This is a genomic window from Butyricimonas sp. BSD2780061689_150309_C8, from assembly GCF_015560935.1.
GTDB lineage: Bacteria > Bacteroidota > Bacteroidia > Bacteroidales > Marinifilaceae > Butyricimonas > Butyricimonas paravirosa.
In genome coordinates this window covers 57,672-115,342 of record NZ_JADMSV010000009.1, presented here as the reverse complement: position 1 = coordinate 115,342, position 57,671 = coordinate 57,672, and the positions used below count along the sequence as shown (strand labels likewise).

Sequence of the window (57,671 nt, the reverse complement as noted above, 5' to 3'; positions counted from 1 at the left end):
GTTTTATAAGTTTTATAATATGGAAAAGCGGGTTCATAATGGACTCGCTTTTTTGATGCCTCAAATATAGAATCATTTTAAGTACGTGCTTATATCGCAATGCTGTAGCGGGTTATGTGTGAATGAACGTTCATTTGGGGTGTATGAAATGTATGTTTTGCAACATGTAGATTACAAAACCATGCTTTTTTTATTACCTTTGCATTGCAAAGAATAAAAAATGGAGAGTTTACGTAACACGCATAAGATCCTGATGAAAGAAAGGACGTCGGCTATCCGTCGTGGTTTATTGGATACGATAGATTCTCGTGCCCGGTTGATTGCGATAAAGGGAAGTCGTGGTGTGGGGAAGACCAATTTCCTACTAGACTTTTGCAAGGATCATTACAAGGACGATCCTTCTTGTCTTTACGTGAACATCAATAACTTGTTCTTTGCGATGGAAGGATTGTTTAATTTCGTGGAACGTTTCTACAAGCTGGGAGGGAAAGTATTGTTATTGGATCAGATCCATAAGTATCCAAACTGGGACCGGGAATTGCGGGAGGCTTACGATCGTTTCCCTGATTTGCAGATCGTTTTCACCGCATCTTCTATTTTACGGGTCAAATCCAACAAATATTTGCATGGAATCGTGGAGATGTACAACCTGAGCGGTTTGTCGTTTCGGGAGTTTTTGGAGTTAGAAACGGGATATAAGTTTTCCGTTTATTCTTTTGAGGAAATCGTGGAACATCACGAGGAAATCGTGAACGATATTCTTGAAAAGGTGCGTCCGTTAGCTTTTTTTAATAACTATTTGAAATATGGTTATTATCCTATATATTTGGAGGAGAAATCACATATTGATTATTTACTGAAAAACATCAACTTAACATTGGAGTTTGATATTCCGTACAATAATCAGATCGAACTGAAGTACTTGACGAAACTGAAACAATTGCTTTTTATCGTGGCGAATGGTAATAGTAATATTAATATCAGTAAGCTGAGTGCGCAGATCGGTGTTTCTCGTGCAACGGTGTTAAATTACCTGCATTACATGAAGAATGCTCGGTTGTTGACTTTGTTGTTTGATCGGGAAAGTGATGATGAGAACGGGCTAAAACCGAATCAAGTATTTTTGCATAATCCCAATTTGCTGAATGCGGTTTGTCTGGATCAGACGGATTCATTGATGATTCGGAAAACATTTTTAATTAGTCAATTATGTGCCGTGGCAAGATTGAATTTTTCGGGAAATGAAGATTTATTCGTGAACCAGAAATACGAGATTTCTGTACGGCAACAAGGAGATAAAGGGCGAGTCCGGGATTCAGTAATTCTGATGACCGATATGATCGAACGAGGTAAAAAGAATGTTATACCCTTGTGGCTTGCCGGTTTTGTGTATTGAGAGAAGTAAAAATCTTAAATAGAGTGATCAACTATTGTTAGTTAATGTTTAAAAAAATGGCAAAAGAAAAGAAATTTATCACATGTGATGGTAACGCGGCCGCTGCTCATGTAGCTTATATGTTCAGCGAGGTATCGTGTATCTATCCTATTACTCCGTCGTCTCCGATGGCAGAGTATGTAGACGAATGGGCTGCTAAAGGTAGAAAGAACCTGTTCGGGGAGACTGTAAGAGTGATGGAAATGCAATCAGAGGCAGGTGCTGCCGGAGCTGTTCACGGTTCTTTGCAAGCTGGTGCGTTAACCACGACTTATACGGCCTCTCAGGGATTATTATTAATGATTCCTAATATGTACAAGATTGCAGGTGAGTTACTTCCTTGTGTTTTCCACGTGAGTGCCCGTGCTTTGGCTGCTCATGCACTTTCTATTTTCGGAGATCATGCAGACGTTTACGCTGCTCGCCAAACTGGGTTTGCTATGTTGGCTTCCGGTTCTGTGCAAGAAGTAATGGATCTTTCTGCTGTATCACACCTGACTGCAATCAAGTCAAGAGTTCCTTTCGTTAATTTCTTTGATGGTTTCCGTACTTCTCACGAGATCCAGAAGATCGAAGAGTTGGATATGGAAGATATTCGTGGCTTAGTTGACATGAAGGCTTTGCAGGAGTTCCGTGACCGGGCTCAGAATTCTGAGAACCCTGTAACAAAGGGAACCGCTCAAAATCCGGACGTATATTTCCAGGGTAGAGAGGCTGCTAACAAATTCTATGATGCAGTACCTGACATCGTGGCTAATTACATGGATGAAATGTCCAAGATAACCGGTCGTACTTATCGTCCGTTTGTTTATTACGGGGCTAAAGATGCCGAGAATATCATTATCGCCATGGGGTCTGTGACCGAGACTATCCGTGAGGTGATCGATTACAAGCTTGCTAATGGCGAGAAAGTGGGTATGATCGCTGTTCATTTGTATCGTCCGTTCTCTGCTAAATATTTCATGGAAGCTGTTCCTGCTACGGTAAAACGTATTGCAGTGCTTGACCGTACGAAAGAGCCGGGTGCAAACGGAGATCCGTTGTATCTTGACGTGAAAGACGTGTTCTATGGCCAGAAGAATGCCCCGATGATCGTTGGCGGACGTTATGGATTAGGTTCTAAGGATGTAACTCCGGGACAAATCATTGCTGTTTACAAGAACTTGGCTATGAACGAGCCGAAGAATCAATTCACTCTTGGTATTGTGGATGATGTAACCTTCCGTTCTCTTCCTATTGAACCGGAAGTAAAAGTGAACTCAGACCACATGTATGAGGCTAAATTCTATGGATTAGGTTCTGATGGTACTGTAGGTGCTAATAAAAACTCTATCAAAATTATCGGTGGAGCTACTAATAAATATTGTCAAGCTTACTTCGCTTATGACTCTAAGAAATCAGGAGGTTTTACGGCTTCTCACCTTCGTTTCGGGGATGATCCTATTCGTTCAACCTATTTGGTAACTACTCCTGACTTCGTGGCTTGTCACGTGCCTGCATACATTCATATGTATGATGTATTGAAAGGTTTGAAGAAAGGTGGTTCTTTCTTGTTAAACTCTCTTTGGGATGAAAAAGAGGTCGGCGAGCACCTTCCGAATGCGATGAAACGTTATTTGGCTGAAAATGAGATTAATTTCTATATTATCAACGGAACGAAAATCGGTCAGCAATTAGGTTTGGGTAACCGTACGAACACGATCATGCAGTCTGCATTCTTTAAAATCACGAACGTGATTCCTTACGATTTGGCTGTTAGCGAGATGAAGAAAGCTATCGACAAGTCATACGGAAAGAAAGGAGAGGCTATCGTGAAGATGAACTATGCTGCTGTTGATGCAGGTGGTTTAGCTGAAAACGTAGTGAAAGTTGCCGTTCCTGCTGAATGGAAAAATTTGAAAGATGAAGCCTGTGTTTGTGACGAAAACCGTCCGGAATTTATCCGTAACGTGGTTGACGTGATGAACGCACAAAAAGGGGATGATCTTCCTGTTAGTGCATTTGCTGGACGTGAAGACGGAACTTTCCCTGCCGGAACTTCCAAGTTCGAGAAACGTGGTATCGCTATTGACGTACCGGAATGGCAAGTGAATAATTGTATTCAATGTAATCAATGTGCTTACGTTTGTCCTCACGCTGCTATTCGTCCGTTCTTGATTTCTGACGCTGAATTGGCTGCTGCTCCTGCAGGAACAGAAACCAAACCGGCTATCGGTAAAGAACTTGCAGGATTGAAGTTTAAGATTCAAGTATCTCCGTTAGATTGTACGGGTTGTGGTAACTGTGCCGATGTTTGTCCGGCTAAGGAGAAAGCATTGATCATGAAGCCGCTTGAATCTCAAGAATCTGAAATCGCTCGTTTCGAATACATGGATAAGAAGGTTGGCTACAAGAAAGTAGTTGAGCCGAATAACGTGAAGAATTCTCAGTTCCAACAACCTTTGTTCGAGTTCTCCGGAGCTTGTGCCGGTTGTGGTGAGACTCCGTATATTAAGTTAATTACTCAATTGTTCGGAGAGAGAATGATGGTGGCTAATGCTACCGGATGTACCTCAATCTATGGTGGTTCTGCTCCTTCAACTCCGTATTGCAAGAATTATCAATCAGGACGTGGTGTAGCTTGGGCTAACTCATTGTTCGAGGATAATGCCGAGTATGGTCTTGGAATGGCAGAGGGTAATAACCGTTTGCGTGACCGTGCTAAGAGATTGTTGGAAGAGAACTTGTCAAGTTTCTCTGCCGAAACTCAGACTGCTGTTAACGAATGGCTTGCTGCTTTCGAGGATGGAGAGAAGACTTTAGCTGTCAGCGACAATATGTCTGCTGCTTTAGCTAAAGAAAATTCAGCTATCGCTAAAGAAATTTTGGAATTGAAGGCTTACTTCACGAAGAAATCTCAATGGATCTTCGGTGGTGACGGATGGGCTTATGACATCGGTTACGGTGGTTTGGATCACGTATTAGCAAGCGGTCACAACGTGAATGTATTAGTGGTTGATACCGAGGTGTATTCCAATACTGGAGGTCAATCTTCTAAATCAACCCCTGTTGGTGCCGTGGCTAAATTTGCTGCCAGCGGTAAACGTGTTCGCAAGAAGGATTTGGGTGCAATGGCAATGTCTTATGGTTATGTGTATGTTGCACAAGTTGCTATGGGATCTAACCAAGCTCAATACCTGAAAGCATTGAAAGAGGCAGAGGCTTATGATGGACCTTCATTGATCATCGCTTACGCTCCGTGTATTAACCACGGGTTGAAAGCAAGCATGGGTAAATCTCAGGCTGAAGAGAAGAAGGCTGTTGAATGTGGATACTGGCAATTGTACCGTTATAATCCTACTTTGGAGGAAGAGGGTAAGAATCCATTCCAGTTGGATTCTAAAGAACCGGATTATAGCAAATTCCGCGATTATCTGATGGGTGAGGTTCGTTTCAACTCCTTGTTGAAAGCAGCCCCGGAAGAAGCCGAGAAATTATTTGCTAAGACCCAGTCTGATGCTAAATGGCGTTATGAAGGTTACAAACGCCGTGCAGAAATGAAATATGGAGAGTAATGTCTCACGTTAATAATAGAAGAAGATCGCCCGGAATTATTTCCGGGCGATTTTTTTGTAGATTCCACTGGCAAGCCATAAACACGACTCTTTTGTATTATCCGTGTCTTCATTTTACTGTATTCTGAAAAACGAAACAAAACGCACCCGCATACGATGAAATTACCTAAATACGGTTCAGCTGTTAATTTTAATTACTTCATTAGAGGCACGATAGATTGTAAATACACTATAAATAGTACTAATTCTTGATTTACTGAAAGTATTTTTGTATTGTATAAAATGAGAAGGAATAATGGATAATAATTAGGTATTTTTTGGTAGATGATAATTACAGTTACTTATTTCAAGTAGAAATGATGATTGAGAGTATTTTGATCATGCTGGGGTTGTTAGAAGTAAAATAAAACCTTTTTGTTTATCTCAATTTGATGAGTGTATATTAGACTATTTGTAGTTGGAAGGAATGATTAAGAAAATACATATATTGGGGATAATTTTGGCATCTGTTCTACTGGTGTCTTGTATCGAAGAGCGTTTGAGCGCAGATGATACAGAGAATGCATCGGCCTATTTACAGGTGCGAGGGAACAGTTTGTTAAGTTCAACAGACCCGCTTGATAATGAGATTAAGAATCTTAGGATACTTGCGTTCAAGAAAAGCACGGGACAATGTGTAAGCAATAAATTGTATAGTGCAGAATTGAACGATGTGATCAATCATCCTATTGATGAGGGTGTATATGATTTCGTGTTTTTGGCAAATGAACCGAACTTAGTGAGTATTTTGGATGGTTTGAATGGGATTAATGACTACGCTGATCTTGGAAATATCACGTATCCCGAACAAGCTTTTAGATCTGATGTACCCGTTCCGATGTTTCAAGAATTAAAGAATGTAGAGGTTCTTCCTAACCGGGGTGGAGCGAGAGTTGATGGAGGGGAAATACAGAGTCTGATAGAATTGCAATTGGAACGGCTTGGTACTCGCGTAGATATTGTATTGGAAGGAGAAGAGGATTTAACGGATTATTTTAAAGGAATTACTTTTTATAATCTTCCGGAAGGGATCACGTTGATGTCAGCAAGTAATGCCTCGCTTGGTAGAAGTAAGAACCGGAACTTTACATTGACAGACGATGCCGGCTATTTCACGAGTGTTTCTCCCAGCTTGGAACAACAATCTCGTGGTATCGTGTGGGTAAAGAAAATCACTCGGTTCATATTACCGTTCAGTAATTTTTCTCCTGAAGATGACGACAGCAAGGCTATTACATTAAAAGTTGATATGGAGAATCGGTATAGCCCTTCTTGTCACTTGAAAATACAGACCAAGGGAGTGGCTGGAGCCTCGAAGGATAACTACACTTTACCTTATAATTCTGCACTTTTACTTACCGGTACGATTAAGGCTCCTTTGAATCTTAATATCCAGGTAACACCCTGGGGAGAAGAGCAACATGACTGGCAAGTTCAGAATCGGTATTTGAATGTTTCTGACATAAACGTGAATATTACTGATTATAATGGAGCCCGGATTACATTTTCATCCAATATGCCCGTGGTAAAAGTGTTACCCAACGTGATTGTCGGGAGTGGGTCGCAGACCATGGAAACGGGTAAAGTATTTAATGATCTTGTGCTTGGAACAGGAGAGGCTTCAACAAGTCGTTTCGCGTATACTTACGATGCGGTAAGTGGTAAAGGTTCCGGATACATGGATATTTTGTTAGACGAATATAACATGGATATGGCGACTTTTCAAACGAATCCTAATGGGCGTTCTACTGTATTCCGGCTTGTGTTGTCGGCGGAAGATGAGAATGGGGGAAATAGCCTGCAAAGAGAAATCACTGTAAATACAAGCCAGAATGGAATACATTTCGCAGCTAATCCGTGGGATGGGTATACATATATCGGTGCTTTCTTCCGAGAAAATGAAACAGGTGAACGAATTATTTCGATGCAGTTACCTAAACGAACGGACGGGGCTCTTGGATTCTGGAATGTGAAAGTTGATAATTCATATAAAGGTCAAGTTATCTTGAGTACGACACCGAGTTTTGATCCTTATGCCGGGACGGATAATCCGGGAAGGCCAGAGTTATACCCTGTGCGTCCGAATGAATATAAAACAGAAGAATTGGTTAGTGATGGAACCGAAATAAAAGGTAAAGGCCGAATTTATTTCCGTGTAGCTTGGCGGGAGGCGAATAATAATTCAGGAAATACAGGAGAGAAAACGCCTAAGTATGCCACGCTTACAGTAACTTATGCTACTGCCAATTGGGAGGTTTCGTATAAACTTTATTTACGACAAGGAGAGGCTGACGACTATATTATGAATAAAGGAACATCAATTGCCAGCGGACCTTTGAGTGGCGTGCAGCGGAGTTATGCCAGAAAAGTTTCTCCATTTAACTTGATAGATCCGAAAATGAAAAATAAGGATCAGAATTATGTCGAATTATATGAGCAAACGGATAAAAAAGGAGCGGAATTTGTTGATTATCCGACTCAGGCCGGAACTTTCTATCAATGGGGGGTAAACAAGGCAGATAATACTTTTCTTGCTTACTTTCGTCGGGCTTATCATCCGGCCCAGCCATTTAACGGGACTTCTCCCACGGGATACTGGGCGAGTGATCAAGCTATAAATAAAATTCCGATATGGGCATCTTCGGGAGCGGGAGCGACGACAGACTACGAGTATGGGTATGGAAATGAGTTTGAGATCTGTCCTCCGGGGTATCATAGACCAACGGACGGGTACACGAATCAAATTTCGTACAACGGGCCTTATCCGAATTATAAATGGAATGGTGTTTATGTTGATATTGATGGTAAGACAGTGAGTCAGACAAATAGTTCTGGTAATATCGCTTTTTCTGAATGGAGGCAATCTCTATGGAAGAATCCTTGGAAGGGGGAAACTGTTCCGGGAAACGAGCAAGTTAAAGTTGGGGCCGGAACTTCTCAAGAGAGAACAGCTGTTAGAGAAAGAACCTCGCCTGCTTACCAGGCAAATACAGATATTTTCTTGTTGTTCGGGTTATATGCCGACGGTTACTTTGACCGGCGACCGAAAAAGATTCAGTCATCAACGACGAGTTCTGTTCAGGTTGGAGTTGCCGTAAATAGTCCTAGCGTGGCTTATCGAGGAACAATAGTTTATAATCCGGAGACGAATGCCTCCGTCTTTTTCCCGGCTTCCGGGCGGAGAAAGAATACGGCAGGGCAATTGGAGTATGCAGGAGAAGCTGCGTATTATTGGAGTTCTTCGACGGCACCTAAAACTCCAACTTGGGATGGAATCATTGTCCGGTCTGTTTGGGCAGTTGAAATTGGCAGTTGGAATCCTGGCCATTTACATACGCTACCGGAATTTGGTCATTCTATCCGTTGTGTAAAAGATGAAATAAGCTCAAATTAATAAGAGATGTATAAGTATAGATATATATTAGTTTTATTCACGCTGCTGTTATCCTTCTCGACTTGTTCAATACGGGAAGAGGAGAGAGGTGGGCCTGTGGTCACGGAAGAAAAGATCAGGTTTGAGCTTTTCACCCGGATTGGGGCCTACGGGCTGCCTGTTTCCCGGGCCGGGGCGGATGAAACTAATGTAGACCAACGACCTTGGGTACTTGTTTTTCGAGGAACCAATGGGGATGCTGAATTTGTGGAGGCAGTTCAGGCTGATGAGCTTAACGGTAAAACTTACGTTTACCTGACGGAACAAACCGTGGCTTGTCGGTTATTGATACTGGCGAATCAGTCAAGTGGTTTCTATGTGGGAAACACGTTATATGCATTTACCGCAGAGAATTTTAATACTTGTCTGGAAAATAAGACATTTACTTATGCAAGTGAGAACTTGCTTACGGCAGCATTGACCGATCCGCAAATGACGGTGCCTTATGTCGGACAAAAATTGCCTATGAGCGATTTGGTTGATGTGACTAAGATCGATGCCAGCGTGACAATACCCCAAGTACAATTGAAACGTGTTGTCGGGAAAATCATTGTACGGAACACAGACCCGGATTTTGTATTGGAGGGAATTACAACGGTGACAAATGTTGCTAAAGAGTCAAGATTATATAATTTAAATGGAACCTTGAAACAAAGTATTGGAGCTGGAAATTTAGTGGAATATAGAGTAGATAATCTGTATAGTTCAAATATTGCGAATGCAGAAACGATCGTTGTGGGTGAGCAAACGACAGGGAATAATCCCCTTTATGTTTACGAGACACATACATTGTCAAATAATACCTATCTTATTATTCGGGGACGTTATATGAACGATCCGTTCTTTTACAAAATGGCTCTTGTGGATGATCACCTGGATATGTTGAATCTTCAGCGTAACACGGAATACATTTTCACGATTACTTCTGTTAAAGGGATGGGATACGGTACAATTGCAGATGTAAAAGCTTCGTTGGCATCTAATACCAATCTGAATTATACTATTTTGGTACAGGATCAAGCGGGTTACGAGATCATGAGTAATAACGAGTATTATCTAGGGGTGACCAATTCTCATTTCGAGATTTACGCCTCTGCGGGTACAAGTGACACCTATACCGCTTTTACCATGATAACGGATTGTAAGACAACATTTCCGGATAAAAGAACGATAACTTCGCTTACGAGTGGGCTGGAGATTGTTGCTCCTGCTAATGGTAAGATCCCGGTTTCAACAGATTCTCCTTACGAGGTGAAAATAAAGATGCTGGCCGGTTTTACCTCGGGAGAGATCGAACTATATCTTGGTAATCTAAGAAAAGTGATAACGGTCAGAAGGAACGATATGCTATCCGGTGTGGCGAGAGTAATTAACCAGTTTATTGATAACGGGTATTATGTTTCCGCCCACGTGGAAGATTACGCGAGTCATACTTGGCTGAAATTATCTCCCGGGGAAGGAGGGGTACGTAATGATCCGGATTACATATACGTGGATGATGGAAAGATCAACTTGAATGTAGAGAGGAATGGATCTGGCAAGAGGGTTGGAGTTGTATATGTTGCGGTAGGTAAAGGTTCAACTCAAAGAATAAAAGTTTATATAACTCAAGCGGTAATAGCCTCTTGATGTGAATCAACTATAAAATGAAACTATGAAGAAACTACGATTGATATTTATTTTTTTACTTGCTTGTTGTGCCATTTCCGAAATGCAGGCACAGAAAGTTGCGGTAAAAAGTAACCTGCTATATGATGCAACAGCTACTTTTAATCTTGGGGTGGAACTCGGCTTGGCTCGGAAGTGGACGCTTGATGTTCCCGTGAACGTGAATCCTTGGAAATTTAGCGATGGTATGCGGTTACGGCACTGGGGAATACAGCCCGAAGTTCGTTACTGGTTTTGTGAACGTTTCCGACGTACTTTTATCGGGTTACATGCCCATTATGCTGATTTTAATGTCGGTAGTTTACCCAATTGGTCTTTCATAAGCAAGAATATGCAACAGAACCGTTACGAGGGACATCTTTATGGTGCCGGGATTTCTATCGGTCATGCTTGGATATTAAAAAGACGTTGGGGTATAGAGGCTACTCTCGGGCTAGGATATGCCCGGATCGTTTATGACAAGTATCCTTGTGCGGTATGTGGTACCCGGCTAAAATCCGGTAATCGTGATTATTTCGGCCCTACAAAAGTTGGTATATCATTAATCTATTTAATCAAGTAAAGAATGAGAATCATGTTACGATATATGGCTTGCGTGTTGATGGTCCTTTTATTGGGAACATTAACTTCGATGGCCCAGTCAAGACCCTCTTATGTGGGAACAATAAGTGTAAAACCGGTGCGGGTGTTACAAGCGGGTGAAATGCTTTACGTGGAGATGGATATTATCTTGGATCAGGTTAAAGTGAAGTCTGCCGGAGCCGTTGATATTATTCCCCGGTTAGTGGCGTCTTCCGACACGCTGGAACTCCCGAAAGTTTCGCTTAAAGGACGTAACGAGTATGCAACTTACGAGCGAATACTTGCTTTGATGAGTAACTCGGAACGTTCGGATCGTGCAATACCTTATCTGGTTGAGAGAAACGTGAAACCTGAAAGCCGGACGATTCAGTATAGACATACCGTGCCTTACGAGCCTTGGATGGCCAAAGCGTACTTGGATGTCCAAAAGGATGAGTGCGGTTGCGGGGAAATTGCTTGGATGGAAGTGGAAACTGTCGATTCCGTGAGATTGGATTTCATTCCGGAACCTTATCGGGTGATCCCCCACATGGCTTACGTGCAACCCGTGCCTGAACCCGTTAAGAACCGGGAGAAACAGGTGGAGGCTTTTCTGGATTTCGAGGTGAATCAGACTTATATTCAACCGGAATACATGAATAATCCCGTGGAATTAGCGAAGATTCGGGCAATGATTGATGAATTACGTGTCGATCAAGATATAACGATTAATCGCTTGGATCTTATTGGTTATGCCTCTCCCGAGGGTTCTCTGGCTGGTAATAAACGGTTGTCAGAAGGAAGGGCTTTGGCATTGAAGAACTATTTGTCAAGACGCTACACTTTTGCACCTTCCCTTTATCATGTCGTTTTCGGGGGTGAAAACTGGGAAGGATTGCGTAAGGCGTTGACGAATCTTGACGTGCCTTATAAAGTAGCGGTAGAATCGATTATTGATGATTACGATGGGCAGGAACGGAAAGAACGTTTGATGAGATTGCAGGGAGGTGCGCCTTATCGTTATTTGCTTAGAAACGTTTATCCCAAATTGCGTGTCGCTATTTGTAAGGTGGAGTATCACGTTAAGAATTTCAACGTGGAGGAGGCCAAAGAGATTATGAAAGTGCGGCCGCAAAATTTGAGTCTTAACGAGATGTACTTGGTGGCAAATACTTATCCGAATGGTTCGAAAGAGTTTATCAACGTATTCGAGACAGCCGTGAGATTATTCCCTGAGGATGACATTGCCAAGCTTAATGCGGCGGTGGCAGCTCTTTCGCGCCGGGATATTGAAACTGCAGAACGATATTTGGATCAAGTAAATCACCGGGAGTTACCGGAATATGCCAATGCGGCGGGAGTGTTAGCTTTGCTTAAGGACGATTACGAGTCTGCCCGGAAGTATCTGCAGGTAGCGGTGGATGCAGGACTGGAGGTTGCCGGGAAGAATCTGGAAGAACTTGAAAAAAGAGAACAAACCGATCTTGAAATAAAGTCAAGAAAAAAATAATGAATAACGAAATTATCAATCATTGAATTGAGAAAACAACCAATATTAATAATATAAAAACAAACGAACCGATTTTTAATAAGTAAACCAATTTTCAATTAAACTTTGTAACTATGAAGAAGATGTATTTTTTAGTCGCGGCACTTTTAGTGTTGTTGTCCGCGGCATGTACCAATGATCATATTGATCAAGATGATGATGGGATCGTAACTGATCCTACTGGAGAGGCTTGGATTGCGTTAAACGTGGGCCCCCCGACGACCTCATTTTCTCGGGCTTTACACGATCCTGATAAAATAATAGGAACAACCAAAGAATCAAACGTGAAAAAAATCCGGGCTATATTCTTTGATGGAAGTGAAAAAGTAACAGCGGATAAAACATTTACAGTTGGAACAGATCAAGAAGCTGGTAATCCGAATCAACCGGAAGGTGATCAAGGAAAAGCTTTTAAAGTGCCTGCTTCATCCAAACGGATTTTGATTATCGCGAATCCGAGTCCGGACTTGCCCGTAACATCTGTGGGGACAACCACATATACCGTTTTCAATCAAGCTATTCTTGCTGTTGCCTCTCTTTCTGGTGATGAATATTTTATGATGAGCAATGCCAAAGGTGGTTTGGAACCGTCAGCATCGAATACGGATGGGACGGATGCGAATTTGGTCCTTTATAATTCAGCATCTAAAGCTGAAAGTCAGGCTCTTTCCATCAATGTTGATCGTGCTGTTGCAAAAGTAAGGGTATATACAGACAATACTGGTATTTCCTCTAATAACACGAAGGCTAATATTTCTGAACCTGGTTGGGTATTGAACGCAACGAACAAGAAGTATTTCCCTGTGTCGAAACGTGAAAAAACTTGGTATGAAACTCAACCGAGAGGGTGTATTACTCCTTTCGATCAGTATAAATTAGGTTCGTATAGAATAGATCCGAACTATGATAATCAGCCAACAGTTTTGCCTCCGGCTTTCACAGACTATTTGAAAGATTATAACTACTATCTGGATGCAACGGATGTTCCCGCAGGAGCGTGGCACCCGACAGATGCTTCTTCGGATAATGCAGAATATTGTCTAGAGAATACTCAAACTGAAGATCATAATGTATGGGCTTATACAACCCAAGTGTTATTCAAAGTTATTTTCTCTCCGAAAGGATTACAAACTCCTGATAAAAACGTTTATGATAATCCTGCAGATTTCGTGAATGCGGGTGCGTTGGATCCGGGAAAAGACTGGCTTATGGTGAATGGTGGCTATTACACGTGGAATTTGCTGATGGATTATATTAAAGCGGAATTGACGTTCAAATTTCAAAGTGAAGATAATGATCCCACGATCATTCACAATACGGCACTTACAAACGCTTTAAATAATTATTTGGAGGCAATTAATGAAGTGAAAGTTCCTATTGATAGAAATAATGCCAGAAGTCCGGAGGAACAAGCTGGGGATATTGTTGATGCTTTTAATGTAAAGAAAAATGCAGTAACAACTCATGGCGCCGATCGTCACGGTACTGTTTCATACTACGTGGGCGGAGTGAATTACTACCCGATCATGATCAAGCATGATGATTCCGGGGACGTGTATAACGAACTGGGAGAATTTGGAGTGGTTCGTAATTCTGTTTACGACGTGAATATTTCCAGGGTAAATAATCCCGGTTATCCGAATATTCCGGAACCAGATCCGGGTACCAAAGATGAAGATGAGGATAATTATTTGTCCATCAGAATCAATGTTAACCCGTGGACTTGGTATACTCAAACTGAAGAACTGTAATTTGTTCGATAATGCTACTAAATTGTGAGGGACAATTCTTGTCCCTCACAAACTTAATACCTCTTGAAATTGAGAGGATGTTGTTTGCCATTGGTAAAATGGAATGCCAAAAAAGAAAGAAATGAATTTCAAAAGTCATGTAAATTTACTGATCATTGGACTTCTGATGATTGGTACAGGGATTTTCATATCCTGTGATGCCTTTAATGAAAATTTGCCGGAGTGTCGTTTGTTTGTCAAGTTTAAATATGACTATAACATGCTATCCGTCTGCGCTTTTCATAAACAGGTGGATAAAGTGGAACTCTATGTTTTCGACAAGGATGGCAAATTCCTTTTCCAACAAACCGAAGAGGGGGATGCGTTAGCTACCGGTAATTACCAGATGTCCGTGGCGTTACCTTTGGGAGAGTACAAGCTTATGGCTTGGGCGGGGGTACATGATTCGTATGATGTCCCGCAATTAGCCTCGGGTGAGTCAATCACGGATTTGGAATTGAAATTGAAGAGAACTTCTTCGCTTATTATTGATAAAGCGTTGGAACCTCTCTGGTATGGTGAAATCAATGATATTCATTTTACCGGGAACGTGAATCTTGTCGAGACGATAAACTTGATTAAGAACACGAACACGGTGAGATTTATTTTTCAGCAACCGGAGAATAGTGGGGGTGGGTTTGCCGTGGATGATTATGATTACGAGATTCTCGAATCGAACGGGTATCTTGATCATCAGAATCAATTGAAAGATGATGATGAGTTGAGTTTTCGTCCCTATTATAGCAAACAGATCAGTCCTGCAGCCATCGGTGTGGAATTGAACACGATGCGTTTGATGGATGATCGGCCGACTCGTTTTGTCGTGACGGAAAAAGCCACGAATAAACCGGTGTTTAATATAAGTCTTACCGATTATTTTAGCAAGACCATGATGGCCGGGCGTAATTGGAGTACCCAAGAGTATTTTGATCGTCAGGATGAATGGGATGTTGTTTTCTATTTTGCCGGGGAGAACGGGGAAGGTCTATGGCATGCCGTGCAAGTGATCATTAATGATTGGACGTGGCACATTCAAGATGAGGGAGAGGTTTTGTAATTTCCAAAAATTGATTATTTTTGAGAAAATGGTAATCAATAATATTGCATGGAAAAAAGATTGGAAGAATTGTTTAATAATTCGTCACTTACAGTTGAAGAATTAAGAAATGTATTTATAAAAGACCTTGTTCCTCTCGTGCATGGAGAGAATTTGGTAGGTCTGGATCGAGGGGATGTGGAGCATCTTATGGATGGTAATAATAAGTTTCGGTTGAAGATCGGGACCGGAGTCGGTGAAAGTCGAGCCATAGATGCAATCGGAGCTGTGCTGACAAAATTGGGATCGGTTGTCGAAGAAGCGGATCATGCTAGGTATTTGATGTACATTGAATATGGTGCGGAGGATTTGATGATGGATGAATTGGTCCGGGTAATGAATTATTTTGAGGAAAAGGTAGGAAATGAAGTGGAAATGGTTTGGGGAGCCGGGCGTAATGATGAATTAGGGAATCAATTAGAAATATTATTGTTGGCCGGGTGGAAGTAATTACCAGAGAGATTCTGAACGGTCATATAAAATAGAGTATTCACGGAAATCTTTTTCAAGATTTCCGTGAATGGTTATTATTCGAAAGTTAGTTTGAAATACTGGTCATTTGGATAGGTATTCTTTTCTGGCAAAGAGAAAAATACATAGAAGTGTAACTTAAGGTACTTGTATACAATTTTGTAGTGAAATGTGAATTCCTAAATGCAAGAATGCGTATAGAACTACCCGTTATCAAGTGAAGAAAGAAAGAGTACTTAAGGTAATTGCCAGGTAATCATAGAGTAGAAGCCTATCAAGTTCGTATCAAAGACGTTCACGAACGTCTTTGATACGTCTTTGTAGCGAAGTTAATACGTCTTTAATCCCTAAGTACATCGAATATGCAACGGGTAAACACGGTTTATTACCCTGAAAAAGTTTATTGTAAACTAGAGTAAACCTATATCAGAAAGATTGAAAATACGTGAAATAGATAGCGTTTCCCGTCGCTTGTTTTTGGAATTTTCTCGTTTCGAAGTAACCTTGAAAGGGGGAAAAGCGTAATGTGTGAAAATTAAACAAGAAAGATGATGGATTTGAATAAAATGTTGAACTTGACGGGAATGGTAGCTCTCGTGACGGGAGGCGGTAATGGTATCGGTTGCGGGAGTGCCCGTATTTTGGCAGAGGCGGGAGCTGATGTGGTGATTGGTGACGTGAATCTGGCGGCAGCCGAAGAGGTGGCTGAAGATATACGTGGAATGGGGCGCCGGGCTCTGGCTCTGAAATGTGACGTGACGAAAGATGTGGATTTGATGAATCTCGTGGAACGGACCATCGTGGAGTTCGGTAAATTGAACATTTTGGTGAATAACGTGGGAGTTGGTGGGGGAGGACGTGAAAATCCTTTTCGGGTGACGGTGGAATATTTCGAACATATTTTTAAGGTAAATGTATTCAGTGCTTGGAGATTGTGCCAGTTGGCCGTACCTTATATGAAACAAGCTGGTTACGGTTCGATCGTGAACATTACTTCCATGGGAAGTATCAACCGGAGTCCGAACATGAGTGCCTATGCCTCGTCAAAAGCGGCTTTGAATCACATGACAGCCAACTTGGCAATGGATTTCGGACCCGATGTACGGATTAATGCCGTGGGGCCGGGAGCCGTGGAAACGCAAGCACTCGCATCCGTGCTGACTCCGGAGATCGAGAAAAAGATGTTGGAACACACGCCAATCAAGCGATTGGGTAAAATAGAAGATATTGCCGGGGCGGTCCTCTTTTTTGCAGCACCGATTTCCAGTTGGATCACGGGGCAGGTGTTATTCGTGAACGGGGGCGGTGTCCAAACGTTGGATTAATCCTTCTCGGGACCACCCGTTCCTTCTTTTTGTACTTGTAATTCTTTGATTTCTTTGTTGAGAAAAATGGACAGGATTGTCCGTAAAATTACAACTCCCCCAAGTATAGCCAATTCATTCAAGCTGGGTTCCAGAACTGTTTTTAGAATATCGGAGGCAATCAAAAACTCAAGGCCTAATAGTAAATAAGTTCCTAGATCGGCACGAAGTTCACGAGTTGCCGTGAACGAGTATTTCCCGGTAAAACGTCGGGATTCATTACGGATGAACGCGCAAAAAGCAATTATCGCCCCATAGATAACGATGATCAGGCTGATGACGCTGATTCCCGTGGATAATATTTCAAGATAGTGCATGATTTTCATAATATGGTATTTATAATGTCGTAATTACGGATTTTTTGTATAAAGGTTGTTACGATTCCCGTTTTTTCGCTAAAATCGTTATCTTTGAGGTGTTGTAAAAATAAATCACTTACTATAAAGAAACAATGGAGCAAGAGAACAAACAAATGAATTCACTCCCGGATAATGCGTACCGGGAACTCGCCCCGGGCGAGGAGTACAAGCCGATGATGCCGGCGAACACGAAACCCAAGGAGGTTACGCCTTATTCCGTGACATTCGGTATTATCATGGCGGTCATTTTTTCCGCGGCAGCAGCTTACCTTGGACTGAAAGTAGGACAGGTATTCGAGGCCGCGATTCCTATCGCTATTATTGCTGTTGGTGTGGGCAATATGTTGGGGAAGAAAAATATGTTGGGACAAAACGTGATTATCCAGTCTATCGGAGCTAGTTCCGGTGTGATCGTGGCCGGGGCAATCTTTACGCTACCGGCTCTTTACATTTTAGGACTGGAGGCTCAATTTTACCAGATATTCCTTTCTTCTCTGTTCGGGGGTTTTTTGGGTATCTTGTTATTGATTCCTTTCCGGAAATATTTCGTGAAAGATATGCACGGGAAATATCCTTTCCCGGAGGCAACAGCAACCACGGAAGTTCTGGTTTCCGGTGAAAAGAAAGGTAACCAGGCTAAATTATTGGCAGTGAGTGGTCTGATCGGAGGTCTTTATGATTTCTGCGTGAGCACCTTCGGTTGGTGGGCAGAAGGAATCTCTACCCGTATTATGGGATGGGGAGAAGTGCTTGCCGACAAGATGAAAGTGGTGTTTAAAGTGAACACGGGTGCGGCAGTACTCGGTTTAGGATATATTATCGGGTTGAAATACGCGGCGATTATTTGTGCCGGTTCTTTCACCGTGTGGTTCGTATTGATTCCTTTTATCAGCCATTTCGCTGATGGACAGACATTAGCTGTTGGGGAGGGAATTACAGTGTTGTTGCGGGATATGACCCCGGAGCAGATCTTCTCGAATTATGCCCGTCATATCGGTATCGGTGGTATCGCCATGGCCGGTGTTATCGGTATTATCCGTTCTTCCAGTATTATCAAGCAGGCTTTAGGCTTGGCCGTTAGTGAATTGGGTGGTAAGAAAAAAGGAGATGGTGTGGTGGAGCGTACACAGCGTGATATTTCCATGAAGTTCATCCTGTCCGGGATTATCTCCGTGCTGATCGCTACTTTCGTGTTTTTCCAATTTGGCGTGTTGGGTAATTTAACTCACACGATCATCGCTACCTTGATTGTATTCATTATCTCTTTCTTGTTCACGACGGTGGCAGCAAACGCTATCGCTATCGTGGGTTCGAATCCGGTATCCGGAATGACGTTGATGACGTTGATTTTGAGTTCGCTGGTATTGGTTAGTGCCGGGTTGAGCGGAACGAGCGGAATGATGGCTGCCATGATCATCGGTGGGGTGGTTTGTACCGCACTGTCTATGGCCGGAGGTTTCATTACCGACTTGAAGATCGGTTACTGGTTGGGGACAACTCCTGCCAGACAGGAAGGCTGGAAGTTCTTGGGTACGGCTGTTTCTGCCGCCACGATTGCCGGGGTAATGATGGTGTTGAACCAGACTTATGGTTTCGTGGGAGAGAATGCGTTGGTTGCCCCGCAGGCAAACGCGATGGCTGCCGTGATCAAGCCTTTAATGGAAGGTGGAGCAACTCCTTGGTTGCTGTACTTTGCCGGAGCGGCTTTGGCATTGATCTTGACGATGATCGGTGTTCCCGCATTGGCTTTTGCTCTAGGAATGTTTATCCCGTTGGATTTGAATACCCCGCTGTTGATTGGTGGTTTGGTTAGCTGGTACGTGGGTACTCGTAGTAAAGACGAGAATGTGAATAAAGCTCGCCGTGAACGCGGAACATTAATTGCTTCCGGATTTATTGCCGGTGGGGCTTTAATGGGTGTGATCAGTGCTATTCTGAAATATTGCGGTGCTGACTGGTTTATCACTTGGAGTGGTGCTGAAGTATTGGCTGTCGTGATGTATATTTTGATCATCCTTTACTTCATCTACGATTCTATGAAAGCTAAACTGACAGATTAATTTTAAATTTTAGATTGTAAATTTTAAATTGGACAATGCAATTGGAAATTTGCAATCTAAAATAATGATTAAGCCGTTTTAATCTAAAATTTAAAATCTAAAATAAAAATGGTGGATTTAAAAGATCGTTTTTTGAAATACGTGAGTTTCGACACGCAGAGTGACGAAATGAGCGAGACTTTCCCTTCTACCGAAAAGCAGAAAGTGTTGCTGAAATACTTGGTAGAGGAAATGAAATCTCTTGGGTTAACCGAGGTGGAGATGGACGAGCATAGTTATGCTATGGGGACAATTCCCGCTACTCCGGGTTATGAGGATCGTCCGGTGATTGGTTTTATCTCTCACGTGGATACGAGTCCGGATATGAGCGGGGCGAATATCAAACCGCAGATTATCGAGAATTATGATGGAAAGGATATTCGTTTGAACGAAAATCTGATGATGACGGTGAAGGATTTCCCGGAATTGTCCGCGTTTAAAGGACATACATTGATTACAACCGACGGGACAACTTTGTTGGGTGCTGACGATAAAGCAGGTGTTGCCGAGATCATGACGGCTGCCGAGTATCTAATGGCACATCCCGAAATCAAACATGGGAAGATCCGTATCGGTTTCACTCCGGATGAGGAAGTGGGCCGGGGAGTGGATTATTTCAACGTGGAGAAATTCGGTGCTAAATTCGCTTACACCATTGATGGTGGGTTCGAGGGCGAATTGGAATATGAAAACTTTAATGCCGCCAGTGCCAAAGTTGCTATTCAAGGACGTAACGTGCATCCGGGTTATGCTAAAGATAAGATGATTAATGCTTTGCAGGTAGCTGCCGAGGTGAATAGCCTGTTGCCTGCCTGGGAGCGTCCGGAGCATACTGATGGATACGAGGGTTTCTATCATTTGGTAGGATTGAGCGGTTCCGTGGAGAATGCGGAAATCAGCTATATCATTCGTGATCATATCCGGGAGAAGTTTGAGGCTAAAAAACAGTTCATGACGAAAGTGGTCGAATTGTTGACCCAGAAGTATGGCGAAGGCGTGTTGACGTTGACCTTGAAGGATCAATATTATAATATGCGTGAGATGGTTGAGCCACATCCGGAAGTGATCGATAAGGCGTTTAAGGCTATGGAACAAGCCGGGGTAACCCCGATTGTCCGTCCGATCCGCGGAGGTACTGATGGTGCCCGTCTTTCATACATGGGATTGCCTTGTCCGAATTTATTCACCGGGGGAATGAACTTCCACGGTAAGTTCGAGTACTGTTCTCTGGACACGATGAGACGTGCGCAGCAGACGATTTTGAACTTGATTCAACTTTGGGCAGAATAGAATTAACTCGATAAAAAATACAAACACTCCAATCTTGTTAAGTTTGGGGTGTTTTTTTTATGGGGAATAATAGATATTTTAGGATTTAAATGTATATATTTGTAGAAATACAAAAAGATATGCAGAAATTTATAACCTTATTCATCTTCGCATGTATAATTTGTTCATGCGAGAAAAGTGATAACAAGCCTTCTCAACCAAGGTTTTTAGTATTGACTAGGACTGTAAAAATGTTGCCAACTGAGTACCAAAAGGGTAAAGAGATGAAGGAGGTCTATACTTACAACGATTTCGGGTATGAAGATAGTTTTATCTTGTACGTTGATGGTGAAAACGTGGAGGAAAGGAAAAATTACAAGCATGATGAACAGGGACGAGTTTTGCATTGGGAAGCTTTTGCCCCGGATGGGAGGAAAGGGTTAACGATGGATTATACTTATTCCGCGTCAGGAAAGATATTGGTGGAGGACAAAGTTTTTCTTCCGACAGCAGAGAGCGGGTACGGGGCGGAGACAGATCATTACCTGACACAATACACGTATGATGAACAGGATCGTGAAATTCAGCAGCTTTCTTACCTCAATGACGAGGTGCTTGGGGTACACACGAATTACAAGTATGACAATTCCGGGAATTTGCTTTTGGTTCATGATGTTGATAAAGACGGGCAACTTAAAATGAAATATGAGGCTACTTATAATAGGGCTGGGAAAATAGAAAAAAGCACGGTGACATCGTATTTGAGTTTTGGAACGCTTACTACTACGTGGAAGTATTCTTATGATTCCGGGGGTTACTTGATATTGGAGGAGGGATATCAAGATGGAAAACCCGTGCACGTGCTTAAAGATCATAAATACGATGAGGCGGGGAATCTTTTGTCGTATAATTCGTATGGGGTTGATGGTGTTGTATATACTGAATATTACTACACTTATCAACGATTTGATTGAAAGTAAATATCGTTTGCTTGATTTTTATCAAGGTTTGACGTCAAGAAAATATTAATTTTACACCTTAATAAAGTAAGGTTTAAAACATGAAAAATAATATGTCCGTGGCCGAACAGGCAACTCTTTTCCCTTTTACCCCGCCGAAACATTCGGATAGTTTGTGTATTCCCGTTCAGACGTGGGAATTTTTATGTCACACGCTCTATTTAAAGCGGTATCCTTTTTTACTCGGTCCGAAAGGATGTGGGAAGTCTTCCATTGCCAAAGAATTGGCGGATGCCATGGGGATGGAGTATTTTGCTTTCGATATGGGGCAGGCTTTTAAGCCGAAAAAGATGTTCGTGGGAGGATTAATTATCGGGGATGACGGGAAAACGAAAGCGGTGCGTTCGGAATTTTTCAAGGCTTTTGTATCGACTAAACCAACGTTAATATTCTTAGATGAGTTGACACGTACCCCGATGGTGGCGGCAAATTTCCTGATGACTATTTTGGATCGTCAACAATCGTATATCTATGATGAGGATTCCGGGAAACGCTATAATAAAGGCGAAAATGTGCTTTTCGTGGCAGCAGGTAACGTGGGATTTGCCTATGTTTCCACGCAACGTTTGGATACAGCCTTTGAAGATCGGTTTATCAAAGTTCGGTTAAATTACTTGACCACGACAGAAGAGGCTGCATTGATTCAGGCTCGGTTCCCGAAGGTGTCTCGTGATGCGGCTACTCAATTGGCCAAGGTCGCCGAGGTGTTACGTTTGGCCGAACAGAAAGAAACGCTATCCGTTTCACTTTCGACTCGTCAGGTGCTGGATGCGGCGGCTTATATCCCGTTAGGGTACAGGCTGGATGAGGTGATCGAGCGGGTGATTCTCACAAACTACGTGATAACAGGGGAAGAGACGGTGGCTCGTTCCTTAATACAGACCCTTTGAACGTGCGGTCATGGATTATCGACGGATAGAAGAGATATATGACGAGCAGTTTATCGACCGGGATTGGTGGGGAAATTTTCCCACGGCTCGGAATTTACTGGATCGGGATTTGGGAACCACGGATTTATTGAAATTGGTTCCGGTATGTGCGAGGATCGCTTTTCATGTCACGGGGGAGATTCCAAAAATGGTACTTTCCAACCGGGTTCCTAGTTTGTCGATGAATCCCAAGCATATTGCCCTGAATTTAAAATTGTTGCGATTGGGCGTGTCGGACGAGACAAGAGTATTTGTCTTTTTCGGGTATTTTGTTCACGAGTTGGCACATCTGATTTACACGGGAAAAGATATTGCAGAGTTGAGTGACGATGAATTGCGCTACACACCAATGCATTATGATATGATTCATTTTATTGAGGATCGGCGAGTGGAGTCGAAACTCGTAAAGGATTTTCCCGGTTATCATTATTATTTGTATGCGGCTCGTAAGTTGGGGTTGGCGATGGGATTGAATGCCGTGGAACATTATATGGGATTTTATGGCGGACAGAGTGAAGATGGTGTACATCGGGGAATGGATGGTTCCGAGGCTTTGTATGATTATATCTGTTCTAAAATATTGTACCCGAATCTTCTGGACGAGAGCAATTATATGCGGGAAGTATTGTCTTTTCCCGGTAATGACGGGAAAGTACGGCAAGTGAATGCGATCTTGAAATCGATCAAAGATTACGGGGAATTGACTTACAAGGAGGTTGTTTGGTACGCGGGAATGTTGACCGAATTGTTTCAAGAAAAGGAGATATGTCCGGATCATTTCTTTTTGCAGGAGATGAAGAAGGCGATGAAGGGGATCGAGGATTTCAAGACGGATAAGCAGATTAAAATGGCTGAATCCGTTATTCGTGATTTGCGGAAAACGTTGAATCAAGAGCCTGTTTTTTCGACCCAGTTATACGTGAGCCCGGAACGGTCAAAGCTGGAATGGAAGGGAACATTGGGAATTTGTGACCGTATCGAGGAGTTCGAGGCTGATGTGGCCGAAATTTCGGATGATTTATTGAACCGGGCAAAGGAACTGGCGGCCAAAATACAGTTGAGTCTGGCCATGTTCTCCGGGAAAATGGATCGAGCCCGGGTGATCTACGAGCAGGATTCAGGGGAATTGGATGAGGATGAATTGTATCAATCCCGATATAACCGGAATATATTTTTTGAGGAAGTAATGGCTCCTTCGGCTATTTTGGAAGTGGTCATCCTTTTGGATTTGTCTGGTTCGATGTGTACGGGAGACAAGATTTCCACGCAAATTGTGATCTCTTCTGCGTTAGCCTTGGCTTTCAACAAGTATCCGAACGTGGTGTATTACTCGATATACGGGCATCGCTGTGGAGATGAGGGCATCGAGATTATTCGTTTCCACGATCGGGGCGAAAAACTGCAACTGGGAAAACTGTTTTCTCAACAAGCGTTAAATGCCAATGCTGACGGGTATGCCATGCTGTATTGTTTTGATAAGTTCAAGTCGGACGCTAAGAATAAATTGTTCTTCATGATTTCCGACGGGGCTCCCTCAGCCACGGGGTATGACGGGGAGGATGCCCGTGAACACGTATGGGAGGTTGTGCGGGAAGGAAAGAAGAGAGGAATCGAGGTTCTGTCCGTGGGGATTGATAATTTCGAACAGGCGGATATGTATGAAGAGTTTATTCCTTATTCCGGTCCGGAGATCACAACGAAGATTTCTCAATGGATTCGTAAGAAATTCATGTCGATAGCGGATGATAATTCATTTTAACGATAATAAAAAAACAGCATCAAAACCGATGCTGTTTTTTCATTTCTTATTATAATCCTAATTTCTTACGTATTGCTTTCGGAATAGCATCTTTGTGAACCATGATTGCCACGGTTTGCAAGCGACAGAATGGTTCGGACATATAAAGATAACCACCGAACGGGTTACGATCTTCTCCCCAAGAATTTTTGGTCTTATAGTAGATCGTTCCGTTCTGATCCTTTAGCATTCCGGTGATGTGCATCAAGTGATCATCTGTTGTCTGGCGGTTGTTAAAAGTGAATTGACGTTTGTTGTCATCTACTCTCATTTCCGGTACGGGAGATTCGAAAGACTGCATTTTACGTTCCCGATCTTTTGCACTAAGTGTGGTCCACTTGTCAATCTCGGCATTGATCATTTCCTCTGGGTTATTGGTCGGGAGAATGGCCAACCCGTTCGGGTGGCTGAAACCGTTGTGGCTTACGTCTCCATCCCAGCATACGGAGTAACCGTTTTTCAAGGCGTTGTTCATCACTTCCATTAACTCGTCAATCGGTAGATTGTAGTAACGGGCGTGCATCCAGTTATCGGGAATTGTGAGTTCCACCTCTTCGTAGAAAGGGTACATCTGGAAAGAAGTCAATTCCACGTAATCATTTAAGTTTAGATCTAGGGATGCCGCGAAACTTTGCGGGGTATACTCCTTGCCCTCGTAAGTGAATGTTTCCGGGGTGTCACCCAGGTAAGCCTCGATATATCTCATGAAACCTTTTGTCCACACGGGAGTAATCTGTCGGTTCGGATTTTTGTTCACGGCGTCAAGGATTCCTTGCAAAGCAGCCACCATTTCTGCATGAATGTGAAAGTCTCGTCCGTATTGCAATCCGGTATATACTTCTTCCGGAACAATTCCGTACTTTTTGATCATATCTATTACGTCATGAGCTTGTCCTCCCTCGCTGAAGTTTGTCTTCCCGTGGAATTGAACGTAACGTAATCCTTTCTCGAAGTAGGCGTTTTTAGCCACGTAAAGTTCTGCGAGATCATAGACAGGTTTGCCTTTGCGCAGTAATTCGGATTCTAAGAATGAGAGAGTTGCGTAGTCCCAGCATGTTCCCACGCTTTGTTGATTCTTTACCGGAGTCGTTTTCAAGTCAACGACGGTTGTAAAGTTGTAGCCGGAACGAGGTCCGCTTTTTTGTGCAAACACGGCCGTGCTGATAGAAACAAGCAGGATGACCATGCATAAGAACGAATGTTTTATCATATCTGATTAATTTTGGTATTTTTACTTTGGTGGCGAAGTTAATTAAAATTTTGCATACACTAAAAATAATCTTTTACCGGCAAAACGAATGCTTTGTAGCGGATAATCTATATCTTTACCTTGTTTTTGTGGGGAGAAATATACTTAAATATAAATTACTTTATTCATGAAAAAGAGCGTTATATTACTTTTGAGTGTTACCGCATTAGTAACGTCTTGTAAGGATGGAGCTAAGCAGGTAAACAACCCGTTAATGCAGAAGTTTGAAACCCCGTTTCAAGCTCCGCCTTTTGATAAGATAAAACCGGCGGATTACAAGCCGGCTTTCGAGGAAGGTATGAAACAACACAAGGCAGAAATTGAGGCTATCGTGAATAACCCGGAAGAACCGACTTTCGAGAACACGATCGTGGCTCTTGATAAAGCCGGGGAGTTGCTGAATCAGACCTCTGCGATATTCTTCAACTTGTACGAGGCGATGAAGAATGATGAAATGCAACAATTAGCCATGGAAATCAGTCCTGCCGTAACGGCTCACGGGGATGAGATTAACATGAATCCTAAATTGTTTGCCCGGATCAAGGCATTGTACGATAAACGGGAGACTTTGGGATTGGATGCTCTGGCTTTGCGTACGTTGGAACTGTATTACAATGATTTCGTGCGTGGTGGTGCGAATCTGAATGATGCCGATAAGGCTAAGATGATGCAGATTAATGGTGAATTGGCTAAATTGAGTTTACAATATGGTGATAACCTATTGAAAGAGACAAATGCTTTCACGTTGGTTGTTGATAACGAGAAAGACTTGGCCGGACTTCCGGAAACTTCTATTGCCGCCGCTGCCGCCGAGGCTAAAGACCGGGGCATGGAAGGTAAATGGGTTTTCACGGTTCAAAAACCAAGTATGATTCCTTTCCTGACGTATGCCCAAAATCGTGATTTACGGGAGAAGTTGTACAAAGGGTATTACATGCGCGGGAATAATGACAATGCTAATGATAACAAGGCCGTGTTAGCTAAAATGGTGAACTTGAGAACGGAAAAAGCTAAATTGTTGGGATTTGACACTTATGCCGCTTACGTGGTAGATGTGAACATGGCCAAAACCCCGAAGGCTATCTATGATTTCATGGGACGTGTGTGGGAACCGGCATTGAAAGTTGCCAAACAGGAATTGGCTGAAATGCAAGCTATTGCCACGAAAGAAGGAATGAAGTCTAAACTGGAAAGTTGGGATTGGTGGTATTACGCGGAGAAATTGCGGAAACAGAAATATGATCTGGACGAATCCGAGATGGCTCCTTATCTGAAATTGGAAAACGTGCGGGATGGAATGTTTGCGGTTGCCAATAAATTGTATGGAATCACCATGCATAAAAGAACGGATATTCCGTTATATCACCCGCAAGTGGAAACTTACGAGGTGAAAGATGTTGACGGAACTTCTCTCGGAATTTTGTATTTGGATTATTACACTCGTGCCAGCAAGGCAGCGGGAGCATGGATGACCGAATTCCGTCATTACACGAAAGTGAACGGACAGGAAGAAATGCCGTTAGTTTCCGTGGTTTATAATTTCTCTCCGGCCGTGGGGAATGCTCCCGTTTTGTTGAGTTGGGATGACACGGAAACGATGTTCCATGAATTCGGACACGCCTTGCACGGATTCTTTACTCGTGGCGATTACCAGCGGATTGCGGGTACTATTCCTCACGATATGGTAGAGTTACCTTCACAGGTGATGGAGAATTGGGCGAGCGAACCGGAAGTGTTGAAAATGTATGCAAAACATTACCAGACTGGCGAGACTATGCCGGATGCGTTAATCCAGAAGATTCAGGAGAGCGGACATTTTAATCAGGGATTTGCGACGGTAGAATACGTGGCTGCGGCTTTACTGGATATGGATTGGTACTCTAATACAGAAGTGAAAGATTTTGACGTGAACGCTTTCGAGAAAGCCTCTATGGATAAATACGGTTTGATCAAAGAGATATTACCTCGCTATCGTTCCACGTATTTCTCTCATATTTTTGATGGCGGTTACAGTGCCGGATATTACGTGTATCTCTGGGCCGAAGTGTTGGACGCTGACGCTTTCCAAGCTTTCAAATCTTCCGGGGATATTTATAACAAAGAACTGGCAGCTAAATTTAGAAAATATGTCCTGTCAGAAGGCGGATATGCTGACCCTATGCAGCAGTATATCAAATTCCGTGGTCAGGAACCATCGGAAGATCCTTTGTTGCATAAGAGAGGATTGAAATAACAGGAAAGTCCGTAAAGTTCGTAAGGTTTATAAAGTTTATAAGGTCTGTAAAGTTTGTGAATTCTTGTGGATGATTTGTTCATGATGGCATTGTTGCCAATAAATAGTCTGAAGGATACCAAAAACTTTTGACATTATGAACTTTACGGACTTTATAAACTTATTGCGATGTGTGTGCGTGTATTTGTTCTTTTGCTTTGTTTATTATCTGTACAGGGTGGAAGACTGTTTGCCGTGGTACGGGGAATTGATTCATTGACTCGGAATGAAAAATGTGTCGTTGTAACAGGAGTCGTGTATGATGTACAAGGCGAGACGATAGCCGGGGTCAATATTATTGAAAAAGGAACGATGAACGGGGTAACTACCGATCGGGAAGGGAAATTCTCGCTTGAGGTAGATTTGCATGGAACGTTGATCGTCTCTTTTGTTGGCTATCGAACCCAGATCATCCCGATTGACGGGAGAACCGATTTAGTGATCACGTTGGAGCATGATTATATTCTTTTGGATGACGTGATCGTGACGGCATTGGGATTGCAAAAGAAAGAATCGGCCTTGTCTTACGCCGCTGTTCAGGTGAACAAGAATGAGTTAGTCCGGGTGAAAGATCCGAACATGATCGTGGCGTTGATGGGAAAAGTGGCCGGAATGCAAGTGAACCGGAGTTCTTCGGGAATGGGTGGCTCCGTGAAAGTCGTGATGCGGGGAAGTCGATCCGTGGCCGGGAATAATCAACCGTTGTACGTGATTGACGGGGTACCGATGTTAAACGAAAGCAGTGAACAACCTTACACGGCTATCGGGGGAACGGCTGATGCGGGAAATCGGGATGCCGGAGATGGAATTTCTAATTTGAACCCGGAAGATATAGAGAGTATCAGTATCTTGAAAGGAGCCCCGGCCGCGGCCCTTTACGGGACACAGGCTGCCAACGGGGTTATTTTGATTACCACGAAGAAAGGATCGGCCGGGAAACAAGAGGTTTCTTTCACTTCCAGCGTGGCTTTTGATAAGGCGATGATGTTACCGAAGTTGCAGAATCATTACGGGATGAGCGATGAAATCGAGAGTTGGGGAGAGCGAGAGAATATAGCCACGGGTAACCCGATACCCTCTTTTTTTCGGACGGGAGTAACAGCGATTCACTCTTTGTCCTTCATGACAGGGAATGAGCGAGTGCAAACTTATTTCTCGTATGCTAATACCACGGGGAAAGGGATTCTGGAGAATCATAAGTTGTCAAAACACAATATTAACTTGCGGGAAACGGCGACATTTTACGAGGGACGTTTGAAAATAGACGGGAATGTGAATCTATTGAGCCAGCACGTGAAAAATCGTCCTGTTCCGGGTGGATTCTACATGAACCCGTTAGTGGGTCTGTATCGTTTTCCCCGGGGAATGGATATAACCGAATATAAAGAACATTTTGAAGTATGGAATGAAGAACGGCATTTGAACGTGCAGAATTGGCATGCCCCGACAGAGGATTTCGAGCAGAATCCATATTGGATACAGGAGCGAATCACGAGTCGGGATCAACGAATACGGGCTATTGTTTCCCTCGCATTGAACTTGAAAATTACAAATTGTTTTTCAGTTCAAGCCCGTGGAAACGTGGATTACGTGAACGATAAATTCCGTCAAAAATATTATGCCTCGACGGCTCCCGCGCTGGCAGGAGATAACGGGCGTTATATAGATTCCGGGAACGAGCAGGTGCAAACGTACGGGGATGTGATTGGAACTTATAAAGGAAAGTTTAATGACTTTTCGCTGGATGTATCTTTAGGGGCCAGTATTAACCGGAAAAAAGTCAATGAACTTCGATACGATTCGAAGACCGCCTCTTTGAAGTTCGCTAACGTGTTTAATATAGCGAATATAAACATGAATACATCCGCCTATATTTCAGAGCAGATTGATGCCGTCCGGGAGATGCAGTCATTGTTTGTCACGGCACAAGTAGGGTTTCGAGATTATCTATTTCTGGATGTTTCAGCCCGGAATGACTGGAGTTCTACTTTAGCGTACACGACCAGGGAATCGAGAGGCTTTTTCTATCCGTCCGTTGGTTTTTCTTGGTTGGTGAACCGGGTGCTGAAATTACCCGAACAGGTGACGAGTGGTAAGGTGCGGGCCACGTGGAGTAAGGTGGGAAATGACATTCCCTTGTATATCACGAATCCCGTGGCTCACGTTCTGGCCGGTGGGGGAATACAGGCATCGGATGCGGCTCCTTTTGAAGAGATGAAACCGGAGATGAGCTTGTCAATGGAGGTGGGAACGGAATGGAAATTCTTTGACTCTCGCCTGCACGTTGACTTTACCTATTATCAGACACATACCAAGAATCAGTTTTTCAAATTACCGGCAAAAGATGGTGACGAGTATGCCTATCGTTACGTGAATGCTGGAAATATTCAGAATACAGGTGTCGAGCTGATGATCGAGGGTACTCCGGTTGAGATTAAACATTTCAGTTGGAAGACAGGAATAAATTACGCTTTCAACAAGAATAAAGTGGTTCGTTTGCACGCCGAGTTACCCGTGTTTCAATACGGGCCTTATGGTTTTTCATCCAGTTACGCGATGAAATTGAAGAAAGGAGGGTCTTTCGGGGATATATACGGTAAGGCGTTCAAGCGGGATGCTGACGGGAAAATTCTTTACGAGACGGATGGGGAACATCAAGGATTGCCGATGATTGAAGGAGATGGGAACACTGTGAAAGTGGGAAATGCTAATCCGGATTTCACGTTGGGATGGACGAACACTTTCTCTTGGAAGGGATTGGTGTTGAGTTTGCTGGTAGATGGTCGGTACGGGGGTAAAGTGTTGTCGCAGACACAGGCCGACATGGATATGTACGGGGTGACAAAAGTTACCGGGGATGCACGGGACAGGGGGTACGTGATGCTGGAAGGAGAGAAGATTACTAACGTGAAAGGGTTCTACAAGTCTATCGTCGGGGGACGTGCCGGGGTGACGGAATATTATATGTATGATGCCACTAATTTCCGTTTGCGGGAGTTGGCTTTGGGCTATACCTTCCCCAAGCGCTGGATGGAGGCAACGAAGTTTTTCCGGGATATTCAGCTGGCTTTTACTGCCCGAAATTTATTTTTTATATACAAGAAAGCGCCTTTTGACCCGGATCTGATTCTTTCCACGGGGAATGATAACCAAGCGATAGAAGTGTACGGGATGCCCACCACGAGAAGTATGGGATTCAGTTTACGTGTCATGTTTTAATTGGAAGAAAGAATGAGAGGTTTAATCTACATGATAATGGGGTTGATGTTCGTCTCTTGCACGGGACGTTTCAGGGACTTGAACACGGATAATACGGGAATCACGGATGAGGATATGCAAGTCGATCTGAATCACCTGGGCATACCGTTAAACGTGATTCAGCAAGGGATTTATTTTAACTATGATTACGGGAAGGGGAAGAATTGGCCTTATCAGTTGATGCAGAATCTGAGTGCCGATATGTTTAGCGGGTACATGCACGATTACAAACCTCTAAACGGTGGAAGTCATAACTCCGATTATAATCTGCAAGACGGGTGGAACGGGACGTTGTGGGAGAATACCTACGCTTACATCATGCCCCAGATTAAACGACTGGAGGATTCTACCCGGTTAAAATACCCTGCCGTCTATGCTGTCACTGAAATATTGAAAGTGGAAGTGATGCATCGGGTCTCTGATTATTATGGTCCTGTCATTTACACGAGTTTCGGAAATAAAAAAATGATTTACCTGCCGGATTCGCAACAGGATGTTTATTATCGTTTTCTGGATGATTTGAAAACGGCGGTGGGGATATTGGAAAATTACGTGAATTTAGCTGGCTACACACCTGAATTTTCCCGTTTCGACTTGTTGTTGGATGGTAAGGTCGAATCGTGGATTCGGTTTGCCAACTCGTTGCGTTTGCGTCTGGCAATCCGGATGGCAATGGCCGATCCGGATAGAGCCCGGCAAGAGTTCGTGGACGCTTTCGTTGATCCCCACGTTTTTTTTGAAGAACCCACGCAACAGGTGGCCGTGACGACAGACAATGAATATACTAACCCGTTGGGCGAGATTAACCGGGTGTGGGGCGAGGTGTACATGAACGCATCCATGGAATCTATTCTGAATGGTTTTGATGATCCCCGGCGGGAGGCTTTTTTCGAGCCTTGTCCCGATGATGTTCTTTTGCAGGATCGGGAGGGACGGGATTCGGTTCGTATCCCCTTGAAAGGGCAGTACCGGGGAATCCGTCAAGGAACCATGTTTGCCCACACGCTTTATTCCGCTTTGTCGAAAATATACGTGAATGTCCGGACGAAACCAATTCTGATGACGGCTGCCGAGGTCTGGTTCCTGCGGGCGGAAGCCGCTTTGCGGGGATGGACGACGGAGGACCCCGGAATTTGTTACGAACAAGGCATCCGGTGTTCATTCTCCCAGTGGCAGGTACCCGGTGTGGAAACTTACTTGCAGAGTGATTGTCGGGCGGCTGATTTCGAGGATGCCTTTACCCCCGGGAATAATATCAAGGCTCGTTGTCTGGTTACTCCCCGTTGGGATGATGCCGCCTCTGACGAGATGAAACTGGAACGGATTATCACGCAAAAATGGCTGGCTATTTTCCCGGAAGGTTGCGAGGCATGGGCAGAACAACGAAGGACAGGTTATCCGAGATTATTCCCTGTACGGTATAATAATAGTCGTAACGGGTGCGTTGACGCGGAAAAGATGATTCGTCGTCTGAATTATCCCTCTTCTATCCTTGATAGCGATAAAGGACAATACGAAATGTTGGTCGATGCCTTGGGAGGCCCGGATCATGCCGGAACTCCTTTGTGGTGGGATGTTGGACGGAATTTTTAGCCACCTTGTTTTATTGCGGCAAGAGAAAAAGATATAAAATTTTAGGCCATAAAATCGAAACTTTATCGAGTTCCTTTCGTTTCTATAGGTGTTGAAAACGAAATAAAAACGAACTTTTAAATATTTATAGTTATGATGAAAGGAAATATCGGTTTAGATGCTGCAATGATTAAATCCAGCAAAACCATTTTGAATAACCTGTTGGCTGACCATTTTGTTTTACTCGCTAAAACTTGGAATTACCACTGGAATATGAAGGGCCCGAGCTTCAGGTCTTATCACACTTTTTTGGAAGATCTTTATAACGGCTTGATTGAAGATATAGATAGCATTGCCGAGCGTGTTCGTGATTTGGACGAACGTCCTATCGGTTCTTTGAAGGGATGTTTGGAACATAATCGTATCAAAGAACATGATGATGAAAAACCGCTTCCCGATGCAAAGGGTATGCTGGCAGTTTTGCTGGACGATAATGCCGAGGTGATTCGACAAATTCGTACCGATTTGGAAACCATGGAGAAAGAAGGATCAAAGGACTTCGGGACATCCAATTTCTTGGAAGATATGATTGAGAAGAAAGAAAAAGTAACTTGGATGATCCGGGCCCATTTGGAATAGGGATAGATTTTTTTGTTATTAGTGAATGGAAAGGGATTGCTGTGATGGTGATCCCTTTTGTTGTGTGTATAATAATATTCTAATCCGATGTTTTTGTATCTTCGTGGCGAATAATTACACGAGATGGAAGATAGAGAGATTAGCGACATATTGATTCGTTGGTACGAGGAGAATAAACGGGACTTACCGTGGCGAAGGACTTCCGATCCTTACCTGATCTGGATTTCGGAAATCATACTTCAACAAACCAGGGTGGTACAAGGGTTGGAGTACTTTAACCGATTCACGGAGCGATTTCCCGACGTGGCGGCTCTTGCCCGGGCGGATGAGGACGAGGTGATGAAGTACTGGCAAGGGTTGGGGTATTATAGCCGGGCTAGGAACCTGCATGCGGCAGCCCGGCAGATCATGAATGATTTCAGTGGTGTTTTTCCCCGTACACGTGAGGAAGTGCTTTCGTTGAAAGGAATTGGTGATTACACGGCGGCGGCTATTTGTTCTTTTGCCTACCGGTTACCCTATGCAACCGTGGATGGAAATGTATTCCGGGTATTGGCCCGGTTGTTTGATATAGATTTACCCATTGACGGGGGAGAGGGGAAGAAATATTTTACGGCATTGGCTCAATCTCTGTTGGATGAACGTCGTCCGGATTTGTTCAACCAGGCAATGATGGAGTTCGGGGCATTGCAATGTGTACCCAAATCACCAGATTGTGAGCATTGTCCTCTAAATGGGAAGTGCCTGGGATTAGCCGCCCGGCAAGTGGAGCGATTACCCGTGAAAAGTGGGAAGACCGTGGTGAAACCCCGTTATTTTAATTATTTGTATATACATGGGCAAGGTATGACCCTTTTATTTAAGCGAACGGGGAATGATATTTGGCGTAATCTCTACGAGTTCCCGTTAATCGAAACGGAACGTGCGGTTACGTGGGAGGAATTGTCCGGGATGGCTGTTTTTCAAGAGTTATTTGATGGTATCGAAAAGGTTGAAATTACCCGGGAGTACGTGGCAAAGAAACACGTTTTGTCTCATCGGGTGATATACCCTGTATTTTATGAAATCCGAGTCGATTCGTTTTCAGAGAGTATGGAAAAATATTTGAAAGTGCCTGATGATCGGGTGGGAGAATATGCCGTTTCCCGATTAATTCAGTCATATCTTGAAGTGCGGGATGGTTTGTTGTTTTAAGAAATAAAAGTTCATTGTTTGTCGATCGCTGTTGAAAAAAGTTTATTTTTGCACTAATGCGAAAAAGTGATCGAGATATATTGGATGTGTTCGTGAAGAACCGTAAGGAAGGAGTTCGGATGTTGTTTGATCGATATTATCGTCCTCTCGTGCTGTATGCGGGAAGTTTGATTGATGATGATACGATGGCAGAAGATCTCGTTCAGGAATTTTTCGTGCGTTTATGGGAAGATGATTATCTGAAGCATATTGAGGAAAAGGCTCTTAGTTCTTATCTTTTTTCTTCTGTTCGCAATAGTTGTTACACTTACACGCACAAGAAGGATGTGTTGCGTAGACGGGTGGATTACACGGCTATTGACGTGGCCGCAGACACGGCCACGGTGCTGAATCAGGAAATTGTGGATCGGGTGACGACTGTTATCGCTCGGATGCCGGAGCAAACGAGGAAAGTGGTGGATTGCGTTCTGATGCGGGATATGAAATATCAGGATGCGGCCAACGAGTTACAGGTGTCTCTAAACACGGTGAAAACGTTGTTACGTAATGGAATGCGTATATTGCGGGAAGAATTAAAGGGAGATGAAGAATTGATTCTGTTACTTATCCTATCCAAGAGCTTGGGAGATTAACCCCTTGCTATTCTCTGATGTATTATGTTTGGTTTATTGTTACGTGTTTATAGATCACTTAGGTGGTAATGTCAGATCTGTTTAATTTGTATTATGTCTGTTAAAATGGCGGCTATAAGTGGGCGATAAGGCGGCGACAAGGCGGCGATAGCGCCCAATAGTCAGGCAACGGTCAGGTAACAGTCACTCAAAATTAGAGAGAATGGTAGGAGTTACCGTTTTTTAAGTTTATTTTTTCGAAAAAAATGTGCCTCCATTCACCCGTTTTGATTTTTATTTAGTCCTACTTGTAAAAAATAAGAATAAGTATGGCTATTTCAGACTATATGGAAGACTTAATTTATCGAGTTCTAGCGGGAGAGGCGAGCGTGGAGGAACGGGAGGAGTTCGAGGCGTGGTTGCGGGAAAATGCTGAACACCGTGTCTTCTTTGAAAAAATAGAGCGGGCCTGGTACACGGGAAAGTATGTGGCCCGGTGGAAGAACGTGGAGATGAGTGCCGCATGGAAAGCAGTGGAACACAGGAAGGAACAGAGGCAAAGGCGTCATTTCAGACGAATCGGGTGGAGTGTGGCTGCAAGTGTGGCTGTGCTGATTGGGATTACATGGCTTGTGGGATCGTGGGAAGAAGAAATTCCCTCTTCGGTTGTGGCTCAGTCCCCGGTGGTAAAACCGGGTGAGGCGAAAGCTCGCTTGGTGTTGTCATCTGGATTTGAGGTTGAGTTGGGATGCACGAATGGAGATACGATCCGTGAAAAGGGTTTCCCAATTCTGAACGGGAAAGAGTATATTGATTATAGTAAACAGGAAAATTCCTTACAGGGAGATGTTGTGTATAATGAGTTGATCGTTCCGTCGGGGGGAGAGTATCGGCTAGTGCTGGCCGATCGCACGGTGGTTTATATGAATTCCGAATCCCGGTTAAAGTACCCGGTGATGTTTAGCGGGAAAGATCGCATGGTGGAGTTGGAAGGGGAGGCGTATTTTGACGTCTCCAAAGATGAGGTGCATCCTTTTATCGTGCGTACGGAACGATTGGACGTGATGGTGTTAGGCACAGGATTTAACGTGATGGCCTATAAACAAGATCCCCGAACGGAGGTCACCTTGGTGAAGGGGAAGGTGGATGTAAAAAGCGGGAAAATCAACGAAATATTGACTCCTAGCCGACAATTCGTGATGAATAACGAGAACCGTGAATACGAGGTAAAGACCGTAAACGTGGCTACTTACGTGGACTGGAAGGACGGGGTACTTAATTTTGACGGAATGCCGTTGGAAGAGTTGGGGGATAAACTGGGACGTTGGTATGAAGTGAAGTTTTTTTTCACGAAAGAGAGCTTGAAACGGTTAAAGTTTTCGGGGGCGTTTAAGAAATATAACGAGATTGGTTACATACTTTCTTTAATCGAGGCAACGACCGATGTTACCTTTAAAATCAATAAAGATGTGATTGTTGTTAATGAAAAATAGAGAATAGGATTACTTCTGAGGAATAAAAATACCGGAAAGTGTTAGGACCACGATCCGGTAATCACTCCCGAAGAAGTATTTAAGTATCACTTAATTTACAAATGTATGAAAAAAAGTAATGTCTTGTGGCTTGTTTTGTCAAAAAATAAGCAGCAACAATTGTCGAAAATTATGAAATTGACTTGGATTTTGTGCGTCTGTTTCGTGTGTTCTCTGTCTGCAAACGTGATGTCGCAGCAGAGAGTGAACATGAATCTTGGGAAGACGTCAATTAAAACGGTTTTTGAGGAAATTCGACGGCAAACGGGAAAGATCATTATCTATAATGATGATCGTTTAGCCTTGGAGCGGGTGGTGAAGGCCGATTTTAAGGAGGCCGACGTACGGGCCGTGCTGGATAAGGTGCTGGCCGGTAGCGGGATGACTTATCGTTTCGTGGATGATTATATCGTTATTGTTCCCGAGGTGAAGACAATGCGGGATAGTACGGTGAAGCAATTCCAGATAAAGGGGAAGGTGACGGATAAAAAAGGTGAGGCGATTCCCGGGGTAACGGTACGCTTGGATAGTACTAGTTTAGGTGCCGCGACAGACGTGAACGGGGAGTTTTCATTGACGTTATCGATGGATAAGGGAACACTTGTTTTCTCCTTTATCGGGATGAAAACGCAGAAGGTGAAGTACACGGGACAGAAATATTTGAACGTGGTGATGTTGGAGGATGCTCAAGAAGTGGAAGAGGTTGTTGTCAATGGTTATTTTTCTAAGAGCAAGGAAAGTTTCACGGGTAACGTGGTTTCTGTGAATAAAGAGGAGTTGGCCAAGGTGTCGTCCAATAATTTGATTAGTGCTTTGCAGGTGTTTGATCCTTCTTTCCGGCTGCGTGAGAATGTTGACATGGGATCGAACCCGAATAGTTTACCTGATTTTCGTATTCGCGGTAATTCCGGTTTCGGGGTGGAAGGCGTGTCTGAGGCCACATTTAGGAATGATCCGAATTTACCCACTTTTATCTTGGATGGTTATGAGGTCGATGTAGAAAAAATCTTTGACTTGAGTATTGACCGGATCGAGAACGTGACCATATTGAAGGATGCTTCGGCTACAGCTATCTATGGTTCTCGGGCGGCAAACGGGGTCGTGGTGGTGACAACGAAAGCTCCAGAAGAAGGAAAGTTGAGAGTGTCCTATAATATGAACATGGCGATCAATGCTCCGGATTTGTCTGATTATAACTTGATGAATGCCAAGGAAAAATTGCAGGCCGAGTTGGATGCCGGGTTATATGATTCGGATGATCTTTATACCCAGCAGTTGTTGCGAATGGATTATGCAGAGCGTTTGGAACGAGTGAAAAAAGGGGTAAACACGTATTGGTTGTCTCAACCTTTGCACGTTGCTATCGGACACAAACATTCCTTGTATGTAGAGGGGGGGGACCAGAGTGTGCGCTACGGGATTGACGTGAATTATCAGGCTAATCCGGGAGTGATGAAGAAATCTTCGAGAGACCGGTTTGGGATAGGTTTTTTACTCTCGTATAATTTGAATAACAAGTTGTTGTTCCGGAATAAGCTGACCGTGGATAAGGTGAAAGCGAAAGAATCACCGTACGGGTCGTTCAAGGATTACGCCAAGGCGAACCCGTATGATCAGATTTATGACGAGGATGGGAATCTGATTAAATCGTACCAGCCGCACGTGAGTACTAGCAATCGTTTCTTGAATCCATTGTACGAGTCAACGTTGAATCATAAAGATAACACGACGTACACGGAGTGGACGGATAATTTTGATTTTGACTGGTTTATCAGCGAGCATTTCAGGTTGAAGGCCAGAGTGTCATACTCGGAACGTACGGATAAGCAAGAGAAATTCACGGACCCGGAATCAGCGATTTACAATGAGTCTGACTATCAGGATGGAGAAGGAATTTTGAAGAGAGGGGAGGCGTATAGTTTCCAAGAGAAGAGTTCTAACTTGGATATGAACGTGGTGTTCAGTTATAACCAGCAGTTGGGGAGTCACTTTTTGAATGCCGTGTTGGGAGGTAATGTTATCGAGACCCGGTTTGCGAACGAGTCATATAGCGTGATCGGTTTCCCGTCAGGTAGTATGGATTACATTTCTTTTGGTAAGGAGTTTAAGGATTTAACCCCGGAAGGGGGTGAAGGATTATCCCGTTTGGTAGGTTTGTTTGTAAACTTGAATTATACTTGGAATAATATTTATTTACTGGATTTATCCGGTCGTCTGGATGGATCGTCAAAATTCGGCTCCAAGAAGAGATATGCCCCGTTCTGGTCGGCAGGTATCGGCTGGAACGTGCATAATGAAAAGTTTTTTGAAGGGTTGAAAGGTGTGATCAATCATTTGAAACTTTCCGCGAACGTCGGGGCGACGGGTAAGGCTTCTTTCGAGGCGTACGAGGCACAAGACGTGTACGAGTATTACAAGGGACAATGGTATGCCGGCGGTTTGGGGGTGATCATGAACAACATGGGAAATACAAACCTGCAATGGGAAAAGACACACACGTTTGACGGGAATTTTGAAATTCAGTTTTTGAATGGATTGGTCAGTGCTAATATGAACTACTACGTGAAGACAACGAAAGATTTGCTTGCAGATATTACTTTACCGCCTTCTTCAGGTTTTGAAAGTTACAGGGATAACTTGGGAGAGCTGGAGAATAAAGGATATGAAATTTCGTTGAGAGGATTCGTGGTACGGGATAAGGATTTAATCGTGAATGTCTTCGGATCGATCGCGCATAATAAGAACGTGATTAAAAAGATTTCCAATTCATTGAAAACGTACAACAAGAAAGTGGATGATGAGCAGGATAATTACGAACCGGGATGGGGTGAAGCGATAGAGACAGCCAAACCTCAGGTACAATTTAAAGAGGGACAGTCAACTACGGCGATTTACGCGGTAAAATCCCACGGAATAAACCCGATGAACGGGAAAGAGGTGTTTGAGGATTTGAAAGGTAACTTGACTTATGAATGGAGTGCTGCCAACAAGATCGTGTGCGGGGACACGGAACCCAAGGTATCGGGAGCTTTTGGTGCCAATGCGGACTGGAAAGGATTTAATATTAATGTTAGTTTCTTGTATCAATGTGGAGGACAGGTGTATAACCAAACGCTTGTAGATCGGGTGGAGGATGCAAATTTGAGTTGGAACGTGGATCGCCGGGTGTTGCAAGGCAGGTGGAAAGAACCGGGAGATCACACTTTCTTTAAAGATATTAAGAACCGGGATCGGACGGAGGTTTCTTCTCGTTTTGTTCAGGATGAGAACGTGTTGCAATTCAAATCATTGTCATTTTCTTATTCTTTCCCGACCGAGTTGATTCAAAGATGGAGCTTGGAACGTTTAAAATTGACATTCCAGATGGAAGATATTTTCAGAATATCTAACGTGAAACGGGAACGAGGTCTGGATTACCCGTTTGCTAGAATTTTTAACGTGGGATTACAGGTACAATTCTAATCCTGTAGAAATGTAAAATAATGGATGATATGAAAAAGAGAATATTGATTATTTTTACGTTATTCGTGTTTGCTGTGACGAACAGCAGTTGTGATAGTTGGCTGGATGTGACCCCGCAAGCACAGGTGAATGCAGAGAAATTGTTTTCTAAACCCAAGGGGTTCGAGAATGCCTTATATGGTATATATACTTCGATGACGGATGCATCTTCGTATGGAACGCACATGACATTCGGGTTGATGGATGTGTTGGCCCAGTATTATGATGTTTACCAGGACAAGTATCATCTTCTTTACGAGGCGTCCCGGTATAATTATAAAAATTCGAATTCTCAAGATGTGATTAAGAATTTGTGGTTAAAAAATTACAATAGTATTGCGAATTGTAATGTTTTATTGGATTACTTGAGCGAGAAGTCCCCCTCGTTTTTTGAAGGTGAAGAGTATAAGTTTTTGGTTGCGGAAACGAAAGCATTAAGGGCTTACTTGCATTTCGACTTGTTGAGAGCATTTGCCCCGTCATGGAAGGAGAATTCGGAGGCTTTGTGTTTGCCTTATGCCGATAACTTCACGGACCGGGTGCATGGTCAAAAAAAGACGAGCGAGATCGTTCAATTGATTCTGACGGACCTTGATAGCGCCCGGATGATGTTAAGTACGGTTGATCCGGCTCGGGAAGAGAGTTTTAAGGAGATGTATAACCATTACGTGACGGAAATCGGGAATGATTTTACAACGGCCCGGGCATATCGCATGAATTATTGGGCAATTACCGGGTTGATGGCCCGTGTGTATCATTACATGGGGGATGAGAGAGCTTACACGTATGCCCAAGAAGTTATTCAGGCCGGGAAAGACGGGTTCTTCCCTTTCACCGAGGAAAGTGCGGTGAGTGCCCCTTTGAAGAGTCGGGATGTCGTGATGCAAAACGAGATTCTGTTTGCTTTGAATTATGCTGGTATTCATGATTTGTGGTACTCTTATGACGCCTCTCAAGATAATTATTACACGATAAATGATGTTACTTCCATTTATCCTTCTTCTGATGATTTCCGAAAGGAATATTTGGTAATCACGAATAGTAACGGGTATGATATATCGGTTAAATATGCGGATGTGGATTCTGAAAATGGCGGGAAAGTTCCGATGATCCGTTTATCTGAAATGTATCTGATTGCCGCGGAGAGCGGTTTTAATGCCCATAAGGAGGTTGCTATCGGTTTACTCGAAGAATTGCGTAAAAACAGGGGGATAGCCGGGGAGATTTCAACGACGATTACTTATGATAATTTCGTGAAGGAGTTGACGAAAGAGGCTCGTCGGGAATTTATCGGGGAAGGTCAGTTGTTTTACTGGTATAAACGTTTGGGATTACCGGTTGATCAGGGGAGTACCACGATAACGCTTGAACCGTCTCAATTCTGTTTGCCATTGCCGGCCACTGAAGTAGAGTTTGGCGGGCGTAAGGAAGATTATTTAAATAATAAGTAGTAGATTAATATTTGGCTATGAAAATATTATATGTAATTATCATGATGTTGTTTCTTGGAATGATGTCATGTTCGGAAGATAACCTGAAAGGGTATTCCAGTAGTAACTATATACAATTTGATAAGTTGTCAAAAGATAGTACCGTTTTCTCGTTTGCTTATGATGAGACGCTGGAGTCGGGAACGGTAGCTTTGAAATTAGTGATGATTTCGCCTCTGGTAGATCGTGACCGGAAGTATAACGTGAAGTTTTTGCAGGATGAAAGTTCTGCCCAAGCCGGGGTGGATTTTGAGATGCCGGTGGAAGAACAGGTGATTGCGGCGAATGATTCGGTTGCTTATCTGAATGTTACCGTAACGAGAAACGAGGCTCTTAAAGGGAGTGTGCTAGCGGTTTTTGAGGTGCAGGGGTCAGATGATTTTATGCCGGGAATCGAAGCGAATCGGAAAGGACGGATTTTTATCACGAATCAATTAACTCGTCCGGGGTGGTGGAATGACTGGCACGAGGCGAACGGGTTGGGTACTTATTCGGACTTGAAATATCAAACTTTTATTCGGGAAATCGGGGTGACGGATATGACGTTAGAGGCCGACGGGGGAGAGATGAATTACTCGACGATGCGGGCTTACGTGCTGCAATTCAAATATTGGTTGCAAGAACATCCAACTGAAGATGAGGATGGTAGTTTGATGAAAGTGGCAATGAGAGGTTAATATTTAAAGATGAAGTTATGAAGAGATTATTTATATATATCATCACGGTAATGGCGTTGTTCGCTGCCGGATGTTATGAAGATAAAGGAAATTATGACTATGAGACCGTGCCGCAGGTTTCCGTGAGCGGTATAGAGAAAAGTTATGATTTTTACGTGGGGTCACAGGAAACGATTACCCCAACCGTGACCTGGACAAATGGCAAGCCGGATAAGGTTTCTTATGCTTGGAGAATAAACAATAAGGTGGTTTGCGAGGAAGAAAGTCTGAATTTTGTTGTGGGTGACCTTCCCGTGAAAGCTGGATTGTATGCCGAGTTTACGATTACGAATGAGGATTTAGGGGTAGAGTATATCAACCGTTTTAACGTGTCGGTTTATTCCACATATTATTCCGGATGGATGCTCTTGGCGGATAAAGGTAACGTTTCCGAGTTGTCCTATGTTCGGGATGATGGGGGCCTTTATGCGGATATTTATAAAAACGTGAACGGGACGGATTTGGCCGGGGGTGCTTGTGCCTTGATGGAACATTGGTTGCCGACATCAGAAGAGATCGGACAGATTTTCGTGGCTTGTCAGAACGGACCGGAATATTCTGTGGAATTGGATGGAAACACGTTTAGTAAAATGGTCGCCACGAAAGATGAGTTCGTGGGGGATGTACCCAAGGATTTCAAGCCTATGAGAATGAATTGCGTGACGAATTACGATTATCTTATCAGTAATGGTAAATTGTATGTGCGTAATATTCAAGCATCATATGATGCTCTTTATCAGGATGGTCTGTTTCCAAATTTCCCTTATCCGGGTGATTATGAATTAACGAATCTGGGCATTCGGGGAAACCTGCTTTTTAGTAATGATATTATCTGTTTTGATAAGAAAACTTCAAGTTATATGCTGGTGCGAACCGGGGAAATGAAACGATTTGATTACACGAATGATTCGGAAAAGGCATTTATCCCTTACGATATGGGGAAAACGGTGCTGGATGGAGGACCGATCTCGACAGAAACCCCGACGGATGAGTTCCTGACGGTTCTGAAATCGAATTCGGAAAACAAGGCATACGTGCAAAAATTCCGATTCTCTGGATGGGGAGCGAAGACGTATCGGTCGATCTCGGAGGTGGAGTTTCCTGATCCTTCAATCATCAATGAGAATACGAAATTTGCTGTTTGCCAGAATCGTCCTTACGTGTATATTGCATCAGGTAACGTGCTGTATGTTTATAATCACAAGGATAATACGGTAAAGCCATTACGTTCTGATTTTGAGCGGACGATTCGGGATATTGCTGTTTGTCCCACGAATTATGAACGTTTGGGTATTGCTTTGGAGAATGCGGATGACACGTCGAAGAGTGACTTTATGGTACTGGATGTTTCGGTCGTTGGGGATGGAAAAACTCTGGAAGGAATGGAATTTATCGGAAAGTTCGGTCGTGTGGTGGATTTAATTTATAAGATAGGTAATCAGTGGGATACTTATTAATAAATCAGTATTCTCCCGCTTAGCGGGGGAATACTTTAATGTATAGGTGATGAAAGTATGTAAAAATGTATGGCTATTGGTTAGCTTGCTATGCCTGTTTTGTGCATGTAAAGAACGGGAGCATGATCGTTTCACGATTTCTGGGGAGATGAAGGGATTGCCTAAAGGTGTCGTGAAGTTGTACACGAATCCGCCGGGAAATGTTTTATTGGATAGTTGCGAGGTTAAGGATGGAAAGTACTTTTTAGAAGGGAAGATCACGGAGCCTCAGGCCGGTCTATTGTTTTTTGACATGGAACCGCAATACCAGCGATTGGGGGCCTCGATGGTGGCTATATTTATAGAGCCGGAGGATATGAAGGTGTACAGCGAATTGGATGAGGTGAAGAAAACGTTGAAGATTACTTCAGCCCCGATTAATGAAGATATTCACAGGTATAATGTTTATTTGAAGTCTTTACCGGAGAAACAATTGGTTGCAGAGTTTAATGGAAAAATCCAGATGGCTTTTGCCGAGGCTAGGATGGAAGAAGTACGAGAGATGAGTCGAAAGCGAGATTCGTTGCAAATGGTGATTATTGACCGGTTGTTTGCTTTTGGGCCGGGAGTTTCTAAAAGTCCGGCAGCAGCTTATTTGGTGGCTCAATTGTCCGCATCTCTGGATGTTGTGCAAAGAGGGAAGATCGTGGAGAAGTTTGACCCGAGTTTAACTGATTCTTATTATCTGAACGGAATGCAAGAAAGCGTGGAGCGGGAAACGGCTTTACAGCCGGGAAAAGTCTTCCCAGATTTTCAGGTGTTTGATAAAGATGGTAGGAAGTACACCTTGGCTGATTTCCGGGGAAAATATTTATTTGTTGAATTTAGTGCATCCTGGTGTGGCTGGTGTAAAAAAGAGCTCCCTTTTATTCGTAAAGCATATCACGCTTTAAAAGATAAAAATGTTGTTTTTGTAACGATGATGATGGATAATCGGAAAGAGGCTTGGTTACATGAGATCAAAGAGTATAATATCGAATGGTATTGTTTGTCTGATTTGAAAGGGATGAAAAACAGTCCTTTGGCTAAAGCATATAATTTGGGAGGGATTCCAGACTCTTTCGTGGTAGATCCGGAAGGGCGAATCGTGTGTCGGGACTTGAGGGGGGATGAAGTATTGGAGACATTATCTACCTTGTGTAATTAATGGAAAAAATTATGTATAAGATATTAATCGGTTTGTTTTTATCTGTATTGTGCTTGCAGGCAAAATGTCAGATACAATTTGATGAGGGAAGTTTCACGGAGGTTCTGACAAAAGCAAAACAGGAAAAAAAGATGGTGTTTATGGATTGCTACACGAGTTGGTGCGGCCCTTGTAAAATGATGGTGCAGGATGTTTTTAGCCGGGAAGACGGGGGACAATTTATGAATACGCATTTTGTAAATGTTAAATTGGATATGGAAAAAGGGGAGGGGCGGGAATTGGCTAAGAAGTATCAAGTGAAGGTTTACCCGACTTTTTTGATATTGAATGAAGATGGAGAGGTGATTCATAAAATGGTGGGAGGAATGAAAGCAGAGGAATTTTTACAGAATGTGCAAAATGGTATTGGAGAACATTCTTTGTATTCTTATGAGAAGAGATATGTCAACGGGGAGCGTGATCCACAATTCGTGTATAGTTATATAGAGACTTTGGCTAGGGCTTTTATGAAAGAGCGGATGGAAGAGGTGTTGCACGAATATTGGGGGACATTGACCGATCAAGAGAAAAGTGGTAAAGAAAATTGGATGCTCGTGAAACGATTCGTGAAGAATCCGTCGTTACCAGAATACAAGTATCTTCTGGAATATAAAAAGGATTTTGATGCAGCGGTTAGTAAAGATAGTGTGGATCGTAAAATATACGACGATTTGTTCCCGTTGATTGTGAATGATTGTAACGAAATAATTTTTCATGATAAAGTGAATGCAGTTCAACTTTTAGATACATATAAAACGTGTGTTGCTCAATCGGAAATTGTCGGACAGGATTATTTGTTGGATATAGTGGAGTTTACCAGAGCCTTTTTGTCTGGTGATTTGAAGAAAGCATTGAAAATGTATGATAAGAAGTTTTCTCGTTTGGATAATGATGCTCGTTTTGATGTAACTTTACAATTAAATGGAATGTTGATTCGTAAGGGAGATGCAAAAATGTGTAAGCGAGGATTGGAATTGATAGAGAAAACGATGAAAGATTGTGGGTGGTCGGTGGATGATCCTTTGTTTGCAGCCGTGGTTTCCGGATTGAAAGATAAATTTAAAGATAATAAAGATGAATAGATTATTGATTTTGTTGACAGGATGTTTGTTCTGTTTTTCGTGTGCATCCAAAACGGATGGTTTTAAGGTAAAAATGCGCTTGGAAAATGCTCCGGAGTGTGAAATTTTCGTGAGTGAAAGGGTTCCGAATCCTACCCAGTGGTATATAGATACTTTGAAGTTGAAAGATGGCCAAGTGGTTTACACGGGTAAGGTGGATTACCCTCGTTTGGTTTCTTTCGTTGTTAAGAAGAGAGAAGATGATTTTGTGGGTTCTTTCAGTATATTTTTGGATAATAGTGAGGTTGAAGTTCAAGGGGATTTTAATAATTTGAAGAGTCTAACAATTACTGGGAGTAAAACACATGATGAATTTGTTGCCATAGAAAAGAACGGGCAAGAGTTTATGAAAGAGTATGGCAGAATCGGTTACGACCGGAGTAAGGCGTTTAAAGATAACCGGACTTTATATGATTCTTTAGCAGAGCCTTACAAGCAGGCTTATGATAAGGTGGTGGATTACATTCTGAATCTTCCGGGGTATGCACGTAGTGAGGTGGCTCCTTATTTTGTTTCGGAATATATTAGTGCTGATAATCTTCCCTTGATGGAAAAAGCGCTGAATGCTTTCGATGTTTCTTTAGCCGAGAACGCATATATCGCTAATTGCCGGGTAAAATTAGAAAAGGAAAAACGGGTACAACCGGGAGTGATGGCGTATGATTTCACGTTAGAGGATTTGGAGGGTAATACTTACAAATTGTCAGATTATAGGGGAAAATATGTATTGCTGGAGTTTAGTGCATCTTGGTGCGGATGGTGTAAATTGGAGATACCTTTCCTTGAAACAGTTTATAAGAATACGCAAGATAAGAATTTTGTAATGTTTACGATTAATCTGGATGACGAGCGAGGGAAATGGGAGGAAGATGTAAAACATTATAATTTACCGTGGAAGGTTATTTCAGATTTAAAAGCATTTGAAAGTCCCGTGGCGAAGAGTTATAATGTGAGTGGTATTCCGATGATTTATCTGATCGATCCGGAGGGAAAAATAAAGGAGAAAGGATTACGTCGGGAAGAGATGATCGAATATATAAATGCTTTGTTTGAGTAATTTAATAACAGGGGGAAAACGAGATTTGAAAGTTTTCCCCTATGTTATTTTAAGGGAGAAAGAGATGATATAGTTGTTTACAAGATTGTATCGGACTTTGTAATGATTCAATTATTGTGTATTTGAATATTTCGGAGGAATAGTTACTTTTGTAGCACTATGAGTGCTATTATTCAGACCAATAAAGACTTTGAAGTATTCTTCCGGGAGAATTTTCCATCCGTGTACGCTTTCATGAAACGCTACACGGGGGATGATGAATTAGCGGCAGATTTAGCACAAGAGACTTTTATCCGGGTTTATGAACGGCGGGATGAGATTGTTTCTGTTGATTACGGGAAAGCTTTTTTATACACGGTTGCACGTCATTTGTACTGGAATCATTGTAAGCATCAACGGGCGAAGGAAAATTATTTTGCGCAATTGGATGAGAGTAACGTGGACGATTACGATTTCTTGCAGGAGGTTACCCGGCAGGAGACCATGCGAATGTTATATGTTGCTATTGACCAGTTGCCACCACAGACTCGTAACGTGATCCTTTTGAATTTGGAAGGGAAAACGAACCCTGAGGTCGCGGAAGAATTAGGTATTTCCGTGAACACGGTGAAGTGTTTGAAAAAGTCGGCTTACGAGACATTAAGGGGGGCCCTATCCCAAAATTACTTTGTGATTTTGATGTTCCTGTTAGGGGAGTAAATGTTAAATCTTTTCTTTTTTTGAATTTTTTTCTAGTTTGACCTACCCACTTTTCATTTGAAGTAATCTCTATGATAAAATTACAAATGTAAAAGTATGGATTTACTAAAAAAACGTTTGGATATTGCCCGGCTTATTGCCGAAGAGTTGATCGGAACGATTGATGACAAGGATCGGGTCGTGTTGGCCCGTTGGTTGGATGAGGACGAACGACACCGGGGGGAATATGCGAATATTTTAGAATCATTAAAGGCTGGGAACGAGGCTTGGAAGGATCAGGAGCGGGGGAGGCAGTTAATGGAATCCCGATGGGGGACAGTGAAATCTCATACGGTTCGGAAGACTGACCGGTGGATTACGTGGAGTAAGTATGTGGCGGTTATCGTGTTATTTGTGAGCATTGGGATTTTTTGGCTTGTAAATGAAGAAAAGCAGGAGGTGGAGAATGGTACTGTTGCCCAAATTGAACATGGTAGCATGAAAGCGCAGCTTGTACTTGCTAATGGGAAAAAGGTGGATTTGAGGCCAGAAACAAGTTTGCAACTAGAAGAGGTGGGAGGTACTCGAATTTTGACATCAGATAATAGGGTAAAGTATTCGGGGAAGGATTCTTTAGCCGGACAATCGACAGAAGTAAAGTATAATACGTTGATCGTGCCGCGAGGAGGTGAATTTTCGTTGGAATTGGCAGATGGAACTCGGGTGTGGTTGAATGCGGAGTCGAGGTTGCGTTATCCGGTGGCTTTCACGGGTAAGGAGAGAAAAGTTGAGATGGAGGGAGAGGTTTATTTTGAAGTGGCAAAGAATAAGGAAAAACCTTTTATTGTAACCGTGAATGGGGTTGATATTCGGGTCTTGGGAACAAGTTTTAATGTTTCGGCTTATCAAGAAGAGGTGGTGGCCACGTTGGTCGAAGGAAAGGTGCAGTTGAAAAAAGGTAATGAACAGGTTATTTTATCGCCTAACCAGCAAGCAATATGGTCTGATGACGAGTTTAGAGTGAAACAGGTAGATGCCCGTAATTATGTGTTATGGAAAGAGGGGATTTTTTATTTTGAAGATGTTGATTTGGAGACAATTCTGGATGATATGGCCCGCTGGTATAACGTGAATGTTTTTTATATGAACCCAGCGTTGAAAGAGATGAAATTCTCTGTCGAGATTAGACGTTATGGGGATATAAACGAGATCCTGAGAAGAATAGAACAAACTAAACGTGTAAAATTTGAAATAAAAGATAGAACTATAAACGTGTATGAATAAAAAAAGACAGACAGCACCCCCATGCTATCTGTCCGAATACATTCAATATTTAATTCAATGTAAAACTCAAGAACAAAGTTATGAAAAAAAAATGTAATTCTGGTGGTCTTATGAAAATAAGGCTGCGAAAAACATTGTTGGTTATGAAATTTTTGTGCTTTTTTTTCTTGTTGTCTGTTTCGGTATCAGCAGCAAGTTATTCACAGAATGCAAGGTTTACTCTGGCATTGGAAAATGTTGCGTTGACGGATGTTTTTTCGACTATCCGGAAAAGTAGTGAGTTCACGTTTATCTATAATATGGATGACGTGAGGAATATCCGGGTAAAATCAATAAACGTACATGAGGCTACTATCCAAGAGATTCTGGATGAAGTTCTTCGAAACACGGGGTTCGTTTACCAGATTGAAGATTATGTGATCGTGATTCAACCTCAGGAAACGAAAGAAGAAAAGAAATCCCTGCGATTAAAAGGGTGGGTCCGTGATAAGAAAAAAGAACCGCTACCAGGGGTGACGGTAAGAATGGTGGGGGTGAGCTTGGGAACGGCAACCAATGCCCAAGGATGGTTTGCGATAGATTTACCTGTGACGAAAGGGGAGGTAGAGTTTTCTTTCGTGGGATATAAAAAACAGAAAATCGCTTTTACGGAAAAAACGGATACGTTGCAGATCGTGATGGAGGAGGATATGCATCAAGTAGATGAAGTAGTTGTGACGGGAATTTTTAATAAGCCGAAAGAGAGCTTTACGGGGGCTGTGACTGCGATCTCAAAAGAAGATATAAAAATGCATTATTCTCGTAATATCCTTCAGACATTGGCGAATATTGACCCAAGTTTACGTATTATGCAGGATAATAAAAATGGTTCCAACCCGAATGTATTACCAGAAATACAATTGCGAGGAGCTTCTTCTATATTAGATATTACAGATTTAGAAAATCAAACGTCTCGTCCTGAATATAATCGTCCGTTGTTTATCATGGATGGTTTTGAGGTTGATATGGAACGGGTTATGGACCTAAATGAAAATGAAATAGAAAGTATCACGGTATTGAAAGATGCGGGAGCGACTTCTCTTTATGGTTCCCGAGGAGCTAATGGCGTGATCGTGATTACAACGATGAATTTTCATCCGGGGAAATTGAAAATAATGTACGAGGGACGTGTCAATGTACAAATTCCAGACTTAAATACATACGATAATTTGATGACGGCAAAAGAGAAGTTTGAAACAGAGAAAATGTATGGGGTATGGGATAAAGCGAATATGGGTTTTTTACTTCCTAATGGTAAAACTCGTCAAGAGGCACACGATGAGATAGAGGCTGCAATTGCTCGTGGAGTGAATTATGATTGGATAAAATTGCCAACTCGGACAGGTGTTGGACAAACTCATATTTTAAGATTTATGGGTGGTGAGGATGCTTGGACTTATGGTGTTGATTTGTCGTACCAGTCTACGATTGGTGTTATGAAGGGGTCCGAACGTATAAATTTTAATGGTACGATGAATTTAGGGTATCGTAAAAACAAGTGGAATATCCGAGAATCTTTGTCTGTTGGTGTGAATAATAATCAAGATTCTCCTTATGGAGATTTTTCGAATTATGTGGGAATGAATCGTTATTGGGTGCCATACGACGAGGAGGGGAAGCCGATTGATTATTTTTATCATCCACTTTTGACTTATGGTGGCATGGATAATCCTGTGTATGATAAAGAGGTCGGTGTATGGAATAAGACCAAATATCTAAATATCCGTAGTAATACTCAAGTGCGTTATGATATTGTTCCTAACCTGCAAGCTGCGGTGACTTTTGGGATAAATCGTAAAGCTACTACCATGGATACGTTTTATCCACCAAGTCATAAAAACTTTGCTACAATAACAAATTTGGAACAGAAAGGATCATATGCAAGGGGTGAAAGAGAAGAGACAGAATGGCAATTACGAGGAACATTAAACTATGCGAAAACTTTTAAGGAAAAACATATGCTAACAGTGGGAGCAAGTGCAGAGATTTCCGAATCGACAAGTGACTTTGTACACTGGACTGCAACCGGTTTTGTTGCTGATAATGTGGATCATCCAGGTATGTCATTAGGGTATCCGGCAACAGGTGGAACGAGTGGAGATAAAAGTAAAACTCGTCGGGTTTCAATGAGTATGTCTGCCAACTACTACTATGATCAACGTTATTTTATAGATGCTTCTATTACTTATAATGGTGCTTCTTCTTTTGGTGAGAATAGTCGTTTTTCACCTTATTACTCTTTTGGTGGAGGATGGTTGATGAGTAATGAATCGTTTATTCAAAATAATCTTCCGTTTATTAATAACTTTCGCTTACGCTATTCTGTCGGAATTACGGGGAATATGACTTTTTCTCCAGAAGTTGCCATGGAAGTGTTTAATCGTAATTCGGCATATGTTTATTTAGGTGGCATTTGTTGGACGATGGGGTCTTTTGCAAATCCTAATTTGAAACAGCAAAATACGTTACAGCATAATGTTGGCTTTGATCTTAGCTTATTTAATAATCGGACGACTATAATATTTAATTATTATAATAAACTGACAAATAATACATTGACTGATATGAATTTGTCGATTTCACATGGATTTGATCGGGTGAAGGGAAATATAGGAGAAATTCGAAATGAAGGATATGAATTGTATGTTAGTGTTGAGGCATATCGTAATATGGATAAAGAAATAAAGTGGCTTTTCAATGCTAATTTCAGTCGGAATAAAAATACTGTTGTGAAGTTGTCAGAAGGTTTTAAGAGATTAGCTTCAAGGAAATTTACAGAGATGGGGCAAGGGACTGAATATATAAAATATCAAGAGGGGCGTTCTTTGGATGCACTTTATGGACTACGAACGGTGGGAGTAGATCCTATGTCTGGTCAACGGGTATTTTTGAAAGCTGACGGGGTAACAACAACTTTAGAGCAAAATGCAGAAGATTTGGTATATTTAGGGGAATCTCAACCGAAGATAAATGGAACGTTAAGTACAACATTCGCTTGGAGAGGTTTTAGTATGACAATTGGATTTGGTGTGAAATGGGGAGGTAAGCAGATAAATACAACAGAATTGAACAAGGGAGAGAATATTTTCTTAAGCAAAAATCTTGATCGCCGAGTTTTAAAGTATGGTTGGACTAAACCGGGAGACCAAGCGCGTTATAGAAATCAGTATGGTAGTGATTATAAAGAAAATACATATACTTGCGATGCATTTGTCCAAAAAGACAATGTGTTCCGTTGTAATGATATTAATCTGCGGTATCAGTTTGGACAAGGCTGGTTGAAGAGATATATTGGGTTCGAAAGTTTATCCCTTTCGGCAAGTTTGTCTGATATATTTTATTTCTCAACCATCGAACGAGAGCGGGGAACTGCATATCCATTTTCGATAAATCCTAATTTTTCAATTTCGTGTACATTTTAAATTTCTAACGTATGAAGAGAAAAATATATATGATTGGTCTGTGGAGCGTACTTTTGTGTTGTGGATGTTCTGATTGGTTGACAATACAACCGGAAACATCTGTAACCGCAGAGACTTTATTTAAAACAGATGTTGGGGTAACTCAAGGATTGAATGGGGCATACTATATTGGAAAGGATGTTTACGGGCCAGTGGGGAGATTTGGTGGAGGAGGAAATTATACTTTTGTTGAAGTGTTGGCAAATACGTATTTGGTTTTTGCTGGTAGTAGCAATTATTTGTATGCAAATCATCTTTGGGAGCAGATGAATACTCAGGATGAAGTTAATGTTGAGATTTTTAGACTGCCTTATAATGTAATAGCTAATCTTAATTCTTTAATTAACGAAATGGTGAAGAATCAAGATGGAATTACCCCCAGCGTATATAATATCGTTAGAGGAGAAGCTCTAGCTTATAGGGCATGTTGCCATTTGGATTTATTGCGTCTTTATGGTCCAGTACCCTCTGCAGCTGATGTAAGTAAGACTTATCTGCCTTATGTGCGAATAAATGATGTCGATAATTATGAATATCATACATTTAACCAGTATATGGATTATCTACAAGCAGACTTGGATAGCGCTGAAATGTTTTTAGCAAAATCTGATCCTGTATTATCTGTATCTTTTGAGTCAACTAATTCCACGTCGATCACTTGGCCTTATCGTAAAAGTCGTATGAATTATTATGGTGTATTGGCATTACAAGCACGAGCCGCCCTATGGAGAGGGGATAAAGACAAAGCTTTACGTTATGCCCGATTGGTTAAAGAGGCGTTAAATGAAGATGGTACTTCGAAATTTACATTTACTACTTTCGATGATGATGTTTCTGATTATACACGTACGGATTTGTCTCATTACTCGGAACATATTTGTGGGATAAAAAATGAAACCTTTGATGCCTTGTCAATTAGTTCTCCTTGGAGGGGAGAGTCTTTGTACAACACAGAGGCTTATTTAAAAGAATTGTATGGTGAAGATTATGCGACTGATTTGAGATATGTACATTTCTGGAAAACGAATGGAGGTTGGAGTTGGGATGCCGATAAGGGAGAATATGTTTGGGTTGCGACTTCAATTACAATTCACAGATATGATGATTTTAGACCTTCGTTATCGTCTCCTCATAATTTCCCAATAGTACGTTTACCGGAGATGTATTTCATTATAATGGAATGTGGAACGTTAGCAGAAGCCAATAGTGTTTATGAGGAATATTGTAGGGCAAGAGGTATTGATTATGTTCCATTAGCAGAATCTAATCGTCAAGAGAGAATAATGTTAGAAAGTATTCGGGAGTATGCAGGAGAGGGACAAAACTTTTTTACTTATAAACGAAATAATGTGAGACGTATGGTTGGTGCAACAACAGATTGTTCCGAAGAACAATATATTGTACCTATCCCAGATAAAGAGTTTAATGATGTAAAATAATTCTTGATTATGAATAAGTTATTGGTAATTATAGTATGTTGTGTGAGTCTATTCAGTGCTTGTACGGAAGAGAAACCAGGTTTTTATAAAGGGAAAGATGGTGTTTGTTTTTATTGGGCTGGGAGTATGTACGACTCAACACCTTACCCTGATTCTTATGCGGAAGGACTTTTGTCGTCGGGAAAATTAAGGGATACTCTTTATTTTAAGCTATGGGTAATGGGAAATATTAGTACCCATGATCGTCGTCTCGTTTTAAAACAAAGTGTACTTTCCTCAACGGATAGTAGTTCTTATGCAAATAAGAATGTGGCCGTGGCAGGGGTAAATTATGTTGCATTTGATGATCCGGAAATGGAAAAATTTTTGATTATTCCACCTGATTCCTCTTATGTTTATATTCCTGTTATCATGACATATGATCCTACAATTGCTGGAACAAGGCAAGATTTTCGCTTACATTTTGAAATTGTACCGACTGATGAACTCCCGATTATGGATTCGAGATTTTATCGGGCAACGGTGACATTTTCTCAGCGAGAATATTAATTGACTTGATTTTATAGGATAATGGTAAAAGAGTTGTTTTTTGTAATAGATTGATGAAGTATGAAAAAATTCATATCGTTGTATGTTTGTATGTTTTTGATAATACCAGTATTTGCTCAAACAAATTTTCAAAATTTAAGTTTGGAGAAAGCGTTGGAAAAGGCTAGTGATGAGAATAAATTGGTATTTGTGGATTGTTACACTTCGTGGTGTGGGCCGTGTAAAATCATGGCGAAAGAGGTTCTACCCTTGAAGGAAGTGGGGGATTTTTTGAACGAGCGTTTTGTGTGCGTGAAATATGACATGGAGCAGGGAAAAGGACCGGAAATTGCGAAAAAATACAATGTGGAAGCTTATCCTACGTTTTTGTTATTGAATGTGGATGGTAGCTTGGTTAATACTATTGTGGGGATGACTTCAACGGGAAATGAATTTGTTTATAAGGTGAAGTTGGCCTTGGGGGATATTTCTACCGTAAAGATGGATTCTTTATATGCAGCGGGGAATCGGATGACTCGTTTTGTGCTATCTTATTTGAAAGCGCTAGAGGCAACGAAACAGTATGAGAAGGCAAAAGCGGTTACTACTGATTTGATGAAGAGTTTAGGTGATGGTCAGAAATCGTATATCACCTATTGGTTCTTGTACGAGAATCCGGAAATATCACCTGTGGGTTCGGAGAATATAAATTATTTGTTGAGTCATGTGGATAATTTCCGTAAAAGTGTGGGTGTTGAGCCTGTGAATGCGAAGTTAGCTGCAATGTTTGAAACTCAGTTGGAAGATATGATTCGTGGGAGAAATAAGGAGACTGATGTTGCAGAGGTGGAAGTAATCGAGAAGAACATGAAGGCTTGTAATCTGCCGGATAAGGATTATTTGTATGATTATGTAGCTTTGTTGAAGGGGATGTTCTTGGCAGATACGGACATGGCTTTTGCGGCCATTATGAAGATTTACCCTATGATGAAAGAGGAAAAGTTGAGTTATTTGTATTTTCGCCCGATCACTTTCTTGAAAGAGAAATGGAATGAGCAGCAGAAGAAGGATTTGGTTGCGCTGTCGTTGTCGTTGTCGCCTAAGGTAGAGAAAGTCGTGTTGCAAGACGGGTTGAAGTACTTTGCCAGGGAGATTGAAAAGTATTAATTTATTGAAAATAACAGCTTGTCAAAATATTTTTGACAAGCTGTTAAGTTTATAAGTACTGTTATGAATAAATTATTTTTGCATTTTTGTTGTGTTTACCTTTGTTTGGATGGACGATGAATGAGGGGGATACGAAAGTTTTGAAAAAAGGAGATATGTGTCCGAGATTTGTATTCAAGGATGTCAATGGAAAAGAGGTTTCGTTGGCTCAGTATTTAGTTTGTTTATAAAATTAATGGGTATGAAATTTGTTTATATACAAGTATTTGTTTTACTATGTTTTGTCGTATGGAGTTGCCAAGGAGTGAAGGGGAAATATACTTTGACCGTGATGATGGAAACTAATCCGCAAAATAAATTGTTCGTGTTTTATAAAGATGGGAGTGATAGCATTCGGGTGGATTCGGCGATTTATATGAATGGGAAATTTGAATTGAAGGGACGGATACCTTACCCACAACGGGCATTGGTGCGTATGGATCAAAAGAATCCAACTTTCTTTGAGGATGCAGTTCGGTTCACGGATGATGCTATGTTTGTATTTCTTGAAGAGGGAGATATACAAGTGTCGGCTGAAAAGACGTTGAGAGGGGCTAGAGTAAGCGGAACGCTATCAAATGTTGATTTACAGGTATATACGGATAGTATCAGCTTTTATCGAGATTGGTTGGATGGATACCGAAAAAGATATGGTGAAGCGTACCGTAATCGTGATGACGTGGCTTTTATCAGTTTAAATAGGGAGAATACTTTGATGGAAGGCAGGCTATACGAGGTGGAAAAGCGTTTTTTTGACCAGCATCTGGGATCACTTGTTGCCTTAGATTGGTTGGGAAGAACGTATAATATAGCCCGAGAAAAGTCAAAGATTATTCCCTTGTTTGAAATGTTGGATGAGGAGGTGAAAAATTCTGAATTAGGGCAGAGATATAGGAAACTCTTGGAAGAGACGGTCTCGGTGGAGATGGGAGGTATTGCTCCAGATTTTACAGCTAAAAATATAAATGGAAGAGACGTTTCGTTGAGTTCTTTCCGGGGGCAGTACGTGTTACTGGATTTTTGGGCGTCGTGGTGTGGACCTTGTCGTAAGGAAAATGTGAATGTGCTGGAAGTGTATAATCGTTTTAAAGATAAAGGGTTTACGGTAATAGGGTATTCTCTGGATGGTTCTGAAAAAGCATGGTTGAGGGCAGTGGAGAAGGATGGGATGCCTTGGGAGCAGTTGGCTGGGATGAATGGAGTGAAGGTCGATGCCTCAAAATTATATGGTGTGGTGGCTATTCCTAGTAATTTTTTGCTTGATCCGAAGGGAAAGATCGTGGGTATAGATTTGAGGGGTGAAGAGTTGGAGAAGGCTTTGGAGCAAATGTTTGAGGACTAGGGGGAAATCAGTAAGAGGATGTTTTAAATTGTTCGGGAATTACACTTTTTTAATAAGGTGTAATACCTCTTTTGAGAATTTGAAATGTCATGTACACGAAACGAAGATTATTGAATTAAAATAGATTAGTATGAAGATGATAAATTATTGGCGCAAATTCTTGAGTATCGGTTTGTATTTGGTCGTATTCGGTACCGTAGCGTGTCAAGGACAAAAAAACGAAAAAGAGGTTGTGTATCGTGATTATACGCACATGGAGGCAGATCTGTTGGATTCTTTGAAACGGGATGAGGTAAAAACGTTATTCCGTGGGGTGCATGTGTTACGGCAGCAGGCTCAGCAGGTAAAAGAGAGTACTCCGGTCTGG

The 57,671-nt window shown here is 42.2% G+C and carries 40 protein-coding genes (2 of these 40 cut by a window edge); 38 read left to right on the top strand and 2 right to left on the bottom strand.

Going from position 1 to position 57,671, the window contains the following annotated elements; genetic code table 11:
* The 11 genes from rho to I2I33_RS09490 all read left to right on the top strand — a co-directional run.
* Window position 1, top strand: partial view of a transcription termination factor Rho gene (gene rho, locus I2I33_RS09540; RefSeq protein ID WP_087421672.1) — a 1-nt sliver only. Its footprint begins 2,009 nt before the window's first position; only 1 of the gene's 2,010 nt is visible here; the start codon falls outside the window, past its left edge; only part of the stop codon is in view: it crosses the left edge, with 1 base visible at window position 1.
* Window positions 2-220: 219 nt separating this feature from the next.
* Window positions 221-1,396, top strand: coding sequence for an AAA family ATPase (locus tag I2I33_RS09535; RefSeq protein WP_087421673.1), 1,176 nt, complete (start codon window positions 221-223; stop codon window positions 1,394-1,396).
* 56 nt (window positions 1,397-1,452) lie between these two features.
* The gene (gene nifJ, locus I2I33_RS09530; protein WP_087421896.1) at window positions 1,453-4,989 is read left to right on the top strand and encodes a pyruvate:ferredoxin (flavodoxin) oxidoreductase; all 3,537 of its coding nucleotides are present in this window, start codon (window positions 1,453-1,455) and stop codon (window positions 4,987-4,989) included.
* Between the two features lie 466 nt (window positions 4,990-5,455).
* The gene (locus I2I33_RS09525; RefSeq protein WP_140402605.1) at window positions 5,456-8,422 is read left to right on the top strand and encodes a hypothetical protein; all 2,967 of its coding nucleotides are present in this window, start codon (window positions 5,456-5,458) and stop codon (window positions 8,420-8,422) included.
* Window positions 8,423-8,428: 6 nt separating this feature from the next.
* Window positions 8,429-10,090, top strand: coding sequence for a hypothetical protein (locus I2I33_RS09520; protein ID WP_087421675.1), 1,662 nt, complete (start codon window positions 8,429-8,431; stop codon window positions 10,088-10,090).
* Between the two features lie 25 nt (window positions 10,091-10,115).
* Window positions 10,116-10,691 (top strand): DUF3575 domain-containing protein, encoded by a 576-nt coding sequence (locus tag I2I33_RS09515; RefSeq protein ID WP_087421676.1) that lies wholly within the window; start codon window positions 10,116-10,118, stop codon window positions 10,689-10,691.
* A 3-nt stretch (window positions 10,692-10,694) separates the two neighbouring features.
* Window positions 10,695-12,200 (top strand): DUF3868 domain-containing protein, encoded by a 1,506-nt coding sequence (locus I2I33_RS09510; protein WP_087421677.1) that lies wholly within the window; start codon window positions 10,695-10,697, stop codon window positions 12,198-12,200.
* A 113-nt stretch (window positions 12,201-12,313) separates the two neighbouring features.
* Window positions 12,314-13,990 carry an Mfa1 family fimbria major subunit gene (locus I2I33_RS09505; RefSeq protein ID WP_087421678.1) on the top strand — a complete coding sequence of 559 codons (1,677 nt, stop codon included), beginning with the start codon at window positions 12,314-12,316 and terminating at the stop codon, window positions 13,988-13,990.
* Between the two features lie 121 nt (window positions 13,991-14,111).
* Window positions 14,112-15,086 (top strand): FimB/Mfa2 family fimbrial subunit, encoded by a 975-nt coding sequence (locus I2I33_RS09500; protein ID WP_087421897.1) that lies wholly within the window; start codon window positions 14,112-14,114, stop codon window positions 15,084-15,086.
* A gap of 48 nt (window positions 15,087-15,134) precedes the next feature.
* On the top strand, window positions 15,135-15,575 hold the full coding sequence (locus I2I33_RS09495) for a hypothetical protein (protein WP_087421679.1): 441 nt from the start codon (window positions 15,135-15,137) through the stop codon (window positions 15,573-15,575).
* Between the two features lie 572 nt (window positions 15,576-16,147).
* The gene (locus I2I33_RS09490; protein WP_087421898.1) at window positions 16,148-16,921 is read left to right on the top strand and encodes a glucose 1-dehydrogenase; all 774 of its coding nucleotides are present in this window, start codon (window positions 16,148-16,150) and stop codon (window positions 16,919-16,921) included.
* Here the strand turns inward: I2I33_RS09490 and I2I33_RS09485 are convergent.
* Window positions 16,918-17,286: a DUF1622 domain-containing protein gene (locus I2I33_RS09485; RefSeq protein ID WP_087421680.1), complete on the bottom strand. Its 369-nt coding sequence runs from the start codon at window positions 17,284-17,286 to the stop codon at window positions 16,918-16,920. The two genes, I2I33_RS09490 and I2I33_RS09485, sit on opposite strands and share 4 nt — an antisense overlap.
* A 125-nt stretch (window positions 17,287-17,411) precedes the next feature.
* Here I2I33_RS09485 and I2I33_RS09480 point away from each other — a divergent pair, with 125 nt between their 5' ends.
* From I2I33_RS09480 to I2I33_RS09460, 5 genes are all read left to right on the top strand, one after another.
* Window positions 17,412-19,379 carry an OPT family oligopeptide transporter gene (locus I2I33_RS09480; RefSeq protein WP_087421681.1) on the top strand — a complete coding sequence of 656 codons (1,968 nt, stop codon included), beginning with the start codon at window positions 17,412-17,414 and terminating at the stop codon, window positions 19,377-19,379.
* A gap of 111 nt (window positions 19,380-19,490) precedes the next feature.
* On the top strand, window positions 19,491-20,708 hold the full coding sequence (gene pepT / locus I2I33_RS09475; RefSeq protein ID WP_087421899.1) for a peptidase T: 1,218 nt from the start codon (window positions 19,491-19,493) through the stop codon (window positions 20,706-20,708).
* 263 nt (window positions 20,709-20,971) lie between these two features.
* Window positions 20,972-21,661 carry a hypothetical protein gene (locus tag I2I33_RS09470; protein ID WP_087421682.1) on the top strand — a complete coding sequence of 230 codons (690 nt, stop codon included), beginning with the start codon at window positions 20,972-20,974 and terminating at the stop codon, window positions 21,659-21,661.
* Between the two features lie 86 nt (window positions 21,662-21,747).
* A complete protein-coding gene (locus I2I33_RS09465) occupies window positions 21,748-22,596 on the top strand; it encodes an AAA family ATPase (RefSeq protein WP_087421683.1) in 849 nt (282 codons plus the stop codon).
* Between the two features lie 10 nt (window positions 22,597-22,606).
* Window positions 22,607-24,394, top strand: coding sequence for a hypothetical protein (locus I2I33_RS09460; protein WP_087421684.1), 1,788 nt, complete (start codon window positions 22,607-22,609; stop codon window positions 24,392-24,394).
* A gap of 49 nt (window positions 24,395-24,443) precedes the next feature.
* Here the strand turns inward: I2I33_RS09460 and I2I33_RS09455 are convergent, their stop codons facing one another.
* Window positions 24,444-25,643, bottom strand: a complete 1,200-nt coding sequence (locus I2I33_RS09455) for an aminopeptidase C (protein WP_229128253.1) — start codon at window positions 25,641-25,643, stop codon at window positions 24,444-24,446.
* A gap of 166 nt (window positions 25,644-25,809) precedes the next feature.
* Here I2I33_RS09455 and I2I33_RS09450 point away from each other — a divergent pair, with 166 nt between their 5' ends.
* From I2I33_RS09450 to I2I33_RS09345, 22 genes are all read left to right on the top strand, one after another.
* Window positions 25,810-27,915, top strand: coding sequence for a M3 family metallopeptidase (locus I2I33_RS09450; protein ID WP_087421686.1), 2,106 nt, complete (start codon window positions 25,810-25,812; stop codon window positions 27,913-27,915).
* 168 nt (window positions 27,916-28,083) lie between these two features.
* The gene (locus I2I33_RS09445; protein ID WP_087421687.1) at window positions 28,084-31,173 is read left to right on the top strand and encodes a SusC/RagA family TonB-linked outer membrane protein; all 3,090 of its coding nucleotides are present in this window, start codon (window positions 28,084-28,086) and stop codon (window positions 31,171-31,173) included.
* 12 nt (window positions 31,174-31,185) lie between these two features.
* Window positions 31,186-32,805, top strand: a complete 1,620-nt coding sequence (locus I2I33_RS09440) for a SusD/RagB family nutrient-binding outer membrane lipoprotein (RefSeq protein ID WP_087421688.1) — start codon at window positions 31,186-31,188, stop codon at window positions 32,803-32,805.
* Between the two features lie 132 nt (window positions 32,806-32,937).
* The gene (locus I2I33_RS09435; protein WP_229128252.1) at window positions 32,938-33,423 is read left to right on the top strand and encodes a Dps family protein; all 486 of its coding nucleotides are present in this window, start codon (window positions 32,938-32,940) and stop codon (window positions 33,421-33,423) included.
* Between the two features lie 123 nt (window positions 33,424-33,546).
* Window positions 33,547-34,617, top strand: coding sequence for an A/G-specific adenine glycosylase (gene mutY / locus I2I33_RS09430; RefSeq protein ID WP_087421689.1), 1,071 nt, complete (start codon window positions 33,547-33,549; stop codon window positions 34,615-34,617).
* A gap of 56 nt (window positions 34,618-34,673) precedes the next feature.
* On the top strand, window positions 34,674-35,249 hold the full coding sequence (locus I2I33_RS09425; RefSeq protein WP_087421690.1) for a sigma-70 family RNA polymerase sigma factor: 576 nt from the start codon (window positions 34,674-34,676) through the stop codon (window positions 35,247-35,249).
* Between the two features lie 308 nt (window positions 35,250-35,557).
* Window positions 35,558-36,721, top strand: coding sequence for a FecR domain-containing protein (locus tag I2I33_RS09420; protein ID WP_087421691.1), 1,164 nt, complete (start codon window positions 35,558-35,560; stop codon window positions 36,719-36,721).
* A 105-nt stretch (window positions 36,722-36,826) separates the two neighbouring features.
* On the top strand, window positions 36,827-40,222 hold the full coding sequence (locus I2I33_RS09415) for a SusC/RagA family TonB-linked outer membrane protein (protein WP_087421692.1): 3,396 nt from the start codon (window positions 36,827-36,829) through the stop codon (window positions 40,220-40,222).
* 29 nt (window positions 40,223-40,251) lie between these two features.
* Window positions 40,252-41,712 (top strand): RagB/SusD family nutrient uptake outer membrane protein, encoded by a 1,461-nt coding sequence (locus I2I33_RS09410; RefSeq protein WP_162613823.1) that lies wholly within the window; start codon window positions 40,252-40,254, stop codon window positions 41,710-41,712.
* A 17-nt stretch (window positions 41,713-41,729) separates the two neighbouring features.
* Window positions 41,730-42,428 (top strand): DUF4843 domain-containing protein, encoded by a 699-nt coding sequence (locus I2I33_RS09405; protein ID WP_087421694.1) that lies wholly within the window; start codon window positions 41,730-41,732, stop codon window positions 42,426-42,428.
* Window positions 42,429-42,445: 17 nt separating this feature from the next.
* The gene (locus I2I33_RS09400; RefSeq protein ID WP_087421695.1) at window positions 42,446-43,924 is read left to right on the top strand and encodes a PKD-like family lipoprotein; all 1,479 of its coding nucleotides are present in this window, start codon (window positions 42,446-42,448) and stop codon (window positions 43,922-43,924) included.
* A 49-nt stretch (window positions 43,925-43,973) separates the two neighbouring features.
* The gene (locus I2I33_RS09395; RefSeq protein WP_195666795.1) at window positions 43,974-45,110 is read left to right on the top strand and encodes a TlpA disulfide reductase family protein; all 1,137 of its coding nucleotides are present in this window, start codon (window positions 43,974-43,976) and stop codon (window positions 45,108-45,110) included.
* An 11-nt stretch (window positions 45,111-45,121) separates the two neighbouring features.
* Window positions 45,122-46,231, top strand: coding sequence for a thioredoxin family protein (locus I2I33_RS09390; RefSeq protein WP_162613824.1), 1,110 nt, complete (start codon window positions 45,122-45,124; stop codon window positions 46,229-46,231).
* Window positions 46,224-47,327: a TlpA disulfide reductase family protein gene (locus I2I33_RS09385; protein ID WP_087421698.1), complete on the top strand. Its 1,104-nt coding sequence runs from the start codon at window positions 46,224-46,226 to the stop codon at window positions 47,325-47,327. The genes I2I33_RS09390 and I2I33_RS09385 overlap by 8 nt, the downstream gene beginning before the upstream one ends.
* Before the next feature lie 159 nt (window positions 47,328-47,486).
* On the top strand, window positions 47,487-48,026 hold the full coding sequence (locus tag I2I33_RS09380) for an RNA polymerase sigma factor (protein WP_087421699.1): 540 nt from the start codon (window positions 47,487-47,489) through the stop codon (window positions 48,024-48,026).
* A 96-nt stretch (window positions 48,027-48,122) separates the two neighbouring features.
* On the top strand, window positions 48,123-49,289 hold the full coding sequence (locus I2I33_RS09375) for a FecR family protein (protein WP_087421700.1): 1,167 nt from the start codon (window positions 48,123-48,125) through the stop codon (window positions 49,287-49,289).
* A 143-nt stretch (window positions 49,290-49,432) separates the two neighbouring features.
* Entirely contained in the window at window positions 49,433-52,750 is a 3,318-nt protein-coding gene (locus tag I2I33_RS09370; RefSeq protein WP_162613825.1) for a SusC/RagA family TonB-linked outer membrane protein, read from the top strand.
* Between the two features lie 11 nt (window positions 52,751-52,761).
* On the top strand, window positions 52,762-54,228 hold the full coding sequence (locus I2I33_RS09365) for a RagB/SusD family nutrient uptake outer membrane protein (RefSeq protein WP_087421702.1): 1,467 nt from the start codon (window positions 52,762-52,764) through the stop codon (window positions 54,226-54,228).
* A 9-nt stretch (window positions 54,229-54,237) separates the two neighbouring features.
* Window positions 54,238-54,777 (top strand): hypothetical protein, encoded by a 540-nt coding sequence (locus I2I33_RS09360; RefSeq protein ID WP_087421703.1) that lies wholly within the window; start codon window positions 54,238-54,240, stop codon window positions 54,775-54,777.
* 60 nt (window positions 54,778-54,837) lie between these two features.
* Complete coding sequence (locus I2I33_RS09355; RefSeq protein ID WP_229128251.1) at window positions 54,838-55,923, top strand: thioredoxin family protein; 1,086 nt, start codon at window positions 54,838-54,840, stop codon at window positions 55,921-55,923.
* 241 nt (window positions 55,924-56,164) lie between these two features.
* Window positions 56,165-57,304: a TlpA disulfide reductase family protein gene (locus I2I33_RS09350; RefSeq protein WP_162613826.1), complete on the top strand. Its 1,140-nt coding sequence runs from the start codon at window positions 56,165-56,167 to the stop codon at window positions 57,302-57,304.
* Between the two features lie 130 nt (window positions 57,305-57,434).
* Window positions 57,435-57,671: the 5' portion of a serine protease gene (locus I2I33_RS09345; protein WP_229128250.1), read on the top strand. 687 nt of this gene lie beyond the right edge of the window; 237 of the gene's 924 nt are visible here — the first part of the coding sequence; the start codon lies at window positions 57,435-57,437; its stop codon lies off the right edge, out of view.

What these genes read in the sequence shown, in the direction of transcription:
- I2I33_RS09505 (WP_087421678.1), top strand. Translation starts at nt 12,314, where the DNA reads ATGAAGAAGATGTATTTTTTAGTCGCGGCACTTTTAGTGTTGTTGTCC.
- I2I33_RS09520 (WP_087421675.1), top strand. Translation starts at nt 8,429, where the DNA reads ATGTATAAGTATAGATATATATTAGTTTTATTCACGCTGCTGTTATCC.
- I2I33_RS09500 (WP_087421897.1), top strand. Translation starts at nt 14,112, where the DNA reads ATGAATTTCAAAAGTCATGTAAATTTACTGATCATTGGACTTCTGATG.
- I2I33_RS09365 (WP_087421702.1), top strand. Translation starts at nt 52,762, where the DNA reads ATGAAGAGAAAAATATATATGATTGGTCTGTGGAGCGTACTTTTGTGT.
- I2I33_RS09400 (WP_087421695.1), top strand. Translation starts at nt 42,446, where the DNA reads ATGAAGAGATTATTTATATATATCATCACGGTAATGGCGTTGTTCGCT.
- mutY (WP_087421689.1), top strand. Translation starts at nt 33,547, where the DNA reads ATGGAAGATAGAGAGATTAGCGACATATTGATTCGTTGGTACGAGGAG.
- I2I33_RS09470 (WP_087421682.1), top strand. Translation starts at nt 20,972, where the DNA reads ATGAAGGAGGTCTATACTTACAACGATTTCGGGTATGAAGATAGTTTT.
- I2I33_RS09435 (WP_229128252.1), top strand. Translation starts at nt 32,938, where the DNA reads ATGATGAAAGGAAATATCGGTTTAGATGCTGCAATGATTAAATCCAGC.
- I2I33_RS09450 (WP_087421686.1), top strand. Translation starts at nt 25,810, where the DNA reads ATGAAAAAGAGCGTTATATTACTTTTGAGTGTTACCGCATTAGTAACG.
- I2I33_RS09380 (WP_087421699.1), top strand. Translation starts at nt 47,487, where the DNA reads ATGAGTGCTATTATTCAGACCAATAAAGACTTTGAAGTATTCTTCCGG.
- I2I33_RS09525 (WP_140402605.1), top strand. Translation starts at nt 5,456, where the DNA reads ATGATTAAGAAAATACATATATTGGGGATAATTTTGGCATCTGTTCTA.
- I2I33_RS09360 (WP_087421703.1), top strand. Translation starts at nt 54,238, where the DNA reads ATGAATAAGTTATTGGTAATTATAGTATGTTGTGTGAGTCTATTCAGT.
- I2I33_RS09410 (WP_162613823.1), top strand. Translation starts at nt 40,252, where the DNA reads ATGAAAAAGAGAATATTGATTATTTTTACGTTATTCGTGTTTGCTGTG.
- I2I33_RS09495 (WP_087421679.1), top strand. Translation starts at nt 15,135, where the DNA reads ATGGAAAAAAGATTGGAAGAATTGTTTAATAATTCGTCACTTACAGTT.
- I2I33_RS09425 (WP_087421690.1), top strand. Translation starts at nt 34,674, where the DNA reads ATGCGAAAAAGTGATCGAGATATATTGGATGTGTTCGTGAAGAACCGT.
- I2I33_RS09395 (WP_195666795.1), top strand. Translation starts at nt 43,974, where the DNA reads ATGAAAGTATGTAAAAATGTATGGCTATTGGTTAGCTTGCTATGCCTG.
- I2I33_RS09490 (WP_087421898.1), top strand. Translation starts at nt 16,148, where the DNA reads ATGGATTTGAATAAAATGTTGAACTTGACGGGAATGGTAGCTCTCGTG.
- I2I33_RS09455 (WP_229128253.1), bottom strand. Translation starts at nt 25,643, where the DNA reads ATGATAAAACATTCGTTCTTATGCATGGTCATCCTGCTTGTTTCTATC.
- I2I33_RS09375 (WP_087421700.1), top strand. Translation starts at nt 48,123, where the DNA reads ATGGATTTACTAAAAAAACGTTTGGATATTGCCCGGCTTATTGCCGAA.
- I2I33_RS09510 (WP_087421677.1), top strand. Translation starts at nt 10,695, where the DNA reads ATGAGAATCATGTTACGATATATGGCTTGCGTGTTGATGGTCCTTTTA.
- I2I33_RS09390 (WP_162613824.1), top strand. Translation starts at nt 45,122, where the DNA reads ATGTATAAGATATTAATCGGTTTGTTTTTATCTGTATTGTGCTTGCAG.
- I2I33_RS09405 (WP_087421694.1), top strand. Translation starts at nt 41,730, where the DNA reads ATGAAAATATTATATGTAATTATCATGATGTTGTTTCTTGGAATGATG.
- I2I33_RS09415 (WP_087421692.1), top strand. Translation starts at nt 36,827, where the DNA reads ATGAAAAAAAGTAATGTCTTGTGGCTTGTTTTGTCAAAAAATAAGCAG.
- I2I33_RS09535 (WP_087421673.1), top strand. Translation starts at nt 221, where the DNA reads ATGGAGAGTTTACGTAACACGCATAAGATCCTGATGAAAGAAAGGACG.
- I2I33_RS09370 (WP_162613825.1), top strand. Translation starts at nt 49,433, where the DNA reads ATGAAATTTTTGTGCTTTTTTTTCTTGTTGTCTGTTTCGGTATCAGCA.
- I2I33_RS09420 (WP_087421691.1), top strand. Translation starts at nt 35,558, where the DNA reads ATGGCTATTTCAGACTATATGGAAGACTTAATTTATCGAGTTCTAGCG.
- I2I33_RS09480 (WP_087421681.1), top strand. Translation starts at nt 17,412, where the DNA reads ATGGAGCAAGAGAACAAACAAATGAATTCACTCCCGGATAATGCGTAC.
- I2I33_RS09385 (WP_087421698.1), top strand. Translation starts at nt 46,224, where the DNA reads ATGAATAGATTATTGATTTTGTTGACAGGATGTTTGTTCTGTTTTTCG.
- nifJ (WP_087421896.1), top strand. Translation starts at nt 1,453, where the DNA reads ATGGCAAAAGAAAAGAAATTTATCACATGTGATGGTAACGCGGCCGCT.
- I2I33_RS09460 (WP_087421684.1), top strand. Translation starts at nt 22,607, where the DNA reads ATGGATTATCGACGGATAGAAGAGATATATGACGAGCAGTTTATCGAC.
- I2I33_RS09465 (WP_087421683.1), top strand. Translation starts at nt 21,748, where the DNA reads ATGAAAAATAATATGTCCGTGGCCGAACAGGCAACTCTTTTCCCTTTT.
- I2I33_RS09355 (WP_229128251.1), top strand. Translation starts at nt 54,838, where the DNA reads ATGAAAAAATTCATATCGTTGTATGTTTGTATGTTTTTGATAATACCA.
- I2I33_RS09440 (WP_087421688.1), top strand. Translation starts at nt 31,186, where the DNA reads ATGAGAGGTTTAATCTACATGATAATGGGGTTGATGTTCGTCTCTTGC.
- I2I33_RS09350 (WP_162613826.1), top strand. Translation starts at nt 56,165, where the DNA reads ATGAAATTTGTTTATATACAAGTATTTGTTTTACTATGTTTTGTCGTA.
- I2I33_RS09515 (WP_087421676.1), top strand. Translation starts at nt 10,116, where the DNA reads ATGAAGAAACTACGATTGATATTTATTTTTTTACTTGCTTGTTGTGCC.
- I2I33_RS09485 (WP_087421680.1), bottom strand. Translation starts at nt 17,286, where the DNA reads ATGAAAATCATGCACTATCTTGAAATATTATCCACGGGAATCAGCGTC.
- I2I33_RS09445 (WP_087421687.1), top strand. Translation starts at nt 28,084, where the DNA reads ATGTGTGTGCGTGTATTTGTTCTTTTGCTTTGTTTATTATCTGTACAG.